At 38.6% G+C, this 57,671-nt stretch carries 43 protein-coding genes and 2 pseudogenes (1 of these 45 running past the window's edge); 27 read left to right on the top strand and 18 right to left on the bottom strand.

Annotated features, from left to right (window positions below):
* Window positions 1-208: pseudogene (locus ACYVHJ_RS16720) on the top strand (hypothetical protein); the annotation flags it as partial.
* Window positions 209-284: 76 nt separating this feature from the next.
* Here ACYVHJ_RS16720 and ACYVHJ_RS16725 read toward each other — a convergent pair.
* Complete coding sequence (locus tag ACYVHJ_RS16725) at window positions 285-2,546, bottom strand: alpha-L-fucosidase (RefSeq protein WP_460516928.1); 2,262 nt, start codon at window positions 2,544-2,546, stop codon at window positions 285-287.
* A gap of 342 nt (window positions 2,547-2,888) precedes the next feature.
* Between ACYVHJ_RS16725 and ACYVHJ_RS16730 the strand changes: the two genes are divergently transcribed.
* Window positions 2,889-4,472, top strand: coding sequence for a fibronectin type III domain-containing protein (locus tag ACYVHJ_RS16730; protein ID WP_460516931.1), 1,584 nt, complete (start codon window positions 2,889-2,891; stop codon window positions 4,470-4,472).
* Between the two features lie 90 nt (window positions 4,473-4,562).
* Here ACYVHJ_RS16730 and ACYVHJ_RS16735 read toward each other — a convergent pair whose 3' ends face one another.
* Complete coding sequence (locus tag ACYVHJ_RS16735; protein WP_460516934.1) at window positions 4,563-5,486, bottom strand: LysR family transcriptional regulator; 924 nt, start codon at window positions 5,484-5,486, stop codon at window positions 4,563-4,565.
* A gap of 114 nt (window positions 5,487-5,600) precedes the next feature.
* Here ACYVHJ_RS16735 and ACYVHJ_RS16740 point away from each other — a divergent pair, with 114 nt between their 5' ends.
* From ACYVHJ_RS16740 to ACYVHJ_RS16750, 3 genes are all read left to right on the top strand, one after another.
* Complete coding sequence (locus tag ACYVHJ_RS16740) at window positions 5,601-5,906, top strand: hypothetical protein (protein ID WP_460516937.1); 306 nt, start codon at window positions 5,601-5,603, stop codon at window positions 5,904-5,906.
* A 599-nt stretch (window positions 5,907-6,505) separates the two neighbouring features.
* Window positions 6,506-7,651, top strand: a complete 1,146-nt coding sequence (locus ACYVHJ_RS16745; protein WP_460516940.1) for a proton-conducting transporter transmembrane domain-containing protein — start codon at window positions 6,506-6,508, stop codon at window positions 7,649-7,651.
* The gene (locus tag ACYVHJ_RS16750) at window positions 7,648-10,032 is read left to right on the top strand and encodes a DUF2309 domain-containing protein (RefSeq protein ID WP_460516943.1); all 2,385 of its coding nucleotides are present in this window, start codon (window positions 7,648-7,650) and stop codon (window positions 10,030-10,032) included. Before ACYVHJ_RS16745 ends, ACYVHJ_RS16750 begins: the two co-directional genes overlap by 4 nt.
* A 229-nt stretch (window positions 10,033-10,261) precedes the next feature.
* Here ACYVHJ_RS16750 and ACYVHJ_RS16755 read toward each other — a convergent pair whose 3' ends face one another.
* The gene (locus ACYVHJ_RS16755; RefSeq protein WP_460516946.1) at window positions 10,262-10,687 is read right to left on the bottom strand and encodes a DUF4625 domain-containing protein; all 426 of its coding nucleotides are present in this window, start codon (window positions 10,685-10,687) and stop codon (window positions 10,262-10,264) included.
* A 277-nt stretch (window positions 10,688-10,964) separates the two neighbouring features.
* Between ACYVHJ_RS16755 and ACYVHJ_RS16760 the strand changes: the two genes are divergently transcribed.
* Complete coding sequence (locus ACYVHJ_RS16760) at window positions 10,965-11,735, top strand: DUF4625 domain-containing protein (protein ID WP_460516950.1); 771 nt, start codon at window positions 10,965-10,967, stop codon at window positions 11,733-11,735.
* Window positions 11,736-12,153: 418 nt separating this feature from the next.
* Here the strand turns inward: ACYVHJ_RS16760 and ACYVHJ_RS16765 are convergent, their stop codons facing one another.
* From ACYVHJ_RS16765 to ACYVHJ_RS16775, 3 genes are all read right to left on the bottom strand, one after another.
* A complete protein-coding gene (locus tag ACYVHJ_RS16765; RefSeq protein ID WP_339903330.1) occupies window positions 12,154-12,852 on the bottom strand; it encodes a DUF2490 domain-containing protein in 699 nt (232 codons plus the stop codon).
* Between the two features lie 215 nt (window positions 12,853-13,067).
* Window positions 13,068-13,766, bottom strand: a complete 699-nt coding sequence (locus ACYVHJ_RS16770; protein WP_460516953.1) for a DUF2490 domain-containing protein — start codon at window positions 13,764-13,766, stop codon at window positions 13,068-13,070.
* A 228-nt stretch (window positions 13,767-13,994) separates the two neighbouring features.
* A complete protein-coding gene (locus ACYVHJ_RS16775; protein WP_460516956.1) occupies window positions 13,995-14,348 on the bottom strand; it encodes a VOC family protein in 354 nt (117 codons plus the stop codon).
* A gap of 1,324 nt (window positions 14,349-15,672) precedes the next feature.
* Here ACYVHJ_RS16775 and sbnA point away from each other — a divergent pair.
* From sbnA to ACYVHJ_RS16855, 16 genes and pseudogenes are all read left to right on the top strand, one after another.
* Window positions 15,673-16,677, top strand: coding sequence for a PALP domain-containing protein (sbnA, locus tag ACYVHJ_RS16780; RefSeq protein WP_460516960.1), 1,005 nt, complete (start codon window positions 15,673-15,675; stop codon window positions 16,675-16,677).
* Window positions 16,671-18,500, top strand: coding sequence for an FAD/NAD(P)-binding protein (locus ACYVHJ_RS16785; protein ID WP_460516963.1), 1,830 nt, complete (start codon window positions 16,671-16,673; stop codon window positions 18,498-18,500). The genes sbnA and ACYVHJ_RS16785 overlap by 7 nt, the downstream gene beginning before the upstream one ends.
* The gene (locus tag ACYVHJ_RS16790) at window positions 18,490-19,941 is read left to right on the top strand and encodes a type III PLP-dependent enzyme domain-containing protein (protein WP_460516966.1); all 1,452 of its coding nucleotides are present in this window, start codon (window positions 18,490-18,492) and stop codon (window positions 19,939-19,941) included. Before ACYVHJ_RS16785 ends, ACYVHJ_RS16790 begins: the two co-directional genes overlap by 11 nt.
* 991 nt (window positions 19,942-20,932) lie before the next feature.
* Complete coding sequence (locus ACYVHJ_RS16795) at window positions 20,933-21,514, top strand: DUF6088 family protein (RefSeq protein ID WP_460516969.1); 582 nt, start codon at window positions 20,933-20,935, stop codon at window positions 21,512-21,514.
* Between the two features lie 119 nt (window positions 21,515-21,633).
* Window positions 21,634-22,494 (top strand): annotated as a pseudogene (locus ACYVHJ_RS16800) (nucleotidyl transferase AbiEii/AbiGii toxin family protein).
* A gap of 49 nt (window positions 22,495-22,543) precedes the next feature.
* Window positions 22,544-22,852, top strand: a complete 309-nt coding sequence (locus ACYVHJ_RS16805) for a hypothetical protein (protein ID WP_460516972.1) — start codon at window positions 22,544-22,546, stop codon at window positions 22,850-22,852.
* A 459-nt stretch (window positions 22,853-23,311) separates the two neighbouring features.
* Window positions 23,312-24,307 (top strand): YwqG family protein, encoded by a 996-nt coding sequence (locus ACYVHJ_RS16810; RefSeq protein ID WP_460516975.1) that lies wholly within the window; start codon window positions 23,312-23,314, stop codon window positions 24,305-24,307.
* Between the two features lie 115 nt (window positions 24,308-24,422).
* Entirely contained in the window at window positions 24,423-25,277 is an 855-nt protein-coding gene (locus tag ACYVHJ_RS16815) for a hypothetical protein (RefSeq protein ID WP_460516978.1), read from the top strand.
* Between the two features lie 194 nt (window positions 25,278-25,471).
* Window positions 25,472-25,939, top strand: a complete 468-nt coding sequence (locus ACYVHJ_RS16820) for a MarR family winged helix-turn-helix transcriptional regulator (RefSeq protein WP_460516981.1) — start codon at window positions 25,472-25,474, stop codon at window positions 25,937-25,939.
* Window positions 25,940-26,140: 201 nt separating this feature from the next.
* Window positions 26,141-26,620 (top strand): GNAT family N-acetyltransferase, encoded by a 480-nt coding sequence (locus tag ACYVHJ_RS16825; protein ID WP_460516985.1) that lies wholly within the window; start codon window positions 26,141-26,143, stop codon window positions 26,618-26,620.
* Between the two features lie 151 nt (window positions 26,621-26,771).
* The gene (locus ACYVHJ_RS16830; protein ID WP_460516988.1) at window positions 26,772-27,524 is read left to right on the top strand and encodes a serine/threonine-protein kinase; all 753 of its coding nucleotides are present in this window, start codon (window positions 26,772-26,774) and stop codon (window positions 27,522-27,524) included.
* A 34-nt stretch (window positions 27,525-27,558) separates the two neighbouring features.
* The gene (tnpA, locus tag ACYVHJ_RS16835) at window positions 27,559-27,846 is read left to right on the top strand and encodes an IS66 family insertion sequence element accessory protein TnpA (RefSeq protein ID WP_460516991.1); all 288 of its coding nucleotides are present in this window, start codon (window positions 27,559-27,561) and stop codon (window positions 27,844-27,846) included.
* Window positions 27,846-28,193: an IS66 family insertion sequence element accessory protein TnpB gene (gene tnpB, locus ACYVHJ_RS16840; RefSeq protein WP_460516994.1), complete on the top strand. Its 348-nt coding sequence runs from the start codon at window positions 27,846-27,848 to the stop codon at window positions 28,191-28,193. Before tnpA ends, tnpB begins: the two co-directional genes overlap by 1 nt.
* 175 nt (window positions 28,194-28,368) lie before the next feature.
* Window positions 28,369-29,874, top strand: a complete 1,506-nt coding sequence (tnpC, locus tag ACYVHJ_RS16845) for an IS66 family transposase (protein ID WP_460516997.1) — start codon at window positions 28,369-28,371, stop codon at window positions 29,872-29,874.
* 71 nt (window positions 29,875-29,945) lie between these two features.
* Window positions 29,946-30,725 carry a hypothetical protein gene (locus ACYVHJ_RS16850; RefSeq protein WP_460517000.1) on the top strand — a complete coding sequence of 260 codons (780 nt, stop codon included), beginning with the start codon at window positions 29,946-29,948 and terminating at the stop codon, window positions 30,723-30,725.
* Between the two features lie 666 nt (window positions 30,726-31,391).
* Window positions 31,392-31,613, top strand: a complete 222-nt coding sequence (locus ACYVHJ_RS16855) for a helix-turn-helix domain-containing transcriptional regulator (protein WP_460517003.1) — start codon at window positions 31,392-31,394, stop codon at window positions 31,611-31,613.
* Window positions 31,614-31,881: 268 nt separating this feature from the next.
* Here ACYVHJ_RS16855 and ACYVHJ_RS16860 read toward each other — a convergent pair whose 3' ends face one another.
* On the bottom strand, window positions 31,882-33,216 hold the full coding sequence (locus ACYVHJ_RS16860) for a 6-bladed beta-propeller (RefSeq protein ID WP_460517006.1): 1,335 nt from the start codon (window positions 33,214-33,216) through the stop codon (window positions 31,882-31,884).
* 882 nt (window positions 33,217-34,098) lie between these two features.
* Here ACYVHJ_RS16860 and ACYVHJ_RS16865 point away from each other — a divergent pair.
* The 3 genes from ACYVHJ_RS16865 to ACYVHJ_RS16875 are packed head-to-tail and all read left to right on the top strand — an operon-like array spanning window position 34,099 to window position 35,942.
* Entirely contained in the window at window positions 34,099-34,689 is a 591-nt protein-coding gene (locus tag ACYVHJ_RS16865; RefSeq protein WP_460517009.1) for a LemA family protein, read from the top strand.
* Window positions 34,690-34,700: 11 nt separating this feature from the next.
* Window positions 34,701-35,135: a TPM domain-containing protein gene (locus ACYVHJ_RS16870; RefSeq protein WP_460517012.1), complete on the top strand. Its 435-nt coding sequence runs from the start codon at window positions 34,701-34,703 to the stop codon at window positions 35,133-35,135.
* A 6-nt stretch (window positions 35,136-35,141) separates the two neighbouring features.
* Window positions 35,142-35,942 (top strand): TPM domain-containing protein, encoded by an 801-nt coding sequence (locus tag ACYVHJ_RS16875; protein WP_460517016.1) that lies wholly within the window; start codon window positions 35,142-35,144, stop codon window positions 35,940-35,942.
* Window positions 35,943-36,122: 180 nt separating this feature from the next.
* Here ACYVHJ_RS16875 and ACYVHJ_RS16880 read toward each other — a convergent pair whose 3' ends face one another.
* The 6 genes from ACYVHJ_RS16880 to ACYVHJ_RS16905 all read right to left on the bottom strand — a co-directional run bounded on the left by ACYVHJ_RS16880 (window position 36,123) and on the right by ACYVHJ_RS16905 (window position 45,659).
* A complete protein-coding gene (locus tag ACYVHJ_RS16880; protein WP_460517019.1) occupies window positions 36,123-37,322 on the bottom strand; it encodes a 6-bladed beta-propeller in 1,200 nt (399 codons plus the stop codon).
* Between the two features lie 932 nt (window positions 37,323-38,254).
* The gene (locus ACYVHJ_RS16885) at window positions 38,255-38,740 is read right to left on the bottom strand and encodes a hypothetical protein (RefSeq protein WP_460517022.1); all 486 of its coding nucleotides are present in this window, start codon (window positions 38,738-38,740) and stop codon (window positions 38,255-38,257) included.
* Window positions 38,741-38,869: 129 nt separating this feature from the next.
* Complete coding sequence (locus tag ACYVHJ_RS16890) at window positions 38,870-39,643, bottom strand: cysteine hydrolase family protein (RefSeq protein ID WP_339905867.1); 774 nt, start codon at window positions 39,641-39,643, stop codon at window positions 38,870-38,872.
* 531 nt (window positions 39,644-40,174) lie between these two features.
* A complete protein-coding gene (locus ACYVHJ_RS16895; protein WP_460517026.1) occupies window positions 40,175-42,973 on the bottom strand; it encodes a DUF6797 domain-containing protein in 2,799 nt (932 codons plus the stop codon).
* A 320-nt stretch (window positions 42,974-43,293) separates the two neighbouring features.
* Window positions 43,294-44,103, bottom strand: coding sequence for a sugar phosphate isomerase/epimerase family protein (locus ACYVHJ_RS16900; protein WP_460517029.1), 810 nt, complete (start codon window positions 44,101-44,103; stop codon window positions 43,294-43,296).
* Between the two features lie 224 nt (window positions 44,104-44,327).
* Window positions 44,328-45,659 carry a PQQ-dependent sugar dehydrogenase gene (locus ACYVHJ_RS16905; protein WP_460517032.1) on the bottom strand — a complete coding sequence of 444 codons (1,332 nt, stop codon included), beginning with the start codon at window positions 45,657-45,659 and terminating at the stop codon, window positions 44,328-44,330.
* Between the two features lie 183 nt (window positions 45,660-45,842).
* Between ACYVHJ_RS16905 and ACYVHJ_RS16910 the strand changes: the two genes are divergently transcribed.
* On the top strand, window positions 45,843-49,358 hold the full coding sequence (locus ACYVHJ_RS16910; RefSeq protein WP_460517035.1) for a VCBS repeat-containing protein: 3,516 nt from the start codon (window positions 45,843-45,845) through the stop codon (window positions 49,356-49,358).
* Window positions 49,359-49,466: 108 nt separating this feature from the next.
* Here ACYVHJ_RS16910 and ACYVHJ_RS16915 read toward each other — a convergent pair whose 3' ends face one another.
* The 3 genes from ACYVHJ_RS16915 to ACYVHJ_RS16925 are packed head-to-tail and all read right to left on the bottom strand — an operon-like array spanning window position 49,467 to window position 54,408.
* Window positions 49,467-49,868 carry a hypothetical protein gene (locus ACYVHJ_RS16915; RefSeq protein WP_339904953.1) on the bottom strand — a complete coding sequence of 134 codons (402 nt, stop codon included), beginning with the start codon at window positions 49,866-49,868 and terminating at the stop codon, window positions 49,467-49,469.
* Window positions 49,868-51,301, bottom strand: a complete 1,434-nt coding sequence (locus ACYVHJ_RS16920) for a RagB/SusD family nutrient uptake outer membrane protein (RefSeq protein WP_460517040.1) — start codon at window positions 51,299-51,301, stop codon at window positions 49,868-49,870. The genes ACYVHJ_RS16915 and ACYVHJ_RS16920 overlap by 1 nt, the downstream gene beginning before the upstream one ends.
* 8 nt (window positions 51,302-51,309) lie before the next feature.
* On the bottom strand, window positions 51,310-54,408 hold the full coding sequence (locus ACYVHJ_RS16925; protein ID WP_460517043.1) for a SusC/RagA family TonB-linked outer membrane protein: 3,099 nt from the start codon (window positions 54,406-54,408) through the stop codon (window positions 51,310-51,312).
* A gap of 705 nt (window positions 54,409-55,113) precedes the next feature.
* On the opposite strand from ACYVHJ_RS16925, the gene ACYVHJ_RS16930 reads away from it, so the two are divergent.
* Window positions 55,114-55,362 carry a hypothetical protein gene (locus tag ACYVHJ_RS16930; RefSeq protein WP_339905109.1) on the top strand — a complete coding sequence of 83 codons (249 nt, stop codon included), beginning with the start codon at window positions 55,114-55,116 and terminating at the stop codon, window positions 55,360-55,362.
* A 124-nt stretch (window positions 55,363-55,486) separates the two neighbouring features.
* Here ACYVHJ_RS16930 and ACYVHJ_RS16935 read toward each other — a convergent pair whose 3' ends face one another.
* Window positions 55,487-57,259: an arylsulfatase gene (locus ACYVHJ_RS16935; protein ID WP_460517046.1), complete on the bottom strand. Its 1,773-nt coding sequence runs from the start codon at window positions 57,257-57,259 to the stop codon at window positions 55,487-55,489.
* A 37-nt stretch (window positions 57,260-57,296) separates the two neighbouring features.
* On the bottom strand, window positions 57,297-57,671 hold the final stretch of the coding sequence (locus ACYVHJ_RS16940) for a sulfatase family protein (RefSeq protein ID WP_460517049.1). Its footprint extends 1,062 nt past the window's final position; the window shows 375 of its 1,437 coding nt (coding positions 1,063-1,437); its start codon lies beyond the right edge, outside the window; the stop codon is at window positions 57,297-57,299.

Consider the following 57,671-nt stretch of genomic DNA (forward strand, 5'->3'; position numbering starts at 1 on the left):
GGATACAATAAATAATTTAGAGCATCTAATCCCGGTCGACCGGGAAGGGTCCTTGGTTCGCCTGTCCCGAGATCGAAGTGAATCGGGAAGCCCAAGAGGAGGAGCTAAAGCCAACACAGATTGTGTTGGCTTTTTTTATTATGCATCAGTTTTATGTCTATATCTTATATTCTTTCAGTTCGGGCAAAAGCTTTTTCCTAAACTGTAAAAGCGTAAAAAAAATAGCAGAGGAAAATTTTTTTTCCTCTGCTATTTTCAGTTTGATAGGCTATTAAAATTGTTCTCTATTTTACCAATAGTCCAAGTTCGGCTATTGCAGCGAAACGATGTCCTCCGGCAATTCTTTTGGCTTCAAGTTTTATAAACCTTGTTTTTATTGGCTTTTTGAAGTCATGCCTTCTCAAGGTGGGGTCATTGATTAGGTTTCCAAATTCAAAACCCTCCAGTAGCTGCCAGTTTGATCCATCTGAGCTATAATAAATATTTCCTAAGGCAATCATTCCTTCTTTGTCCGCTGAAGGAGGCATATAGGTAAAACCTGTTATGGTAAGGGCAGTGCCTAAGTCTACCGTAAGCTGTTGTCCACCATTTTCTCTTCCTTTGGCCTTGAAATAAGTTTCTTTATTGCCATCAATTGCTTTGGAGGCTTCGTGATTATTTTCAGAAGAACTTGCACTTACAATTTTCCAACTTTCTTTAATGGCGCCAAAGAGGGATTGCGCGATGGCACCACGATCATTTTTGCCGAAGGCTGCAGCTTTTACTTCTCCATGTTCCAATTGAAAAGGTCCTTCATACAGCATAGATTCGGTGTTCGGCTCGGTGCCATCTAGGGTGTACCTGATGCTTAGGTCTTTGTTCAGGCTTCCAGCAATATCTTGCTCATAGGTTTTCCAGCCAAAATCTACTTTTTTTGGCTCAATATTAACCATGCCTTTTAGATCTCTTTCAATGTTTAATTGTGGAGGTCGAGTTTCATAATGGTATGCCGCCACTTTATTGATGGCAGGGATAAACCTTTCTTCATCCACTGTAATTCGAAGTTTGTCTGTGCTAACTTCAGGAAATCGGAGGATGTTTTTATAGCCTATATTGTAACCATTCGCTATCTCTTTCCATTCCCCATCAAGTAGCGCTTCCAAGGAGAAGGCTGCCACACGCTCACCATGAGACCTGATGGCTTCTTGAATGATCAATCGATTTATCTTTACAGATGCTTTCAGACTTATTTCAAATGATTTTGACCGGTCTAATAAAAGATAGCTTTGGTCATCATTGTCCAGAACCTCTTTGGGGCCTTTGGCATCCATTAATAAATCTTTACTGTAAGTATTTCTTATTCGCTTGCCGACTTCTTCAAGCACTTTTACATCTCTATCTGGGAAAAGCCCTTGGGTGTTGGGTGGGATATTAAGCAAGAAAATTGAGTTCCCTCCAACAGCCCTTTCATACATATCAAAAACATCATCAGCACTTCTTACTCCTTGTTCGTGATCGTTTCTGTAAAACCAACCTTCTCTTATGGAGGTATTCGTCTCAGCAGGTTGGTAATGTAAATAATTGGCCTTGAATAATTTTTCCATACCGGCAACATCTTCTCCCGTGATGTCTGCAAAACGATTCATTTGATTGGGGTTTTCCTGGTAGGGGATGACATTCCATTCTTTTTCTCGGGTTTGTCCTGATTCGTTGCCACACCACCTGATGTCTTGTCTGCCAAAAATCACAGCCTCAGGAGCCAGTTTTCTGATTAAGGTTTTCCAAGAAGTGTAATCATATGTCTGGCCACCTTTTCTTTTAGGGTGGGCACCGTCAAACCAGACCTCTTTAATAGGGCCATATTCTGTTAGTAATTCAAAAAGTTGATTCAGGAAATATTCGTTGTAATCATCTACCTCGAATTCGAAAGTTGTTTTGTTTTCAAATGGTCTTCCTTTTACGGTTCTAGGGATGGTTCTTTTCGTTTTTTTACTAAGATTTCCATACAGGCCGGAAGGGTTTTCGATCTGGTACAAATCGGCGGGAGAAAGGTAAACCCCAAGATCAAGGCCATATTTCTCGCAAGAGGCTGCGAGGTCTTTCAGCACATCACCTTTACCATTCCTAAAACCGGTAGACATCAGGCCGTGTGTAGTATACCTTGATTGCCATAAAACAAAGCCATCATGATGTTTGGCCGTAAAAATCACCTTGGTCATGCCGGCAGCTTTCATTGCTTTACACCATTGGTCGGTATCAAGTTCTTTTAAGTCAAAGACCGTTGGATCCTCCATGCCCGAACCCCATTCTTTAGCCGTGAATGTATTTGGGCCAAAATGAACAAAAGCAATGAATTCATCTTTGAGTGCATTGAATTGGTTTTCTGTGGGGATTACATGGGCTGCCTTGATACGGATGCTGTCTTTGGTGTCGTCCTGGTCAATCCTATATGTAGATTTGGGTTCCAGTAAAAGACCTTCTTTAGAAGGGTTGCAAGAAATGGACAGGAGCAGGCACAGGCCTAACAGTAAATTCGTAGGCTTCTTTAAGGTTAAAGGTGAATTCATAATGGAGGTTAGGTTATTTTTTTATTTAAAAAGTCAAACATAATAAAAAAATTTATTTTTCTTTAAAGGGTTTGATCTTATATTAGGTTTTATTCCTTGGGAGGTAAATAATAATTTTCTACCTTGGATTTTGGAAGTAGATCCCTTCACTTTTATAATTTGAAACGAAGAAATGGGTTAATTAGGAGGGTAGGGAAAGAAGGAGAAAGCAAAAGAAAAGGATTTAAATTAGTAGAAAATATTGGCTATTGTAAGGATGATAGTGAATAGGTATGGGTTTGAATAGTAGGGTGTTGGCACTCAATTTATTAGTAAAACAAGTACGTCTATAATAATATGAAAATGCAATTCAAAGTTTTTTTAGCCTTCCTATTGGCCTGTTTTTGCTATCAATCCATGGCCCAGGAATTAGAGATTAAGCCTTATCTACAAGATGTAGAGCCCAATTCTGCTATTGTAATGTGGCAGACTTCAGAAGGAGAGGAAAGTATTGTAGAATGGGGGACAAGCCCCAACTTAAAAAATACTGCTAAAGGAACTGCTGAGGCAATTAATTTTGATAAGGTAAAGGTACATACTGTTAAAATCTCCGGTTTAGATCGTTTTACTGAATACTATTACCGTGTTCGAACAGGAGATGCCGTTTCGGATATCTTTCAATTTAAAACCCCTCCTTTTTCTAATGATGGTGAAGATTTTAAGTTGGTAGCCATGAGTGACATGCAATATGATCACAATCAACCGGATAAATTTAGTGAAGTGGTGAACGAGGGGGTTATCGGTTATCTTGAAAAAGAGTTTGGCGGATCTTTGCCGGACAATTTGGCAATGGTGCTTATTCCGGGTGACTTGGTGCAAACGGGATCTAAATTTTACCAATGGAAAGAACAGTTTTTTAATCCTTCAGAAAAATTATTCTCGGAGGTTCCGGTATACCCTGTGCCCGGCAATCATGAGCGAAATTCGGTGTATTTTTTCAAATACTTCAGTTTACCGGAGAATGGCACTCCGGCCTATGCAGAACATTGGTGGTACAAAGATTATGGCAATACAAGAGTCATTGGTTTGGACTCGAATGATGGTTACAGGGATTTGGGAGAACAATTTGAGTGGTTGAAAAACGTATTGGCAGCCACAGCGAAAGATGATAAAATTGATTTTGTTTTTGCCCAATTACATCATCCCTTCAAATCCGAACTTTGGATTCCCGGGGAAGAGGATTTTACCGGGAAAATTGTGGCAGAATTGGAACAGTTTTCCACCAAAACAGGGAAGCCTAGTATTCACTTTTTTGGACATACTCACGGTTATTCTCGAGGGCAATCCAGAGACCACAAGCACCTTTGGATTAACGTTGCTTCAGCAGGTGGAGCCATAGATAACTGGGGTGAATTTGAAGGAAGGGATTATGATGAATTTACGGTTACTCAGGATGAGTATGGCTTTGTAATGGTGTCAGTAGATGGGAATAGGCAAGACCCTAAATTTACCATTAAGCGGATCAGTAGGGGAAACACGATAGAGAAAAGGGAAAATGAGTTGAGAGATAGTATTACCGTGTGGAGGAAAGAACGCAAACCATCTGCTCCTGAAGCCCTTTCACCCGTTGGTTCAAATGTACCGATAGAAGGAGCCATCTTAAAGGCCGGCAAATTTAACAGCGATTATTCAGGAACCTTTCATGCCGCTTCCCATTGGCAGGTCTCAAAATCAAATGATTTTAAAAATTTAGCCTATGAGAGCTGGCAACAATTTGAAAACTGGTATTATAAAGAAAACCGACAAAAAGACGATGATTTAACCGATGAAAAAACGGAACGATTGAACCCCAATACTACTTATTATTGGAGGGTTCGCTATCGGGATCAAAACCTGAATTGGAGTGATTGGTCCAATGTGGTTACTTTTAATACGGAAAAGGAATGATCATCTTATTTAATAAAATAAAAGATCAATTTGACTAAAAAGTGTATTTGACCCAATTCATGGGTTCAACCGGCCTTGTTTGTCGCTCAATCATAGTGCATTTACCCAAGAAAATTGTTGATCAATTATTTGCTCTTTTTCTTTATTCAGAAATTCAATATAGGCCAAAGCTACGGGTGATAATTTCTTAGATTTAAGCCAAATTAAATTCCACTCAGTGCTTAATGGTAGGCCCTTGACAGGGATAATTTGTAAGTCCTTATTGCTTAATTCATTCCCTATGCCTATAAGCGGCATGATTGAGCAGCCCAATCCTGAAATGACAGCTTGTTTGACTGCTTCATTGGAAGTTAACTCCATTTTTTTACGAGCTGAATAGTTGTTTTTTGTTATGAAGGATTCCATGGCATTTCGTGTTGCGGAGCCTTGCTCTCTAAAGATGAGGGGCATTTCTTCAAATAACTTTTTCTTAGTAAAGCTTTTTTTAATCTCCATGCTACTACTTGACACATAGAAGAGTTTGTTTTCCATTAAAGCTATTTTATTGATTTTTAATTTTTTGGGAAGTACAGAAACTAAGGCAAAGTCGACTTCATTCAATTCCAAACTTTCCAAAACACTTGATTTATTCGTCACATCCATTGTCAAATCAACACCTTTGTTTTGCTTTATAAAACCTGATAAAAAATAAGGCATCACATATTTCCCCGTAGAAACAATAGAGATTTTTAGCCGACCGGAAAGCTGCCCTTTATAGGCAAGGGTTTTATAATTTATGGCATACACCTCGTTGAGAATTTTCTCTGCAGCAATTGCAATCTCCTTTCCGAAGTCAGTGACATAAAGCTGTCTTCCTACTACTTCTGTGAGTGGGATAGGGAATTGATCTTGAAAATTTTTTAACTGAATAGAAACAGCCGGCTGTGTCAGATGTAATGCTTCAGATGCTTTCGTAATGCTTTGTAAATCAGATATTTTAAGAAAAATCTGGAGCTGGTGTAAGGTATAATTCATAAATAATATTTATGTGTATAATAACAAATATAAATAAAAATTAATGATATTAAAAGTTAATCTTTGTGCCGTTAAACAAAATAAAATTATTCAAACAATTAAAATTTAGATAAAATGGACAACAAAGAAACTGCTCAATTAGAAAAAACAACACAAATCATTCAATTGGTAAAAGGAGAGTTTACTCCTTCAGAAGCAACACATGTTCTTATGGGATTGATTAATGAAAAAATCAACTTTCACAAAATCCAAAGACTTCAAATTTGGGAAGGCAATCATGAATCCAAAACAGAGCAATTGGATGGGAGAATTCAAGAGTTAGAATTGGAAAAAAAGAAGGTTCAAGAATTTATAAACTTGTCGAGAGGACTTGGTCAAAAGCTAAATATAAAAGGGGTTCTGGAAATTGCTGTTACCTAATAATCTATTCAAAAGCTTAAAATTCATACCATGGAAAATTCAACGCTTTCAATGCTAGGACTACTTATTCTGATATTGCTGGTCAAAATATCTTATGACCAACATCACCTATTCTTAGACCATATAACAGTAGTTAGTTTCATTCTGGGAATGGCCTATATACATAAAATTTTGCGGGAAAATTTCGAAAATAGGCCAAAAAATGACCAATCTTAAACTTAAAAATCAAATGAAACTAAATCGATAAAAACTTCGAAATGATACCTAAAACGAATTCAAATTTCAAAACCAGCCAAAAAGTTATGGGGGTGGATTTTAGCTTAAAGAAGCCATTTTCTATTCGACTTGTAACTTTTTTGTTATGGTTCCTATTTATAGGGAACGCCCTATTCCTTATCTTTTACTTCAATGGTATGCCTGAATTAACTTGGAGGAATGTTTTCAGAATCAATGGCTTCACAATTTTGATCTGGACTACCGTCAGCTTTTTTAGTGCAATCTTATGCAGTTATTCAGGTAAATATCTGATGGGATTTAAATTCCATTCCAGATTTATGTGGCTGTGCTTATGCTTTTCCTTGTCTGTAATGCTAGTAGTTATGGCTCAGCACATTCTTCTCTTAATTTTTAGCTGGTTGATTATGGGGGTGCTAATGGCTCAATTGATTGGAATTGATAAAGATTGGGGAGAAGCACGAGAGGCTGCTAAATTTACACAAAAGTACTTTTTAGCAGGAACAGGCTTTCTATCAGTGGGTTTGATTCCATTGGCTTTGTATAGCGGACAATATACAATAAGTGGTATAGCTGAAGTGGTTGATGACATTCCATTTTATCTATTGCAGCTCTCTGCCATTTGTGTGATCGGGGCCGCCATCGTACAATCAGCCATGTATCCTTTTCATCGCTGGCTGCTTTCTGCAATGACTGCGCCAACGCCTGCTTCTGCTCTTATGCACGCAGGATTTGTCAATGGAGCGGGTATTTTGTTGGCCCTTTTCTCTAGCTTGCTTTTAGCCTCCGACACCATGAATATTTTGTTTATTGTTGGAGGGTTTACTGCCATTATTGCTCAGTTTACAAAGTTGCTGCAAGTCAATGTCAAACAAAAGTTAGGTTGCTCTACCATTGCCCAAATGGGTTTCATGATCATGCAATGCGGCTTGGGGTTCTTTAATGCTGCAGTGGTTCATTTAATTCTACATGGGTTTTATAAAGCATACTTGTTCTTGTCCTCCGGAGAAGAAATAGCACAGACAAAACCTGAGCAACCAAAAACATTAAGAATCCGACCATTGCAAGGAGTAGTTGTTTTGTTTTTTGGAGGGCTGGGAGCTTATCTGTTTGCAGACTGGACAGGGAAAGGACTGTTATTAAATAGTGGTTTATTGTTGACCATCATAGTGGCCATTACGATAGGTCAGGCAACTTATAATATCGTAAAGGAGCAGAGCCTTTCAGCGATACAGAAAATAATAGTACCACCAATGCTTTTTATAGCAGGAATAGGGCTTTACGCCTTGATGTACAATGGAGTATCCATGCTCATGGCCAATATGCCTAAGATTTCGGAGCCTTTACCACTGACATCTGTACAAATCATTTTTGGTGCGATTTTTCTAATCGGCTTTTTCATTATGAAACTTGGGGTTTATAAAAAGTTTCCTTGGGTTTATGTCAAATTGATGAATTTGTCTCAACCGAATAAAAAATCAGTTCTAATGTATAAATCAAAATCAATATGAACCAGGATCTATTAAGCAGTATTGATAAAGCCGTGGAAGTAATAGGCACAACCTGGCCTTTGTATACTTTTGTTGCTTCAAATCCTTTGGCAGGGTATGAAAAAGCGTCTTTTTTTGATGCTGTCAGTGCAGCCCAAAAACAATTTAGTGCAAATGCTTTTCCGACAGCAAAACATTATCGTCAGGCTTGGGAAAAAGGAGATATTGATTTGGAGGTTCTGGATCACCTTCTAAAAGAAAATGGCTTACCTCAACGGCCTGAAAAATACCTTAAACTGTTGGAAGGGGTACAGTTCTCAGAGGAAGTGAACGGCAATCATAAAGTGGATCGTTTGATGGTAAAATGGTTGTCCGCCTTTATGGATGAAGGACTTGCCGAATGGGAAATGCCGTTTAAAAGTGAAGGTTTTTATTCTGCATGGAGACTATTGGCTATCTACGATTCAGAATTAGGCTATACCTCCTTGAAAGACATTCCAAAAACCAGTACGGCGGCATTGGATCAATTGTTAAGTGATTTTACTGAAAAAGACTATTTCAACATTTGTACCCATCATTTTGCATCATTGCCTGGATGGATAGGATACATCAAGCATCGTAAAGAATCCAATTCTGATTGGCAGCAGGACTTCCCGATCCATTTGATGGATTATTTAGCTGTGCGATTATGGATTTCCAAAAAAATGAATGTACCCATTTTACCGGAAGTAAATGAGGTTCATACAGACTCTTTTCTACTTAAGCTACAATATGTATGGCTTCAGGCCTGGGAGCAAAGTTGGCAGAATCAATTGGCCATAAAACTTGAGAATGGCGCTAATGCTACACAAACACCGAAAAAATCATCTCTTCCTGATGCCCAAATGGTGTTTTGTATCGATACCCGTTCTGAATTAATCCGTAGACATATTGAGTCCAAAGGGAATTACGAAACCTTTGGTTATGCAGGCTTTTTCGGAATTGCAATGGATTACCAAAGTCTTGAGGACGAAATTTCCCGAAAATCCTGCCCTCCAATTGTGTCTTCGGCCTATACGGTTTCGGAATCAGCCCAAGTAGATAAAAAAGGGCAGTTTCTCTCCTTAGAAAAAGAAAATAGTCGCAGGAAATTTGGTAATTATTTTCTTAAACGAATGAAAAACATGTTGCCTTCTGCTTTTGGATACGTGGAATTTTCAGGTGTTTTTTACGGACTTTCACTTTTGGCAAGAACAATAATGCCGGGTGTAATCTACCGAAAAAATCAGCAAAGAATTTCTCAGATGGAAGCCACTTGCCAACCTGATATAATTAAAAAAAGTCAGGGAAATACCGATATACCCGGACTTTTATTGGAAGAAAAGGTGTCCATTGTTAAATCAGCCTTTGACCTTATGGGCTGGAATGAGTTTGCTCCTTTGGTATTATTTGTAGGGCATGGAAGTCATTCTGCCAACAACCCTTTTAGCTCAAGTTTAGATTGTGGAGCATGTGCTGCAAGCCCCGGACGACACAATGCAAGGATGCTGGCAAAACTGGCTAATTTGTTGCATGTAAGAAAAGCATTGGCCAACGTTCATGGTATTTATATTCCAGAAAACACCTTGTTTTTGGGGGCAGAACACAATACTACCACAGATGAGATTGTATTGTTTGACTCGGAAGCACCAGAGACACATCAAATGCTTATAGAGGATTTGAAGGTTAACCTTTGGAAAGCACAGCAAAGTGCCACAAAAAACAGACTTGGTACCAATGGGGATAGTCTTTCTAAGGCCCAAGAAAAAGCAAACAATTGGGGGGAAACACGTCCGGAATGGGGACTTGCAAAAAACGCAGGCTTTATTGTGGGGCGACGAGAATTGACCAAAAATACTGATCTTGACAGTCGCTGCTTTCTTCATTCTTATGATTGGGAATTGGATACTACAGGCAAAGCCCTGGAAGCCATCATGCAGGGACCCATGGTGGTGACCCAATGGATCAATAATCACTACTACTTTTCTACGGTGGATAATAGCAGCTATGGAGGAGGATCAAAAATTACCCATAATATTACAGGTAAATTTGGTGTGGTACAAGGGAATGGGGGAGATCTCAAAATGGGGCTTCCGCTTCAATCTTTGTACAGTTCCGATAATGACATGTATCATCAGCCTTTGCGATTGACGGTGACGATTCAAGCTCCCATCAATCGGGTAGCAGATATCTTGAGAAGAAACAGTCACCTAAAATCACTTCTTGACAACGAGTGGATTTACCTTTTGGTGATGGATCCCAATAAAAATAATAAAATAACTAAATACAAAAAGGGATTGCTATGGGAGCCTTTATCCAATAACACCACAAGTGCCTTGCGAAATCCAATGTCTCGTTCAACTTTAACTGAACTTCCTATTTAATCCGAAAGTAAAAATGCTGGGAGGCTATTTTCATTGACCACTAAGTTTTGGGATATTGTTGTTCCATGCACAACAATATCCCTTTTATTTAAGCAATAGGTGATAATATTTTTGGTGGATAAGTATATTAGTTTAGCCTTTTGATTGAAGATGAATTTTACTCGAAAAGCTTAATAGAATTCATTAAACCCTTCTCAATAAAGATTTGGGATTCCGAATAGGGAAGATTTTATTCTTTATAAATGGTGATGCTCCGTTTCTCTTCTGTAATGGTTCCGTTTTGATCCGTAACGATGATAAGGAAATCATAAAAGCCTTCCACGGCATCTTCCGGAATATCAAAATGCTTGTGGACGGTTGTATTTCTTGCTCCTTTGTATTCTTCCCAGATTAATTCGAAGTCCCAATAAGTTTCATAACTTTCTTCGGCAATTGGGTTAATTTGAATTTTTACTAGTTCAATTAATTCGCCGGCAAGGAGGTCTGCGTTCAGGTGAAAATCCTCACCAATCACCCCAATTTCATCATTGTTTAACCCGATTTCAACATTATCTATGCTGGGTGATGGCAGGTTGGGTTCGGCTTCTTCCTGACATGAACCTAATGCTAAAACAGCTATAATGGCTAATAGGAAATGCTTGAATTCTTTTTTCATGGTTTGAATAAAATTGATTTAAATGTATTTCAGTGAAGCGAGTAGGTGTTTATAGCGCCGGCATATGGCGTTTTGTTGAGGGGGATTTTCTATAAACTACTCTGCAACACCATTGCAAATATATGTCATATTATGAGTGAAACAATGTTGCAAATGGAATTTTTCAATTAAAAGAAATATTCCGCTTCAAAGCGGTATAAAACCTTGTAAATGCAATATTATTGCATTATGTTTGTGCAATCTTATTGCATTATTTAACCAGTAAAAATTATTGAAAATGAGAAGACTTAGACAAGCATTTTTGATTCCGCTTTTGGCTTTGGCATTGTTTGCCTGTCAGGAAGAGGAAGACATTACCTTTGATCCCCCGGTGGTCTCCACTTTTGAAATGGGTGAGGGAAGCTCACATTCTACAGAACCAGTGGCCTACCGTGGAATGGATTTGCATATGGAGGCTACCATTCTTGCATACGCCAATGTGGAGTCTATTAAAGTGAGTATTCATGCACATGATCTGGAAGTGGGCGAAGGAGAAGTCGAGTGGGACTTTGAAGAAGTCTACACGGATGCTAAATATTTGGTAAAGAACCCTGAGTTTCATGAGCATATAGATATCCCTGCAACAGCTCCTGCAGGAGAATACCATGTAGTATTGGAAGTTACAGATACTGCAGGTAACATTACTGAAATGGAGGGTCATTTAGAAATAAGAGAATTGATTCATGTCAGTGGATTCGAAATGGATGCCGAAGTGGTAAGGGGAGAAGATTTCCATGTTGAGTTTTTAATTGGTGCAGCCAATGGGATTCATACCATTACTGTTGACATTCATGCCCATGGTCTTACTGCTGGTGCAGGAGAGGTGGTTTGGGAAATGGAGGAAGTTTTTGAAGAAGGATACCACGAGTTGTATGAGGTCGAATTTCATGAACACATAGATGTTCCTGCCAATGTCACAGCAGGGGAATACCATGTGATGTTTATCATTGAAGATGAGGATGGAAATGAAGTTGAATTTGATACACATATTGATGTGTTAAACGAATAAAAGAAGGGTTGTACAATGATTGAAAAAGAGCCGGGTTTATCCGGCTTTTTTTTATTTTAGGTGTGGGGAAGTGATTTTGTCAGCATTGTTGCAGAAAAAAGGGCAACAATACCGCCAAAATCAATTGACTATATATTTTGTTTACCATGGGTTGACACCACGCGGTTATTATTGTTGAAGCCCAATAGGCTTTTATGCGTTTAAATATGACGACTTACCGGCTATAATCATTTTATCCAATGAGGGATTTACGGATAGCCTATAACTTCACAATTAACGAAACTTGGATGGACACCCTTGGATGGGTTGAAAGATGATTTTGTCAACATTGTTGTGGAAAAAGGGGCAACAATACCGCAAAAATCGGTAAGGCCTCCCATCTTCAGCATGTTAACTTTGGTTGCAAGGAAGTCCATTTTTATAATGAATGGTGAAGGCTTAGTATAAACTGGTTTCTATTGGATAAGTTGGCAATTTGTCGCATACCTCCAAGTTGAATTTTTAAGTCATTTTTTATCAGGTAGCCAAGACCGGCGTAGGTCCTGTTTCGGTCAAATATTTCTACTCCCTGTTCATTCCCTATGTTTTTTTCACCATTGAGAAATAGTTCATCATAGAAAGCCAGGTAAATCGCCCCTTTTTCCAAATTGGTTTTATTCAAAGGCACATTGAGGAAAATAATATACCTGAACCTTGTTCTAAAATCTTGGTCTGCAACAAACCTTTGCTCATAGCGAAAACGGTGGGTGGTATAAAAGCGCCTACTTAGTTTGATGGGAAATAAGATTTCCTGATAAATTCTGTTCTCAACCTTACTTGTATGGTCTTTACCCTGCTGACCAAATGTGATATTGGCAAAACCCAGGGTGAATTTCACACTTGCTTTCTTAGGTTTATAGGTCAGCCCGGCCCTAAACAGCAGTTGCTCCATATCATCTGTTTTATTCCAACTGTGGTATTGAAGGTCACCCTGTAATCCCCAAGGGCTTTCTTTAAATGTGGTATTGAAAAAATACATGTACCAGGCTCCGGTTTGGTCACCTGTTGTCTGAGCCATTGACTTGAAATTGAACAGCAATGCAAAACCTACTGCAAGTAATACGTTTCTGCTTTTCATAATTAAAGCTGATTGGGATGAATCCGTACGTCTGCTGTTATTCTGGGAGGGAGATAGTGGAAACCCACCTAATTCGGTGGGCATTCACTGCCTGTAAATTTAAACATATTTTTTATACATGCCCATGGATCAAAGCTTTCTTTCTTGCCTAATCTATCCCTTATCCATAGGCGCAAATAGAAGTTTATGTAAAAATTGCAATTTGAATAGGGTTTTTAAAAATTATGGTGAAGGCTGAGCTGTAATTGGTTTTTACTCCATTGATCAGTCGATTGTCTCATGCCTCCCAGTTGAACTTTCAAGTCATTATTGATCATGTAGCCAAGGGCCACATAAAACCTGTTGCGGTCAAAGATTTCAACCGTATTTCCATTTCCTATACCTCTTTCGCCATTGATGAAAATTTCATTGTAAAGGGCCAGGTAGACAGTGTTTTTTTCCATGGCCGCTTTATTCAAGGCGATATTTAAAAATAAATTGTACCGAAAACGGGTTCTGAAGTCCTGGTTTTCTACAAAGCGCTGCTCATAGCGAAACCTATGGGTAGCATAAAATCGCTTGCCAAATTGGGAGGGGAACAGGGCTTCTTGATAGATCCTGCTCTCCATGGAAGTGCTTTTATCATCGCCGTAAACTCCCGAGGTAATATTGGCATAGCCCAATGTGAATTTGATGTTTGTTTCCTTGGGCTTGTAAGTTAACCCTCCCCGCAGCAACAATTGCTCAAGGTCTCCCCCCTTGTTCCAGTTGCGGTGCTGAATGTCTCCTTGGAAACCCCATTGGCTGTCATTAAAGGTGGTATTGAAAAAATACATGTACCAAGCTCCGGTTTTGTCCTGGTTGATCTGGGCTTTTCCGGAAAAAGGGATGAGTAGTACAATAAGAAAGGGTAGAAGGGCTAATTTGTTTGTCATTTTGTAAAGCAAATTACAAGGATAGGTTTAAAATTGGGTTGATAAATTTTTCTAAGCCAAAAGGCTAGTGTGGTATTGAAATAAATGATAAAGATAGTTTAAAAAGTTGACCCTTCCAATGGGCAGAAGAGTACTTGTCTCTACCTATGGTTTGTTCCCATTACCAGTTAATAAGGATTTATTCCAGGTCAGGTAATAGATTGTCCTTTGCCTGTTTCGGGTTTAAAACTATAAATGGGAGAGTAAATTTAGAGTAACTCCGTTTGGGTCTTTCACAAAAAATCGCCTTACGCCCCAGTCTTCTTCAGTAATTGGATAGCTAATTTTTATATTTTGTTGTTGGGCTTTTGTGTACCATTGATTAATGTCTGAAACTTCTATGGATAAGAATATAGCGGAATTGTCAAGAGGGGCATTGTCCTTGTTTTGAAGAATTGAAATTTGTGCTGTAGGGTTATCCTTGGAGACAAAGGTCAACACCCAACCCATGTCCATGGCCAATTCCATGTCCAGAAAATCGAGGTAAAAGCGTTTGCTTTCTGCCATGTTGTTTGAATAAATATTGGGTACGATTCTTCGCATGGTATTTTCGTTTTAAATGGTTTGTTGTCAAAGATAAAAATATCTAATCCAAGTGATTTTGTCAGCATTGTTGCGGAAAAAAGGGCAACAATACCGCCAAAACCGGGATGTGTGGCTCATTTATACCAAGGGCTGACACCCTTGGCTGAGATATTGCGCCCCTTTGGGGCTTGGTTTTGTCTAAGGAGTTAATTTGCGATTTTGGCAAGGTATGGACGTTGAGATTTTGTCAGCATTGTAGCAAAAAAAAATGGCAACAATACCGCCAAAATCAATTGACGATATATTCCTTTTACCGTGGGTTGACACCACACGGTTATTATTGTTGAAGCCCTATAGACTTCTTTATGCGTTTAAAAATGACGACTTACCGGCTATAATTATTTTATCCAATGAAGGATTTACGGATAGCCTATAACGTCATAATTAACGAAACTTGGATGGACACCCTTGGATGTGTTGAAAGATGATTTTGTCAGAATTGTTGCGGAAAAAAGAGCAACAATGCCGCCAAAATCAGGGCGTATACTTTACCTGATTTCCAAGGGTTGTCACCCTTGGCTACAAAAATGTCACCCCTATTGGGGTTTTGGGAACGTAAAGGATTCTATAAAATGCAGGAAATGCAAGATTGGGTTGAAAGATGATTTTGTCAGCATTGTTGCGGAAAAAAAGGGCAACAATGCCGCCAAAATCGGGATGTGCTTCATATGAATTTTACCACGGTTGACACCCCTTTCTACAAAAATGTCACCCCTATTGGAGTTGTTGGAACGTATAGGATTCCGGTGTAATCTTAATAACTCGGGAGGTTTGAAAAAAAATAATCCTAGCAGAAATAAATGTGGATAAATTAAACCCTACTTGATCCAAGCGGTATTTTCTCGGCAGTGGTTTCCTAGGTTTCGGGTCAAAAAAATGGTCTCAATAAGATTTTTTGTGAACGCTATTTGTATGAAAAGACGCTGAATAAAAAACGCTTTGGTCCAAATTGATTAGCGCCTATAGAATAAACCACTCAGCACTATTTTGGATAATTGGGTTAATAATTTTTTCACAGAAAATGAATAAAATAGTTGAATAGGGCTGAAAATCAAGGACTAATTACTTTTTGCTCAATGGATGCTTCTGCAGGGCATGGTCAGGGACTTTTAAACATGTTTAACCGGATTTTAGTTAGGGTGGCATGAAAAATTAATTGACAGCTTTGGGATTTTTGGAATGGCTTGACTAAGCCCTTCAGATAAACTGGCATAAAATTTATGCATTATATAAATATAAATTATCAATTAGTTTGGATTCCATCGATTAAAACAGAACGGGTATGATTACGACAGCCAATGAGATAAAAATTGCCAATGATATTGTGGCAACGATAGGAGAGACTCCCCTGGTGCGTTTGGACAAACTTTTTCCGAGCAGCGGGGCATCCTTCTATGGGAAATTAGAAGCGGCCAATCCTTCAGGGAGCCTGAAGGACAGAACCTCTATTTTTATGCTCAAAAGAGCACTTGAAGAAGGAGAAATAAAAAAAGGAGATACCATTATTGAATCCAGTTCCGGCAATATGGCTTTAGGCCTTGCCCAAGCCTGTATCCATTATGGCTTAAAATTAATCGTGGTGGTAGACCCAAATTTGAATGCCCATACCGAGAAACTACTGAAGGCCTATGGCGCCCGTTTGGAATACGTCAAAGAACCTACAAAAAAGGGAAGTTTCCTTGCCGCCCGCCTGGATAGGGTGCAAGAGCTTTTGCAAGACATACCCAATAGTTTCTGGACCAACCAATATGGAAATCCCAACAATCCCTTGGCACACCATAAAACCATTGAGGAAATATTGAGAGACTTGGGTGGAGCTGTGGATTATCTTTTTGTTTCCACCAGTACCTGTGGGACTTTGATGGGCTATGCCAATTATATTGCAGAGAATAATCCTTCTACCAAAATAATAGCGGTGGATGCCATTGGAAGTGTCTTGTTTGGAGGTAAAGCAGCACCAAGATTGATACCCGGACATGGTGCAGGAGTGCAGTCACAGTTTATTGATAAGAAAAAATTTGAAGGACATATAAAGGTAAGTGACCTGGATTGTGTAGAAGGCTGCTGGTCTTTGCTTAAAAAAGAAGGGGTGCTCTGTGGAGGATCTACAGGAGGAGTAATTGCTGCCATCAACAGATACATCAAATACATCCCCAAAGACAGTAATTGTGTGTTTCTTTTGGCAGACAGGGGAGAGCGTTACCTCGATACCATTTATAATAAGGATTGGATAGCGGAGCATTTCCCGAAAAGGAAAATGAAATTAAATTCTTCCATTGGATGGTAAAGGCAGTGCAAGCGGAGGAGCAAGCAGCTTCTAATATAGCCATCGTGGGCTTCGGACCCAAGGGGTTCTATGCTTTTGAACGCTTGGTGGCGCAGTTGAAAGCTCGCAAAGTCAAAAAACCGATCGCAATACATCTGTTCAATCAAAATGAATTCTTTGCAGCGGGTAATGTTTACCGTCCTGATCAGCCATCATATCTGCTGATGAATTATGCAAATAGCAATATCAATTGCTGGACAGATGAGGTACCGGTGGCCATTCTTGAAAATACACAGGACTTTGTAAGCTGGCTGCGGGGCAAACCTGCCTATTCAAGTGAGGCAAAAGCTGAAGCCTTTGCGCCCCGAGCGAGGGTAGGTACTTATTTGATGGAAAGTTTTACTCGTCTATGTAGTCATTTGCCTGATAATATTGAGCTGGTAAAACATGTACGAACGGTTACGGATATTGAAAGGACAGGAAAAAAATACCGACTTTTTTCCGAAGGGAATAAACCGAATGCCTATCCGGAATTTGATAAAATTATTTTGACTACCGGACATTTAGGATGTGGGGCCGGCTTCCTGGAAGAAAACCTTTCCAATCACTATATAGATTTTGTTTACCCTACTCAAATGGCTTTAGGGCATATTGAATCCGGTGCAAAGGTGGCGATAAAAGGATTTGGTCTCACATGTATTGATGCCCTATTAGCCCTTACCGAAGGAAGAGGTGGGGAGTTTTCGTTGAATAAATCGGGTAAAATGACCTATAAGCAATCAGGAAAGGAGCCCGGTAAAATTTATATCTATTCCAGAACAGGTCTTCCCATGATGCCGCGTACAGGCCATACAGAAATTAAGCAGCCACTTGTTTTTTTTACGGCAGAGCGAATGGCAGCTCTAAAGGACTCCAAGCCTGTTTCCTTCGATAAGGCCATCCTTCCCTTGATTATCAAAGAATGTACGATAAGTTATTACCGGGTGCTTTTTAAGAATTACCGATGGAGGTTGCTGGTGCTTCCAAAATTTGAAGGTATTCAGGAGCAGATTGAAGTTTTTCACCACTACTATCCTGAAGCCAAAAGGTTTAATTGGGGAAAATTATTGGATCCCTTTACCGACCAAGCCCAATTGACCCATGGAAAAGTTGCAGACTATATTGAAAAGTTACTTGTGGAAGCCGAAAAAGGGCCCGAGGAAAGCCCTTTAAATGCAGCTTTTGCTACTTGGCGAAGGATAAGTGCAGTATTCAATGAAGTCTACAGTTTTGGCGGGCTGGATGCTGCTTCCCATCAATTGTTTGACAACAATTATTTTGGTCTTTTTAACCGTATCGCTTATGGTCCTCCGGTAAAGAACCTAAAAAAAATGCTGGCACTTGCCAATGCAGGTATAGTGGATTTCGGTTTTGTGAAAGGGGCCATTTTTAAAATTGATGGATCTGGTGAGAACTATGGTGTATTGAAGGTAGGTGGTCAGAAAGAGCAAGTCATCGACTTCCTGATCAATGCTCGGATTCCCAGAAATAATGGCAATAACACGCCAAGTCCCCTTTACCGTTCCATCTTGCAAAAGGGTATCGGTAAAAATTTCCAGAATTCTAGTGGGGGCACTTATACACCCGGTTGCATGGATATGGATAGCCAAGGGCGATTGATTGAAGCAGGTGGAAAAGTGAATGAAGGGATTGCCCTTTATGGCACGCCTACTGAGGGGCTGTGCTTGGACAATGATACCTTGTCCAGAAAACGAAATAATTTGGCTTCCCAATGGGCAAAAGATGTTGCCCAATTTATTGCGCTTAAAGAAATAGAAAAAAATTGTATTGAAAATGAATCCTAACTATACCAAAGGTAATCCGAATGCAGGCCTGACGCCCATTACTTCCCCATGGATGCACTGCATATTTGAAGACCAGAAAATCATCAAGGAACTGATTGAAAAGCATGGTTCTCCCATCAACCTGCACCATCTGCCCTCCTTTTCCGATAATATTGCTTCCTTTAAAAAGCTTTTTGAAAGCTATGAATTAAAGCATCAAATCTACTATGCACGCAAGGCCAATAAATCCAAATCTCTAGTAAAACAGGCTTTGGAGGTAGGCATAGGTGTGGACACAGCCAGCTTAAAGGAACTGGAACAATCCCTCGCGATGGGTGGAACCGGGAAAAACCTGGTACTTACTTCTGCCATTAAAACCAAGGAACAGTATGCCTTGGCCATACAAGCCCAAGTGCCGATCGTCTTGGACAATGAGGATGAATGTAAGCAAGCCCAAAGCATAGCAGAGGAACTGAATAAAAAGGCCATTATGGGTATTCGCATAAGCGGTTTTACGGTGGAAGGGAATAAGCTTTACAGTCGTTTTGGCTTTGATATAGCTGCTGTGGAGGCCTTTATTCTGGAAAATTTCGGGGAAAAAGGGCGTTTTAAAAACCTCTCTATTCAGGGTTTTCACTTTCACCTGGACGGCTATTCTACCCTTCAGCGTGGCAAAGCTTTGTCTGATTGTTTAACCTTGGCCAAGCGACTCAAACCGTCGGGCTTCCCCATTGCTTTTATAGATATGGGGGGAGGGATATTGATGAACTACCTGGAAAGTGAGGAGCAATGGAAAGCCTTTGATCAGGCCTTGCAGGAAGGGGTGAAGAACAATAAGAATCCGCTAACTTTCAATGGGCATGGCTTGGGCTATGAAATGATCAACAATAAGTTAACAGGAAAACTCAAAACCTACCCCTATTATAACAGCATCAATGGCACTACATTCTTAAAAGAGGTGCTGGACTATAAAGATGCGGAAACTCAAGAAAGCAATACCCAAAGGTTAAAGGCCATGCAGGTGGAAATCCGCATAGAACCGGGCCGTTCCCTGCTTAACCAAACGGGGATGACCCTTGCCAAGGTAGCCCATAGGAAACAGGATGCTAAAGGAAAATGGCTGGTAGGTTTGGAAATGAATATGAGTCAGATGATGAGTTCCAGTGAAGATTTTTTACTGGATCCCTATGTGATGTATGCGGGTAAATCAGAGTCAAACGCGCCTGTAGATGTGTTTTTCACTGGTGCCTATTGTTTGGAAAGAGATGTGCTGCTCAAGCGAAAAATCTCCCTGCCCCAATTACCTGCCATAGGTGATTATGTGGCTTTTGTCAATACCGCCGGCTATATGATGCACTTTTTCGAAACCGAAGCCCATCTTTTTGAGCTGTCCCAGAATTTAAGTTTTAGTACTAAAGATAAGTTGGCGGTAGCTGATTTTGTGGAAGATGATTTGATTTAAGTTTTTTTATAGAAATTTTTAATGTAATCGCAATTCGAGGGGTATGGTAGGAATGCTAAAACTACGAGGCAGCGTTGGGCCTTGTTTTAGGAGTTTTCTTTTGGCTAGATTTTTCTTTGGTTCGTTTTTTTTATTAATGTTTACCCTGTTTTATTCAGGGCTTGTCCTGACGCGCAGCAAGTCAGGAGAAGACCCCACCGCTGAGTATCTTTTCGGCTAAAATTTAAGGCCACCCGCACACAGGCAAACTCTGGTATTTTAGGTTTTTTCTATTTTGTTGATTTTTGGATGATACCTCAACCAAAAACTTCGGCAGACAGTGCCTGTGCCCTTGCCATACCCTGCTTAAATTTCTTTACGCCTAATAGCTACAAGGCGGAAAATTATTAATAAACTATTCCAAGAATGTCAATTTGTATTAAAATAGTGGTGACTTTTGTTTTAGTTGGTGAAAATTGGCTTTTTTAGAACTGTTGACTGAGCTTTTCGAAGTCATAGAGGTGCCGAATATAACTGAGAAGCTCTTGTATAATAGAAAGTTGAAAACTTTCATCATGATGGGTCCAAGTTACGCTCCGCTAAACTTAGACCAGAAAGGGGCATAGGTGATTTTGTGGCTTTTGTCAATACAGCCGGTTATATGATGCACTTTTTCGAAACCGAAGCCCACCTTTTCGAACTGTCTCAAAATTTAAGTTTTACCACTAAAGATAAGTTGGCGGTAGCTGATTTTAGTGAGGATGATTTGATTGGGTAAGTTTTTTCAATGTGTTTGCTTATTAATGGATAAATCACATGGATTGTTAATCCATGGTTAAACATTGGTTTGAAAGGTCTGTTTTGGGACATTGAAAGATTGAAATTTTATCCGTATTCAAAGTCAAAAGTATTGATCCATTTCCAGTAAAATGTCCCATTTATTGATATAAATCGGGACATTTAGGTGGGTAATGTTTTTAAATTGTCCCATTTATTTGCTATTTTTGGGACCATGGTAGATTTAGAAACAATAGAGAATAAGGTTAATAAAGGAGAAGTATTTTTTATTTCCGACTTTACCAACTTAGGTAATTATGAGGCTACACGTAAATCTTTGCAACGCTTAACAAAAGATGGATACATTGAACGAATTGCGAAAGGGATTTACTTTTTACCTAAAAAAAACGAGCAATTGGGCGTCATATACCCACATGCCGAACAAATTGCAAAAGCAATTGCCAAGCGTGATAAAGCAAGAATTATTGCCACAGGTTCTACAGCCTTAAACCTATTAGGTTTATCATCACAAATACCTTTGAAGGTAGTTTTCTTAACTGATGGCACAGCTAGAAAGATAAAAGTGGGTAAGCACACCATTGAATTCAAAAAGACAAATCCAAAAAACCTTAGCATTAAGCACCAATTAACCAACCTGATAATTCAAGCATTGAAATCAATCGGTGAAAAGAATGTTACACAAGACCAACTTAATCATTTACAGAAAATAATCGACCAAAGTGGGGACCGAGAACTTGTTTATCAAAATCTAAAAGATGCACCTGTGTGGGTTCAGAAAAAAATTTTAGATAAATGAAGAACTGGCTTTCATTACCAAAAGAGGTGCAAACGGAATTGTTTACACAGATTGGAGTAAAAACAAATCTACCTCCACAAGCAGTTGAAAAAGATGCTTGGGTCACGCTAATGTTACGAATGTTATTTACCTCTAATTTGACTAATCATTTGATATTTAAGGGAGGGACTTCTTTGAGTAAAGCTTTCAATTTAATTCACCGATTTTCAGAAGATATTGACTTAGGGTTGGACCGAAAATATTTAGGTTTTGAGGGAGAATTATCGAAAGGACAAATTCGAAAATTGAGAAGGGTTCGCCATTCTTTCGTTTCTCAGGATTTGACTGAATTGCTCATAAAACAATTATTCCGGCACGGTGTTGAAGAGCGTTTATATGAAGTTGTAGTTGAAAACACACAGGTGTCTGACCAAGACCCTGAGACCATAATTATTAATTACCAATCGCTATTTGGAGAGATTGCCTAACTCCCAAAAAGGATTTTGATTGAGGTTAGCGCTAGGTCTTTAATTGAACCTAATCAAGAGGTCAATATCAAGTCGTTTATTGATGAACATTATCCTAAAACAGATTTTGCTGAAAGTGAATTTACGGTTCATGCGACCAATCCTCAAAAGACATTTTTAGAGAAGCTTATTTTATTGCACGAAGAATTTGAAAAACCAACGGAAAAAGTCAGGCATTTGAGAATGTCTAGACATTTCTATGATATTGGACAAATACTGGATTCAGAATTTGGTAAAGAGGCATTGAAAAACACTAAACTTTTTGACAGTATTGTTGCCCATAGGAGTGTTTTAACACCTATGAAAGCAACAAATTACGAAACACTTACTTTGCAAAGTCTACGGATTATTCCACCACATGAGCATTGGGATAACTATAAATCCGATTACAGTGAAATGCAAAGAAACATGATTCATTACGATCCACTTGATTTTGAGACACTGCTTAATAAAATCGACAATGGATTGAAATAGCATCAAATATGATAATATTTAAACGAGGTGCTAGACTTGGAATCAGGAGTTGCTAAAAGACTTAGGCCTGGAGATCAGAATAGAACCCGGCCGTTCCCTGCTTACTCAGACAGGAATGACCATTGCCAAAGTAGCGCATAGAAAACAGCATGCTAAAGGAAAATGGCTGGTAGGATTGGAGATGAACATGAGTCAGATGATAAGTTTCAGTGAGGATTTTTTACTGGATCCCTATGTGATGTATGCCGATAATGCGGATTCAAATGCACCTGTAGATGTATTTTTCACGGGGCCTATTGTTTGGAAAGAGATGTGCTGCTCAAGCGAAAAATTTCCCTGGCCCAACTCCCTGCTATAGGTGATTTTGTGGCTTTTGTCAATACAGCCGGTTATATGATGCACTTTTTCGAAACCGAAGCCCACCTTTTCGACCTGTCCCAAAACTTAAGTTTTAGAAGTGAGGGTAAGTTGGCGGTAGCTGATTTTAGTGAGGATGATTGGATTGGGTGATTTTTTTTAGAAAGTTAAATTTTTTCACCTGTCCAACCATATTATTTTTTGATTTAATTACAATATGCTTAGGTATAGTCTTTTAAAACCTCAATAGATAAGGTGTATTGAGGTGTATATTTCTGCAATTCAAAATATTTTTCTTCCGTTTAAGTAAAAGTGACTTTATGCTGCTTGAATTTTTGTCCTAAATAGTTAATTTGATGTTTTATAAGCTAAATGGGGTGGGTGGATAGTAGATATATACGTAACTCCTCCATAAAACTTGTTTATATACAAATGTTAGCGATAACCAAATAAAATGAAAATGAACAGTCTTATTCTCATATTACTCTTCTTGGCATTTACTGTTTATTTAGCAGTTAAATCAGGTGTTGCTCAAAACAAAAACTTAGCAAACAAAATCGAAGAACATGAAAGAAGATTTCCTGATACCACAAAGCAATATGTATGGAAAGACTATAATCCTATAACAAAAGAGGAATTCAAAAATGCCTTTGACGAAGAAGGCCTTACGGAGAAATGGAGCTATTTTGAAAAGCATCTCAAACCAGAAACACGTTTAAGTATCCAAAACGTTACCGAAAATGAAATTGAAATTGGCCAGACTAAAATTGGAGGAAGACCAGATTTACCAAAAGAAATTGAATGGCCAAAACAAAACAATGGCAAACACTTAGCATTTTTAGCCCAAATTAATCTAAGGGAAGTTAATAATGTAGAATTAACTCTTCCTGATCAAGGAATAATTTACTTTTTCTATAGCGAAGATCAAGAGTTTTGGGGTTACTCAAAAGAAAATGCCAATGACTTTAGAGTTATTCATTCAATGACCACAAAGGAATTAGAAAGAAGAGAAATACCAACAACTCTTACAACGCTGAAAAACGGCATGTATCTGCCGTGTAAGGTAGAATACATTAATTCTTATAGTCTGCCAAATTGGGAACATGAATTTGTTAGTGAGCAATTTAAAGATATAGACAATGATCCCTATATAGATATCTCATCTTCTGGCGAATACATTACGAAACTTGGTGGACACTCAATAAATGTTCAAGGAACAATGGAATATGAATGTGAAATGGTTGATAGAGGATATGATTGGAATAGTGTCCCACCAAGTGAAAAGGATCAAATAAAAGAAAGTCAATATCAATGGCAACTACTATTTCAATTGGATAGTGAAAATGAAGCACAAATGATGTGGGGAGATGTAGGTAAATTATACTTCTGGATCAAAGAAGAAGATTTGAAAAACAGAAAATTTGATAAAACTTGGTTAATACTACAATGCCACTGAATAAAGAAAGGTATATCGCTAACAATGTACATGACGATCATGTCGGCTAAACGCCGCCACGCCGCATGTACTAACCGTTATAGCCAATTTACAACACGACAAAAATCATCCACAAATGGGAAGCTGGGGAACAGGAATATCTTCAAATGATATATTCGAAGACATAAAAGTTGAATTCTTCGAACTATACAATGAAGGACACGAGCCAAACGAAATTGTCCAAAAACTTATTGATTCCAATCAAGGGATTGTCAACGATTATGAAGAAGCTAACAATTTTTGGTTTGCTTTAGCTCTTTGCCAATGGGAATGCAAATCACTCGAACCAAAAATCCTTGAGCGAGTCACTCAGATAATTGAATCAGGAAATGACATTAAACTTTGGGAGGAACTTGGTGCTGAGAAATCCGAGCTTACAAAGCGGAAGAAAGTCCTTGCAAAATTCCTGGAAAAGCTCATTACTGAAAAGAAAGATCCGAAAAGAAGAAAAAAGAAAAAACTTAGAGATTCTATTTTCAAAAAAGGTGATTGCCTTAGCGTCCAACTTTCTAACGGATTATTCGGAGCAGTTTTTGTTTTAGAATCCGAAAAACAAACCGAATATGGACTTAACCTAATTGCACTTTGCGATTACATTTCGGATAAAACTCCGACAGTCGATTTTTTCAAAAAGGCAAACGTCTTAATTTCAAAAGTACAAGATGAACCAAATACCTATAAAGATTATCCACTAATTAGTTGGTATATGGCTCCTCATTATAAAGCTAATGAGGTAAATTTGAAAATTATGGGTTCAATAGAAATAAAGAAATCATATAATAATGAAAGGGATTATAGGAGATATGTCCATTGGAAATATATTCCTAGTCAAATTGAAGATCAAGCTGAACTTGTTGCCAAACATGGAGATATTAAAATGAAACTGAAATTGAGCTCACTAAGAAAAAAACATGGCTATAACAGCACCTAAGAAAACATGGGGCCGCCATTGGATTTAGAGAGGTTTGCTCCTCTAACTAATCTAATCTTTGGTGGAAAGTAAATTGCTTCGAAATGCCCCACGTTTCTTAGCTGCAAACCGTTGTAAGCAATTCAAAAAAAATAACATAACCAGTTATCTATTTGATTTAAAATTCATATATTTGCATAACCAGTTATGTAATTATGAAATACAACCATTTAACTTTTACTGCCAGACTCAAAAGAATAAGTGATAATTTACTTTATGGAGCAAAGGATTTATATAAAACCTTAAACCTGGAAATTGAACCTAATTGGCATTTAATATTTCTTCTTTTCAAGGAAAAAAACACCCTTACAATTACTGAAATTGCTGAAAAATTGAAAATATCTCAGCCTGGAGTTATTAAGATTGTCAATAAAATGAAGACAAATAATTATCTTAAAGCCGAGAAAGATAAAAAGGACAGTAGAATTCAGTTACTGAAACTTACAACTAAGGCAAAAAAAGAACTACCTAAATTAGAAGGAATTTGGTCTGCTGGTGAAAAAACTATTGCAGACATTTTAGATAACAACACTGAAATTTTCGAACAGTTGGATAGAATTGAAAATGCAATTTTAAAATCGAACTATAAAGAACGAACTTTAATCCATTTAGATAATGATTAATTTATTTGGTTTTTCAGCTTTAGGTATCGCATTATTTGCGTTGTCAAATAAAAACATAATCAAATTAAGAACTTGGCATTTCATTTCTAGCTTAATGTATATTATTTATGGTTTTGCTATAAATGCAATGCCAGTTGTGGTAGGTGCTATTTTATACTGTTTCATTCACGGTTATCATATCTACAATTCAAAAAAAATACAATGATAAGAAAAGCAACAAAAGAAGATTATAACCCTGTATGGGAAATATTTTCTGAAGTTATAAAAACAGGAGATACATATGTATTTAGTCCAGAGACGTCAAAAGAAGATATGCAGAAACATTGGTTTGCGGATTATATGGACACGTTTGTATTTGAAGAAAATAATGAAATTTTAGGAACTTATATAATAAAGCCAAACCAAATAGATTTAGGAAATCACATAGCAAATTGCAGCTATATGGTAAGTCCTAATGCCCAAGGAAAAGGTGTAGGAAAACAACTATGTGAACATTCATTAGAATTTGCTAAAGAAAGTGATTTCAAAGCAATTCAATTTAACATTGTTGTTAGTTCTAACAAAACCGCAATTAAACTTTGGGAAAAGTATGGGTTTGAAATCATTGGTACAACACCAAATGGATTTAGACACCTTGAATTAGGCTTCGTAGATACTCATATTATGTATAAACCACTATAAACTGCTTAAAACATCGGGTATAAGCAAGCGGGCAGAAAGTGCTAAATCAAACGATAATCCTTTAAACAAAATTTGGTCTTGGTTGACAGGCAATTAGCTTTTAAAGCCCGCCTGCTCATACCCAGGGCCGTTGTACAATATTTAACTGCCAATGAAAATAGAAACTCTAAAAGGACCTAAAGGCGACAAACAATATACAGAAATCGACTTTTACAGGAAAGGTGGTATGGGCGAAATATATACTGCAACTGACATCATTGAGGCAACAAAAAAGGCAATTAAAATCGTTCCCGTAGAGAACAATGAGGAACATAAGTTATTAATTTCAGAATTTAAGTTAGCTACCTCTCTCAATCACAAAAATATCGTTACCACAGAATTTTTTGATGAATTTGAGAGCAAAAATGTTAAATACATTTACTGTGTAATGCCTTTTAATAATAATGGTAGCTTAAGAGATTATTTATCATCCCAAAAAGAATTAATTGATTTAGACAGTTCAATCAAATTAATGATTGATTTAGCAATTGGATTGGAATCTGCTCACACTAAAGTAGTTCATCGTGATTTGAAACCTGAAAATGTCCTTCTAGACGATAATGGAAATCTGCAAATATGTGATTTCGGACTAGCGAAACTTATTGATGCCAAAACTAGAACTAAAAGTTTTAAAGGTTTTGGAACTTTGGCTTATATGGCACCAGAGTGTTGGATGTTCGATTCAAACACTAAAGCAATGGACATTTATTCATTGGGTATAATTTTCTATGAAATTCTAACTTTAAAACAACCATTTACAGGAAAAACAGAGCAAGAATTCAGAGACAAGCATTTGTATGAGCCATTACCTAACATTTCAAATATTAGGTATTCAACCCACAAAATGCATGTTTTATCCAAATAGGGAGTCCTTTATTTTTGTAGCAAAAACATAAGTTATGAAAATAAGAGAAGAAATGGTAGAGTTGGTCCATGAGTTTGAAACTAGCGGACAGACGCAGAAGCTTTTCAGTGAATCCAAGGGGATAGGGTTCCATAAATTCAATTACTGGTACAGGAAGCTAAAAAGAGAGGCGGTAACGCCTGAGGGTTTTCAAAAGATCGAGAATCACACTCCCCGCTCTACTAAGAATTGCAAGGCCGAGCTTGTCTATCCCAATGGAGTAGTACTACGGGTTGACAGTGCTGATCCCGACCTAGTTTCCCTGCTTATCCGACTGTACTGATGTTTAGCTTGGGATCTACCCACAGTTATTACCTTTACGGCAGTCCTGTGGACATGAGAAAAAGCTTCGATGGGCTTTGCGGACTAGTTCGAAACCACTTGGATAAAGATCCATCATCCGGTGTGGTGTATGTGTTCCTGAATCGTGGCAGGAACCTAATCAAATTGCTCCATTGGGAACAAGGCGGATACGTACAATATTATAAACGATTGGAGCAAGGCACCTTTACCCCTCCCGAAAAGACCCAAACAGGTGGGCCAATCCGGTGGCCGGAGCTGGTTATGATGGCAGAAGGGATACTTTTACAAGGCTATAAACAAAAAAAGAGGTACCAAAATAGGGTGTAAAACCACTTTTTTCATTGACCGGAAGTCAGTAAACTCTTTACCTACCTGCTCCTACAGGCCGTATGGGATGATTTTATTCCATTTTTTCAGAAAACCATTTTTTTTTCGATTTATCCACAGCTCGTGTGGATAAATAATCCATGGAAATACGCTTTCTGTACCCTATTTTTAAATCATGGAAACCTCTCTGGAACGGCTCTCTAAAGAACAACTCATCACCCTTCTGGGTGACAGGGAGCGTATTATCCGTGAGAAAGAAGAGGAGGCTACCTATCTGAAGTCCCTTGTCGAGAAGTTCAGGCGACTTGCCTTCGGACAGAGAAGAGAACGTTTCGAAGGTAGCAGTGATCAGATGTCACTTCCTTTTGAAGCATCTGCCGAAAAACAGCAGGAACAGGCAGCGGAGTTTGAAAAAAAGAAAGAAAGACTAAGAAGTGCCAAGAAAACCTCCCATAGAGGGCGCAGACCCCTTCCTGAACATCTTCCCGTGGAAGAAGTGGAACTGTATCCGGATGGTGACCTCTCTGAGATGGTCTGCATCGGTAAAGAAGTGACCGAGGAACTAGATTTTGTTCCCGCAAAGTTTTTCATCAAAAGGTTTATCCGCTATAAATATGCCCCTAAAGATAAATTCAGCGAAAATGGGGTAAAAATAGCCCTTCTGCCGACTAGGGTCATCGATAAAGGTATTCCCTCTGCCGGACTGCTGGCCCACATACTAGTTGGTAAATACATGGATCACCTACCACTCTACAGACAGATACAGCAGTTTAAGAGGGAAAAGATCCCAATTGCTCCCTCTACCATAGAAGGTTGGGCAAGACAGGGGCTGGAACGGCTGGAACCCTTATATGACTGCCTGCTTGAAGACACCAAATCGATGGGCTATCTTCAGGCTGATGAGACAACCATCAAAGTACTGGAAAATCCGGGTAAAAAGTCCTGCCATTTAGGTTATTACTGGGTCTACCACAGTCCTCTAAACGACACGGTCCTTTTTGACTACAGGCCTACGCGTGCAGCGAAAAGTATGGAAAACATGCTCAGTGGCTTCAAAGGCTATCTGCAGACTGATGGATATCCCGGATATAAAAAGACGGGTGCCAGAAAGGATGTCATTCACCTTGCCTGCTGGGCACATGCTAGAAGAGAGTTTTTCGAAGCCATGTCTAACAACGAAAAAACGGCACAGCAGGCGCTCACCTATATAGGTCAGCTTTATCAAGTAGAGCGAGAGGCTAAAGAAAAAAGTCTTGATCCTGTAGCACGCAAAGCACTCAGGCTTGAAAGATCCCTTCCAGTGATCAATGAAATGGCTGCGTGGATAAAAGAGCAGTTGGTAATTATAAAACCCCGTGAGGCTATGGGAAAAGCACTTTTATACAGTGCCAACCGCTGGGCCGAATTATCCAACTACCTTCACGACGGCCGGTTGGAAATAGATAATAATTTAGTTGAAAATGCCATAAGGCCTGTTGCGCTTGGAAGGAAAAACTACCTATTCGCAGGTTCACATGCATCAGCACAAAGAGCTGCCATGATTTATTCCTTCTTTTCTATATGTAAAAAATATGATGTAAATCCATTTAAATGGCTCAAGTATACACTTGAAAATATCATGCAAACAAACCATAAAAACGTAAGAGACCTTTACCCACAGAACTTCAAAAATAAGGCTTAGTATGTACTTGGTGGGATGCATACAATATTAGGGTTGATTTACCTGTAAGATTATTGGAGATGATATCTAGAATGACAAACAAAAGGTCTACCGAAAGATATGATTCTATTTCCGAAATTGTTGATGTTTTAAGTTCTTTAAAGGATAAATCTAAAGAAAAAGAAAGTAAAATAGACTCTTTATTGCAAAAAGCCAATAAGAAAATATCAGCTACCGAAAAGAAAGAATTAGCAAGAAAGAAAGAAAAAGAAAAAATAGATTCTGAATTAAAATTTTTAGATTATTCAAAAAATTCGTTGTTCGAAAAGTTTAGCACTAGAGTTAATGAACTTAATGAAAATCTTGAAAGAGCCCAAATTCAAATAAGCAGGAATTCAAGTCAAATGACTATTAGTTTTATGGGCAAAAGTTTTTCTATTTCTTTCTATCCGAGTTCAGATATTCCGAAACGAATAAAAGCTCAAAAGGAAGCTTCACTTCAATATCAAAAAAGGCAACACGGATTTGTATTTCAACAACCTCAAGCTACACACCTAGAAAGAGATAATGTTGTTTTAATAGGACAAATAGTGCTTCCAGCCAATTCATCACCTATGCAAAATATGGGTTACAATCTGGTTTTGAGAAAGGCAAACCAAGAAGACCTTTATGGAGAATGGTGGGTTGTCTGGTTTGAAGATTCTGCATTATCTCAAAAACGTCCTTTAAATTTACATTATGCGATTCCGATACCAGATTTTTATGAAGAATATGAATTTGGTAGAATGAGAGCAATGCATATTAGAAATATGAGAATGAACACATTAGAGGCAGAGGGAATTGACAGAATGATAGAAAAAATATTAGAATAAAAACGTGCTACAATAACTAAGCATTCTGTCAGATGGAACAGCCTAGTCTGAATTCAATGGGTACCTATGAGGATTTGCTTTATGTTTTAAAGAAAATGAAAAAGTTAATTAAAATAATATTTAGTTTTCCATTTGATATTATTTGGATGTCCTTGCTATTTATGTGGCTAATGCCCTTTGGTACTTTCGATTATTCAGCGTTTAATTTTTATCTGTGCATACTCCTGTCAATCCTTATTGCAGTAATTACAAGGTTGTTATTAAAGAAATACCAAAAGGACTATATGGGTAAGGTAAAGTGAATAATGCAGAAGCTATAATTATTCTGTGACTAAAGAATAATTTTTCAATGGAGGATAGTCAGTGTTGATTGTAATGTATTTATTATGAAATTTTTAATGCAATCGCAATTCGAGAGGTGCGGTGGGAATGCCAAAACTACGNGAATCCATTTAAATGGCTCAAGTATACACTTGAAAATATCATGCAAACAAACCATAAAAACGTAAGAAACCTTTACCCACAGAACTTCAAAAATAAAGCTTAGTATGTACTTGGTGGGATGCATACGAATAATTTAAAAAATTGAAAATGAAAACTACAAAATTTGATATAGCAGGCTATTTGGACAGCAACGAAATGATTGCCGAATAATTAAATTCCGTATTGGATGAAGGTGATTTTGACGATGTGATTGTAGCCCTCGGATATATTGCAAAAGTGATTGGAATGAGCAAAATAGCGGAAGAAACAGGAATGAGCAGACCAAGTTTGTACAAAGCCTTGTCGGCCGGAGCAAAACCCCAATTTTCGACAATAATTAAAGTTTTGAAAGCAGTTGGTGGTAAAATTCAAATAAGCCCTATACTTCATTGCGAGGAGGTATGACGAAGCAATCACTTCTAATCATGGGATTGCTTCGGGATATAATACATGAATAAACCGAAATAAGTAATCCTAACCCTCGCAATGAAGAAGAAAGTGACCTACATACCTCTAATTTATTTTATTTCATCTTAGTTAAAAAAATCGGACAATAAATTTACTCGCAAAAAAAGTCCCGTAGTTCTAATAATTTCTCTCTTTCTAGGCTCCCTATTCTCATTAAACTCTCAGATCATAAGTAAAGCCATATCAGCAATTAAATAAAAAGCAATTACTTTAGGGTGTAAACGATAAGCACTGGGTTTTCGGATCCTTTTCCAGCAAAGGCAGTTTTGGCCAAATTTGCACCTTCGCCTTTAACCCAACTTTCATATTCAACCTGTCCCATTTGCTTTTTCTTTGTCATCAATGCCTGGTAAAAGGCTTTCCCAGGCATCGTAAACCCTAATTTTCCGGGTGCAAAACCATTAGGTAGCATAGGTACGTCAAAACCCCCATCTATATCGTTGATTATCACGCTTTCAATCAGATTTGATTTTGAACTCTCTTGGGCATAAAAGAGGTTATAAAAGTCACCTTCGTAACTTAGAATGGTGTAGAGTTGTTTTTCGGAAACTTGGTATCGACCTCGAAAATAAAATTTTCCTTGCGTATTCATATAGGTTATTCTCTCCATTATTTCCATTCCATTTAATCTCTCCAAGTCTTGGCCATAATTCCCATATTCAAATACATACTTGGGGACCAATTGTTGATTTTGGAATTGATAAATGGTATCTAAATAAGTCATTCCAAAATAAAGATGATGTTTACTTTTTTGAAAATAGTTTCTACCTGTCAACCCACTTTCCAACCTTTCAGGATGGTATGACATATAATTAATGGTATTTTGCAATTTCATATTCAAGCTTTGAACAAAAAACTCTCCAGAGTTTCTAGCAATGTTGTAGAAGTAAAAGCGTTCGTCAAATTCAGAAAAAACCCCTATACCGGAAAAACCTTTCAAGTTCGATTCACGCAGAAACTCTCCTTCGAGACTAAACCACATTATATCTCCACTAAACTCCTCCAATAAGACCAATTCTTCATTTACAACTATCAGCGAGCCAAGGTTATGATACTCTCCTGGACCTTCTCCATAGGCGGCAATTCTCCCTAAATACTTCCCTGACTTACTGAACATTGAAATGCACTTGCACCCGTTATTATCGAGGGCATAAATTTTATCTCCATGAAATACTATTTGTTGTAAATTGGAATTTAATTGTGCTTCCTCTAATTCATCTTCCAACCATATATAGTTGATTTCAGGCTCGAAAAATTCAGATAATTTGCCAGTTCGGGATTGTGAAAGATCCACTTGGATCACGGCCACACTTCCCTCCTGTTTTTCAATATCTGCTTTTTGTTGACAGCTACTAGCCAATAGCAAAAATAAACTTAACAAAAACTGAAACCTAAAATTAAAAAAGTTGGAATCTTTAGAAGGACAGATCAATGCTAAGGTTACATAGAAAGGAAAGTCTTGAGGCTGCCATGATGAAAAGAGATTTACAAAAGCATTGATTCTCATTTTTATCCCTTTATGGTCTTTGGATGTAATCATGATATTATTTTTATAACCTATTAGAATATTTAATGAGCCAGAGCGTACTCGATCGAATTTCATGTGATTTTCAAAAATCAAGGTGGTTTTTAAAAGCCTACAATTAAGGAGTTTTAAAGTCAGCTTAAATAGAATTTATTGCAAGAATGCACCCATTCATCTACAATAATACTAAATTATTAGGCGTTGATGAATTCTAAAATCAATTTATTATGGTATTAAAATATATAGGTGATATTTTGCTTTTGCAGACGCGGTAAACCTGATTACAACTTTGGCGGCCTCAACTTATCACGCATTGAACCCTCTAGCTGTAATTTGCAATTACAGCTTTATATGGAATGATAATAAACTTTAGAAATGATCAAGTTATAATGGCCAATTATAGAAAATTGCTAAGTCTTCGACTCCGCTCATACACTGCGAATTTTCGAAGTTCTTGTCTTCAATGTCTGAGCCTGTCGAAGACCCTCGAGCGGGTTTTGACTCCTGTTCCGTTGACTTCGACAAGCTCAGCCACCCAGAGAGGTATTTGTTTTGCGAACGGAGAAGGCTTGAAATTTGGCAGCTGTAATCAAATATTGGTTGTTTATATGTAATGGACATTTTCTCCAATTAATATGGTACCTTTGTTTTTAAAAAGAAATCCTAATAAGAAAGAATACTCCTCTGTCATAGGGTATTTGAGTGAGTTGGAATTGTTTCAGTGTTTTGTAAAAAGTTTAGGTGCGATTTTCACCTGGTAATCTTACACAATCACTTGTTTGAAATTAAGGTGTTTTATTCAATTTGCATTAATTTTCTTTAAAAAACAACTATTTCGGAAACCCTCAAACCAAATTATACGTCATATACCTTCATTGTTTTAAAAATATTCATACCATGAAAAAAATATTAATTCCTATAGCCATCATCGCAGTGATCGGGTTCCTTGTATACTCCAAAGCGGTAGGTGTTTACAATACCTTTGTACAAACAGAAGAAACAATCAATGGTCAGTGGGCGGAGGTAGAGACCCAATACCAAAGAAGAGCTGACCTGATCCCTAACTTGGTGAATACGGTAAAGGGATATGCTGACTTTGAACAAGAAACCTTGACTAACGTGATTGAAGCACGCTCAAAAGCCACTTCCATCAACTTGCAGGCCGATGACCTTAGCCCGGAAAACATTGCTAAATTCCAGGATGCACAAGACCAGCTGAGTGGATCTCTTAGCAGGTTACTGGTGGCCGTAGAAAGATATCCTGACTTGAAAGCCAACCAGAACTTTCTTGAGCTGCAGGCCCAATTGGAAGGTACCGAAAATAGGATTGCGGTAGCAAGAAGAAATTTCAATCAATCTGTGCAAAGCTATAACTCCAACCTGAGGACTTTCCCGAACAACATGTTTGCTGGATGGTACGGATTTGAAACCAAAGGCTATTTCGAAGCTTCAGCAGGTTCAGAAAATGCCCCAACGGTAGAATTTTAAATAGGACAATTATGGCCGAAAAATTATTTAGTAAGGCAGACCGAGAAAGTATCATTGGCGCAATCAAGAATGCCGAAAAGGAAACCTCAGGGGAAATTCAAGTGCATATCGAAAACAACTGCAAAGGTGATGTGCTTGACAGGGCTGCTGAAGTGTTTGAAAAACTCAAAATGCATAAAACAGCACAGCGCAATGCGGTGCTGTTTTATCTTGCTGTGGTGGACCATAAGTTTGCCATTCTCGGAGATGCAGGAATTAACCAGGTAGTTCCCAAAGACTTTTGGGAAAATATCAAAGAAAAAATGCTTGTTCATTTCAAAGCTAAAGCCTATACTGAAGGGCTTAGAATAGGCATAGAAATGTCAGGCAAGCAACTGCAGCAGCATTTCCCCTATGACCATGAAGGAGACATCAATGAACTCCCTGACGAAATATCCTTTGAATAAGACATCATGATTAAAAAACAGCTTTTCCTTTCCTTTTTATTATTGGTACTTTCATTGGCCAGCTGGGCTCAAGGGGATTTTCCTGAAAAGCCTAACCCTCCTCGCTTGGTTAATGATTTTTCAAAGACACTATCAGCCAATGAAGTCCGACAGCTGGAGACCAAGCTAGTGGCATATAATGACAGTACCTCTTCTGAGGTAAGCATCGTTTTAATCAATTCTGTTGGACCTTATGACATTAGTGATTATGCGTTTCAATTGGGTGATCAATGGGGAATCGGTAGAGCAGACAAGGACAATGGGGTACTTATTCTGGCGGCAATGAAGGACCGAAAGGTATTTATCGCCACAGGTTATGGAATGGAGGGAGCAATTCCGGATGCTTTGGCGAAAAGAATTGTAGAGCAGTTGATCGTTCCTAACTTTCGTACAGAAAATTATTATACCGGCTTGGATCAGGCCACTGATATGATCTTCAAACTAGCTTCCGGAGAGTATAAAGCAGAGGACTTGGGTTCCTCGGACAATCCCGGTGGCGGCCTACCCCTCTTCTTGATATTGATCGTTGGCTTTGTGATCCTTACCCTGATCAGAAACCGAAATGACAACAACAACCATATGGGAGGAAAACGAGGCGGAGTGGATTTCTTCACCACCTTATTGCTAGCCAATATGCTTGGAGGTAGCCGAGGTAAATTCGGTGATTTTTCTTCCGGAGGAGGTAGTTTTGGCGGAGGCGGCGGCGGAGGTTTCGGAGGCTTCGGCGGAGGAAGTTTTGGTGGTGGTGGTGCTGGTGGAAGCTGGTAAAAATTTAGGTGGTATCGCTGCTATTAATGCATCAATACCGCCAAGGTCGTTTGATTATCAATTCATTACTTCACAGTCTGATACCTGTTGCTTCAATGGTTTAACCCTTTCAGGTTTCCTACTTTGATCACAATTACCGACTTACTTTATCAATAGTGGCACTTCTCAAGAGGAAAAAAGTTACTTTAGCGTATAAACAATAAGCACCGGGTTTTCTGAGTCTTTTGCCGCCAAAGCTGTTCTTGCAAAGTTTCTTCCCTTACCTTTAGCCCAATTCTCAAATTCTTCCTTCCCCAACTGCTTTTTCTTTTCTACCAACAATTGATATAATTCTTTACCATTAATTTTTACCCCTATTTTTCCCTGTTCAAAACTATATATTATTGCTGGTGGTTCAAATCCACCATCTAAATCGTTGGTTAGCTCGCCTTCAATCACATGAGATTGTAAATTCTGGCGGTCATAAAAAAGGTTATAAAATTTCTTTTCAAATAGGAGAATTGTATAAAGCTGCTTTTCAGAAACATGGTATCTACCTCGGAAATAAAGTTTAGCTTGGCCATTCATTAATTTTATTCTATCCCTTATTTCCAAACCTTTTAATTCCTCCAGGTCTTGATCATAATTTCCATAGTCAAAAGTAAACATGGGCAACATTTGTTGATCTTGAAATTGATAAATCGTATCGTGAAAAGTCATTCCAAAATAAAGATGTTGTTTGCTTTTTTGAAAATAATTTCTCCCGGACATCTCACTTTCAAGTCTTTCGGCGTAAAATGGCAAGAAACTAACGGTATCCTGTAGGCTTTCATTTAAGCTTTTGACAAAAAATTCTCCTGTATTTCTAGCCGAGCTGTATAAATAATAGCGATTGTCGAATTCAGAAAACACACCGGGGCCAAAGTGATCTTTCAAGATCGTTTCACGTAGAAACTCACCTTCCAGGCTAAACCACATGATTTTTCTGGGATAAACTCCTAATAAGACCAGTTCCTCATTTACAACTGCCAAAGCATCAAATTCTAGAAATTCACCGGGGCCTTCACCATAAGCAGCAATCTTTCCCAAGTACTCCCCTTCCATATTGAAAATTGAAATGCACTTACATCCGTAAATATCAAGGGTATAAATTTTGTCTCCATAAAAGAGGATTTGATTTAAGCCGGCATTAAGTTGTGCTTCATTCAACTCATCTGCCAACCAAATATAGGAGATCTCAGGTGCAAAAAATTCAGACAGTTTACCGGATCTGGATTCGGAGAGGTCCACAGTTACCAAGGCTACACCTCTAGGGTCTTCCTCCGTATTAACTTCCTGCTTACAGCTACTTGTAAGAAGTAAAAATATGCAACCTATTAGCAAAGGTATGAGTTTATTCAAGATCATATCTATTAAAGGAATAATATAACTGCTCTACAAACTATGTAGAATAATTAAATATTTTCAAATCAGACTTTTTAATCCTATTTTTCTAATTCTTATTAACTCTTGATTGGGTACTAAAAAATTTTATTAAATAAAAGTTTTCTTACATTTACTTAAAGTAAAAAAACTTAGGATAAAAGTATATTAATTTCCTTAAATCAAACCTACTATAAATATAGTAATTATAATCATAAAAAAAAACAATTAAATAAATTAGGAAAATAAAGATCAAATAAACTAAGTCTCCCCTTAAACAAATAACACCTAAATTTTCTTTATTTTAAATAAATTATTACGCCCGTAGGTAGCTATTAAGTGCTTTAATATTTCTAAAAATTGTTTATTAGATTTTAATGCCCCAATACACCGCAACCTAATTTTCCTTTTACAAAACACTTTCTCATTCCAAAGAATTTCTTCAGGTTGTTTCTTATGTTAACATCCATCAATCCCTTTGCTTGTATAGGCTTTAATGAGCATATCATCACACTCACTACCAATTCTTTTGCTTTTATCCTATCACCTATCCCTACTAATTTCACCTTAATACCACAAACAAAAGAAACCCATTATACGGAGGGTAAAAAATCATTTTAAAATACTGTTCTATAAGTTTGAAACCGGTTAATCTTCAACCATATTTAGTTAATTTTATGCCCAAAAAAATTCAGCTAGTTTTCCCTAACGTTACTGGATTATGTGTACGGTTAGCAGGATTACACTTTTGTGATCTCCCTCCGATTTAACTTCCTTAGTGCAGCTAGTCGATATTAGTAAAAATAAGCCACTTTAATAAGCCAAAGGTAGTTTTTAGAATGAGCACTGATTCGCTACAAAATTAATCGCCAGCCTTAATGAGCTTTGGATAACTGTATTAACTTTTCCATTTATTTCTTTTTTCTATAAGCAAAACAAATAAACTCCTGCTCGTTTTGTTGGTCATGGCGTGTCATATTGCAAAGCAATTCTTCGTTAGGATTATCATTATTGATACAGGTAAGGCATAAGGACGGTTTTTGTATTAAATCCATATTTATTTCATATCCATCATCATCAAAAAAACCATTAATTTCAGAGGGTGGAATATCGTCAATGTGTCTTCGTCCGCTGACCTTGCTTTCCTTTTTAATTGCTGACTCGATTTCATAATCATCCTTAGGGTACCTTTCGCCGGTAATACAAGTAAAGCAGCTATTTCCAACTGCCGCTGAGCCAATCACCCAAATGTCATTTCCACAAGAACATTTAACTCCTTTTTTAAAAGCTTCTAAAGCGGAATTAAGCCGCTGCCTTAAACCTTTTTCTTTTTCATTTGGATTGTTTTTCAAGTGTCTTTTTACATAATCATCTATTGAAATTGGAATAAATTGCATATTCGACTTCATTTAATGTGATGCCATCTGAAAATTGCTTCCCAGATTTTTAGATGACAATAAATTGCGTTAATAATTATTATTCTCGATTAGTTTTAAATAACTACCAGAACCCTCTTATTTGCCCTACTACTTTTCATTAAAGGCAAAGGCTGCCTCTCCGGTGAAGTCAGAGCTTAGCATGGTGGGTGCCCAATATTTTTCTACATGGGCCACTACAAGACGGGTACCTTCAAAATGGCTCACATAAGGAGACATTTGCGGGTTGTACATGGTATCTGTCATGTCCCGCATCAATACCACATTTTTATTAAGGTTCGCCATCTGACGGATGGCAAAAGGCCTTCCCAATACACACATATTTAAATGAACCCCCATTACCACTATCTGGTCTATATCATTTTCAACCAAAATATTATATACTTCCTGTCCCTGATCAGTGATAAAATCTTTGTCCTCAATACTTATGGTAGCAATCTGTCTTGACCAAGCCGTCATTTCTTCACAAGGATCACCATCAGCACATGGCTTATCGCAGCCCCCATCACTGTCATCTATGGGTAAAGCAGCTTCTTTATCCTTATCCAGGTAACACCAATCATCAATTGGGAAACCCTCTGGTACATTATGCATGGGCGTGTTAATCGCAGCTTTTCTTTGAGGTGTATCTTTATAGAAATCCATGGTTCCGCTTGGTGCATGAATAATGGTAACACCAAGTTCCCTTGCCCTCGTTAAGGTTTTATTCATACCCGGAGCCATAGCTGCCACTCTTTCAGTAGCACTCTCACACCAGTGTCTGTCCCACATATCGGTAACAATAATGGCTGTTTTTTGAGGATCCCAAGTTTCTGTATACTCAATCCCTTCCCAGCCATTTTCTTCACCCTTCGACATTACCATTTTTCTTAGGTTTACAGTCAATTTTGACTCTTCATCTTCAATGTGAGGATTTTTATTTTCTTTCCGGGTTGATTGACAACTTAAAATTAAAATTGGCAAACAAAGGCTACACAAATAGAATAATGGTCTCATGGCGATTTTTACTTCTAATTTACATTAATTCTTTAACCTTTTAAAATATAATACATTGGAATTTTCACCTTTTTTTATTTTGGAACAGGCTGATAATCAAAGATAAAATGCAATTCAATTTTATTAAGATTGAAACTTTTTACTGAAACACTGGGAAATTGAAAGGGTTTTATAAGGATTAAAGGGATTAGATGGGGGAAGAGTAACCTTTGACTGTAAATAACAATATCACCCACTTCTGTGGCTAGGGAAAATGGCCACCAAAAGACTAAGAGTAGCTGTCAAACCAGTCAAGTCATAAAAAAACGCACATAAATTGATTATGTGCGTTTTTTAAATATAATTTGCGTCCAAAATTCAGATGGCTTTCCGCAATTGATTTGGATAACCTATACTTTCCTATTTCAATGTCTTAAAATATAAAATAACAGATTCGATGTCCTGATCGGAAAGTAATCCTAGGAAAGAAGGCATCTCCCCTTCTCTGCCTTTTACAACCTTGGCACCCGGATCAACGATCGACTCCTTGATGTAGGCATCGTCTGCGGTTGCAGTAGTGCCATCTTTAAACTCCCTTCTGGCTCCATAGAGCCCTTTTACACTTGGACCTATTTTGCCCGCTACATTGTCGTCAATCGCATGGCAGGCAATACATCCGTATTTTAAGAATATTTCTTTTCCTTTTATGGCATCTGCGGTTCCTTCTTCCTTGGCCGCCAATAAGGCCGGATCAAAGTTGTCTATCAAGTCAGATGGATTGAAATCGGCAAATCCTTCTGCTTTGAGCATAGGCTGATTCACTTCATTTACCGTCATCCAAACCTTATCGGACCATGTAGTACCTTTTGCAGTTTTTAAATCAAAAGCTACCTCCATCTGCATCACCACAGCAATGTTTGGTACAACCAGAAAAACGGCTTTTTTGTCCTCCGACAACCGGGCTGCCAAAACAGGAAGATGTTCCTCCCCTACTGAGCCGTCCAATTGGTAATGTCCGGAACCGTATTTTTCCGTTCGCATATAATTCCATCTTTTAACCTGATAATTGGCCAAGTCTGTTGCGGTTTCCTCTTCTAATGCCTGACCAAACCTCAATAGGATTCCACCATCCCTCACCTTATAATCCTCAGGCAACAAACTCTCTTGCCCGGTGTACCTTAACCTAAGTAAGGCACTTAAGTCTTCGGAATTATGACCCCATAATGAAAAGCCAGCAAAATAAACCATTCCATCGCCTGGGTTTACATCTCCCTTCATGGAAGGAGCCGGGTAATTGCCCGGAATGACAGAAGCCCCGCCTTGAACGGTATTAGATCCGCTGTCTACCTTCACAACAAATAGTCCTGGACGGCCATAGGATAAATGCAGCATCTGATTATTTAAAGGCCCCATCTTGTCAGAAGTTACCCATATTTGCCCCATACCTGATCGATCGTCAGTGTGAGGAATCCAAGTAATTGGAGGGGTGGTTTCTGGAATAGGATCTCTATGTGCAGTGGCAGGAACTCCAAAATAATCTCCTTTCCGAATCAACATTACAGGTGTGGATGGCATATAATGACCTTGCTGATCAGAACCTGTCAACCAACCTTTTTCAGGATGTATACCCAGGTAAGGGCCCCTAAACCCAGTAGCAAACTGCGCTTTGCTCCTGCCATCAGCGGAAATTTTATGTATGGAACCATCATCATTAGATGCCGACCTAAATCCCATTAAGGCTTTTGGAGAAGATGCCTCCGGCCCCATATCCAAGGCCCCAAATTTGGCCACATAGAAACCACCTTTCGGATCAGCTACCATGTCACTTGCCCACTCACGTGTTTCTATAGACTGGGCCATCACATTGGAAAAGTTTTCGTAAAAATCTGCTACTCCATCTTCATTCAAATCATGTAGTCTGGTGATTCCATCTTTTCCATATACATAGATTTCTCCATTGACCACTTCAATACTTTGCGGTTCGTACAAACCGGAAGCAACCCTGGTCCATACAAGACGGTCCAATGACTCATTGATCCCTGTCACCTTCCACACATCACCTTCAAAAGTAACCATGGCAGCCTCAGAATCGCCAAGGAAACTTATGTCAACCATTCTTACATTTCTATTCCAAGGGTTAGGAACAGGCAAGGTCAATCGATCTGTTACAAAGGCCGCGGTATCAGGAGAAATTTGCCCTTGAGTCAACACCTCTTCCGTCCAGTAAGCATTGTTACCATTTTCAAAATCGGGAATTGCTGTCAATTCTTGGCTCAAAGCTCCCTCGAATTTATCCTTTTCAGTCGCTTCCCCATTCCAAAGCATCAATTCAAAATCTACTGTGGAAGAATGTGCAGCAACTTCTGCCACCAAATACTTGTTTTCTACTACAGAAAGGCTTACCCCTTCACTTCCTTTTACCAATCCCATGGCTGTCACCTTGTTACCATGGTAAACCATTACCTGGTCTCCCTCCTGCTCTACCTTGCTGATGTCTGTTATTTCAGCCGCCATTAAAAAGGTTTTCTCCTCAGATGGGGCCATGGCAAATCTCCTACTAAAAACCGGTAATCCCTCATGGAGCTTACTACCGGGTAATTCATAAACGAGTGTCCCACCTACTGTATAAGAAAGAATAACTTTGTCATCCATAGGATAAACCCCTTCATATCTACCAATTTCCGCAGGTATAGCTCCCCATTTGGGACTGTCGGGATGAGGAGATGGGTTTCTGGGATCTTTGACAGTTGCTTGTCCTATTGCCCAACCTGGATAAGCTCCTGTGGCAAGTTTGGGATCTCCTCCTATTGTTGGTATTTGGTTGCCTTTGTTGTGAAACTCTGCATAGGAAACCTGTGCCATGGTTACCATGGGCATAAATTCTCCTGTCCAGGCTACAGACCAACGCAGCATATCTGTATCAAAACATGCATAGGCATCATTCCCAAGTTTTATGGCCAATACACGACCGGATATATTGTCTTCGGGAAAACCCTCTCCTAAATTCCTCCCATCAAAAGAGGTGGAAATATAAGGAAATGCAGGCTCCACAAATGGAGCGAAGCTTTGTTCGTCAAAATTCACTGAAGTTATCAGCTCCTCTTTTTCAGCTTCACCACAAGCCGAGATCATCATTAGTAACAGGTAAAGTATACCGAAAAAACCTTTAATTTTCGATCGTTGAAAAAAATAAATAGCAACAGTCTTCGTAAGTTTCATTTCTTTAATAAGCGAATTAATAACGGATTTTAAATTTATTTATCTCAAGCATGGCTATCCCAACGGTTGATTTCATCCAGTACATTTGACATAGGCAATCCTATTCTGTGCATTACATCAAATTTCTCTTTTTGTATTCGAGGTTTTACCGAATTTTATTTCAAGAGGGTATACCCGAAAATAACCAATGTTGAAATTACACCCAAAACTGCGAATTACAAAGAATAATAGCTGTCAGACAGGGTAATTTTTGGTGCTTAATCCATTGCCTATTTTAAGTGTAGACAGAGAATTTATCTTCCAACCCATAAACCAGCTGCCTAAATATGAAATCGTTCTTTTAACAGTTCCATCATATAAACGTTGATTTCCCATTGGTTCGCCAAGGGTTTTTCTGAGAAAGGAAAGGTAGGCATATAAGGAAACGGACCGAATTCGGTACAGATAGTCAAGTCCCTGTCACTTTCTTGGTGCAGGTGAATTACTTTTCCCCACCAAGTCAAGTGAGCCTTTAGTGCTGTTTCCCATTCCGGGGCACGGGGATCATTTACCTGTGGTCCTTCTGCATGCCCTACTCTGCTATGAATATGATCTGCCCTCGAAATGGCCAGGTTAACAATTTCATCCTGATCTTCAAGCAACGACTCATGGACATTGCACCAATGGGAGATATCCAAGCAAATGCGTAAATCCGGAAGGCTTTCAAAATAGCGTTTGGCCACTGGGGCGGCATACAAACACTTTCCTCGGTGAGTTTCATGGGTTATCGGAATCCCTGAATCCTTTGAAAGCCTGTCTGCTAATTTAAAAAGAGGTAAGTTTTCTTCAAAATCGAAATAATCTTTACCTGTTTGACAATTGATCAGCACCGGTTCCGCAGCAATGAGGTGCTTTAAATATTTTTCATAAGCATTTAAATTTTCTTTAGGATCAGCTTCAAAGGATTGAAAATATTGTCCGATCAATTCTAAATCATGGTCTTTAAGTATGGCCAGCAAATGATCTCTCTCTTTGGTTTTCAGTGGAAGGTGCATTTCTACCCCATCATACCCCGCTTCTTTTACATTGTTACAAAAGTTTTCAAAAGTCAGGGTATTTCCCCATAGTGGGGCATAAAATTTAATTGTCATCAGATATTTTTAGCTGTTAATAAATTTGGTGCAATTTATGGCTTTATAATGATGGCTCAAGGAAAACCTAGCTTTCCTAGAAATAAAGCTTCCAAAGAATTCCTACCCACCTGTCCAATGGAAGGTTTGCTTTAATTTTAAGATCATCCAAAAAAGAGAAAGGGAAAAGTTTACCAAACATTTCCCTTTACTTTTTATTAAAAATTACTCGTATTGCATAAAATTTAATTCATTGCCATGGTATTGTTTTCTTGATAGAACACACGCCAGATCTTTCCGGTAACAGAGTCGGAAATAATTACTGTTCCATCAGGAGCCATCGCTAAACCTGTAGGCCTATGCTTGGCATCACTAGGTGCTTCTATCTCTTCTATTCCTGCAAAACCATCTGCAAAATCCCGTTGTTCACCACTTGGAGAGCCATTCTGAAAAGGCAGCATGCTTACTTTATACCCTTTCTGTCCCAAAGGAGCCCTATTCCAAGAGCCATGAAAAGCAATAAGGGCTGCTCCTTTATAACGCTCCGGGAACTGATCCCCTGAGTAAAACAACAAGTCATTGGGGGCCATATGGGCTGCAAATGTAGCAACAGGAGCAACTGTTCCTTCACATCTCTCGGAACTTTCCTTGTCTCCACCATATTCCGGTGCAGTTAAACGTATATTTTGCTTCCCGTCATAATAACAATATGGCCATCCAAAATTTGCACCGTCACTCAGCCTAAACATTTCTTCTGCAGGTAGTTCCACACTTTCTTCTGTTGTATACATATCAGGAAACAACCCAGTCAACATGTCTCTACCATGTTGTACTGCATATACATGTCCATCGAAGGGGTTGAATTCCAAGGCCACAGCATTTCTTATCCCGGTGGAATACCTATGACCATCCTCCATTTGAGTTTGTCCAATCTTTTCTGCATCAAATCTCCAAACCCCACCATGTCTTTCCAATAAAGGGCAAGGGTCCATGGCTGGAGATCCTTTGGTTCTGTCTTGTTCTTGGCAGGCATTGGAAGGGGCACCGATATTGACATACAAAAATCCTTCGTCATCAAAAGTAAAGGATTTGGCAGCATGAGAGGTTTGCACAGGAAGCCCTGAAACAATGGTATCGGGTGAGGATGCATTGTCAGGCAATAAATCCTCTCCGGCAAAGGAAAATCGAAAAACAGTACTGTCGTTTGAGGCGTATAGGTTACCATTATAAAAAGCCATTCCTGTACCGCCAAAATCACCGAAATACTTGATTTCATCCGCTCTTCCATCTCCATCAGTATCTCTAAGTGCTGCAATTCCTCCTTGATCATTGGCTTCTCTTAGGTTTACATAAATGTCGCCGTTATCTCTAACCGCCAAGTGCCTTGCTCTCCCAAGATCCTCAGCAATAACATAGGATTGAAAACCTGAAGGAAGGGCCAAGCCTCCTTGATCTTCATCTGCTGTAAAATATGGGGAATCTGTTTCGGTTTCTGTCTCCGTAGAACTTCCACAACCGTAAAGCAAACCTCCGCAAACAAAGGCTGCTGATAGAAATTTTAACTTAGAATATTTCATGTTTAATTATGGTTTTTAGTAGGTTGAAGTTTAAATATACCCCAATACATCAGTAGCTCCAAATCTCGCCCCTATTAATTCCGCTAATAATCATCCAAATAAAACCCTAATATTCATGATTTAGGCCGGTCAAAAACCTTATATTGCCAGTCAAAAAGTTGCCCTTTGCAAATATTAATTTGAATGAAAAAGCCTTCATTTTTATCGCCAACCCAGTCCTTGGTTATATTTCTTTTGCTATGTTTCTCTTGTAAAGAAAAGACAAGGTTTACCTCTTTAAGTCCGGATGATACGGGAGTAGATTTTGAAAACAGCCTGATTGAGGACGAATTTTTCAATATTCTTACTTACGAATACTTTTACAATGGGGCTGGTGTAGCTGTGGCAGACTTTAACAATGATGGACTGGACGACCTGGTCTTTACTTCCAACATGGGGAGTTGTGAAATATTTTCTAATGAAGGTGACTTTTCTTTTACCAATCAAACAGAAGTCTCCGGAATTTCTACCAAGGGGAAATGGGCTACAGGAGTATCCATAGTGGATATCAATCAAGATGGTTTAAGAGACATCTACCTTTGTTTTTCTGGTCCCTATGGCGCCATTCAAAGAAAAAATGAATTGTACATCAACTTGGGAGATTTTAAATTTAAAGAAAAAGCCGCTGATTATGGGTTGGATGACACAGGTTTTAGCACCCAAGCTGCTTTTTTTGATTATGATCGGGATGGTGATTTAGACATGTACTTAATGAATAATATGACGGATGAGACAGGTCCCAATATCATTCGGCCTAAAAGGATCAATGGAGAGATGTTGAATACCGATAAGCTATTCCAAAACAATGGGGACCTGACTTTTACCGATGTATCAGCGGTAAGTGGAATTACCATTGAAGGCTATGGTTTGGGCTTGGCCATTGCCGACATCAACGGGGATTTATGGCCGGACATTTTTATAAGTAACGATTACTTGTCGAATGATATTCTATACCTGAACCAGCAAGATGGAACCTTTAAAAATGTTGCAGAAAAGGTGTTCCAACACACCAGTTATTCCGCCATGGGAAACGATATAGCCGATATTAACAATGATGGCAAAGCGGATTTTATAGAAGTAGACATGTTGCCCAATAAAAACTATCGCCAGAAGTTAATGTTTGGGAAGACAGGCCATGACCGTTTTACTTCTGAAATAAAAACGGGATATGAACCTCAATTTATGCGGAATACCCTTCAGCTCAACCGGGGTTTTTCTAACGACTCTTTACCGCAGTTTTCAGACATCAGCTTTATGGCAGGAGTAGCAGCTACCGATTGGAGCTGGGCTCCCTTATGGGCAGATTGGAACAATGATGGTTGGAAGGACTTATTCATTACCAATGGCTATCCCCGAGACATCACCAATCGGGACTTTGTAGATTATAGATCCAATTTTGCCCGTTTGAACAGCCGTGAAATATTTGAAAAATTAAAACCCCTTGAAGGAGCCCACCTTGCCAATTTTATGTTTCAAAACAAGCAGGACCTCACCTTTGAAGATGTGTCAAAGGCTTGGGGTTTTGACCTGCCCGGTTATTCAAGTGGTGTGGCATTTTCGGATCTCAACAACGACGGTCAACTAGATCTCCTTATTAATAATACCTACAGTAAAGCTTCCATTTATAAAAACAATGGCCATCCGGATGAAAACAACAATTTCCTGCAAATTAGGCTTACCGGCAAAAAAGGAAATTTACAGGCCTTGGGTGCTAAAATCAATCTTTATAGCAAGGGAGAGGTTCAATATTATGAACATTACCTAAGCAGAGGCTATCAGTCTTCGGTTAGTGAAACCATTCATTTTGGATTGGGTCTAGAGCATACCGTTGACTCCCTTTTGATCCAATGGCCGGATGGAAACTGCCAAAAATTATCCTCCATCCCAGCCAATCAAGTCCTCAATATTTCTTATAATCCTGAGGCTATTAATGCAAAGCAAATAAAGGCAAATAACCGCCCCTTTAAAATAGAAGAAGACCCTAACAAGTCTCTTCCATCATTCGAGCATCGCGAGTTGTTTTATGCAGATTTCAACCTACAACCTTTGTTACCTCACAAGCATTCCCAATTAGGGCCGGGCATAGCTGTTGCTGATATCAATGGTGATAAACTGGAAGATTTCTATATCGGTGGTGCCTATGGTCAATCGGGAAAGTTATTTTTCAATAATGGAGGCGAAGGATTTGACAGCCTTACGCTATTGATCGAAAATGCTCAATACGAAGACATGGGGGTACTTTTTTTTGATGCTGATTCAGATGGAGACCAAGACCTATACATTGCCTCAGGGGGAAACGAATTTGAAGCCGGATCCAAGTTTTACAAGGATCGGTTATTTATCAATGATGGAAAGGGAAAGTTTAGCTTAGACCCCATGGCACTACCTGAAATTTTTGCTAGCAGTTCAGCAGTGGTCGGAGCAGATTTTGATAAGGATGGAGATATGGACCTGTTTGTTGGAGGTAGATTGGCTCCCAATAATTACCCAATGCCAGGCAAATCTCAATTGCTTCAGAACAACGAGGGGCAATTCAGGGAAGTTGCTGGGGAAATTGCTCCCGGCTTAGAAAATATAGGCATGGTCACTTCTGCCCTATGGACCGACTATAATCAAGACAATTGGACAGACTTGATTGTCGTGGGAGAATGGATGGAAATTACACTTTTTGAGAATCAGTCAGGTCGCTTGGTTTTGAAGGAAAATATCCCAGGTTTGGAAGGGAGCACAGGCTGGTGGAACAGTATAATAGGGACAGACATCAATCAGGATGGCCAAACCGATTATATAATTGGCAACCTAGGTTTAAACAGTAGGTACAAAAGTACTGAAACCCACCCACTAAATATTCACTGGGCAGATTTCGATAAGAATGGGAAAAGTGAGGCCATCATTTCCTATATAGAAGATGGCAAAAGATACCCGATGCATCCCAGAGATGACATTTTCCAACAAATCCCTGTGTTGAAGAAAAAATTCAATGATTACCATAGTTATGCACAAGCCACTTTAAGCAGCTTGCTTGGACAAGCTTACCTGGACAGTACAGAAAATAAACTTGAGGCCAAGACCTTTTCTTCCATTCTATTGATCAATAAGGGCGAGGAAGGCTTTGACAATATCCCATTACCTAATATTGCCCAGGTGTCGCCCATATTTGGTATAGATGCAGGGGACTTTGATGAAAATGGCAGGATGGAAATTTTGCTGGCTGGAAATTTTCATCAAACAGAGGTAATTACAGGACAATATGATGCCGGATATGGCTTAAGGTTGGAGTATTTGGACAATGGCGAATTTCTAATAAAGGATCAAATGCTACAACTGAAGGGGGATGTCCGAAGTCTGGTTCCCATTTTCCTAGGAGAAGAATATGGATTGTTGTATTTGGCAGCTAAAAACAACCAACCTTCACAATGGCTAAGTTTACCCGATAAGAAATTAAACCTGACACCTTTGCCACATGTCAGTGGCTCAAAAAAAGCAATTTTATTCTTTAAGGATGGCAAAACAAGGTTGGTAGAGTATTATCATGGATCTGGCTATTTGAGTCAAGGGTCCAATTCTATTTTTCCTGAGACAGGTCTTGAAACGGTTGAATATTTTGATGCTGATGGAAAATCCATTAAAACTATTCAATTAGAGGGGTGGTCAAAATAAAAAAAGTACCCTCATCCTATGAAGGTACTTTAAAAACTATAGATCGATCCGAAAAAGTTTAAAGCCCATTCATAAGGCTTTAAACTCTTAAGGTTTTTAATTTCTCATTCAGTTGACTTTGGAAAAATAACGGACTTCAAACCTATTTTGATTTGCGCCTTTAAACAAGGGCTTTTTCTCCACTCTCAAAACCATATTTTCATCACTAAGTGAAAGGATCTCATATATATTGACAAGGTTGCCCTTTTCATCATAGTAATTAAGGTGCTTGTTTTCTATGGCATATTTGTTTCGAATGGAGGAATTTACCGCACTGGTGATGGTTTCACCAGTGGGTAAAAATGTGTATCGCTCATCCTGATGCCAACCATCACTGGAAAAATTGAATTGGTTATAATGATAATAAGCCGAATCCAATTTCCATTCCCCAATGATTTTTTGCTCGGTATTGGCACCACAGGACATTAGCAAAGCCAAAACAAATAGGAAGACCATTGTCCTATTCACCATTAGTATTCTGGATTTTGTGTCAATACCCCATTACTCAAGTCAATTTCTCTTTGAGGTATAGCAAATAGATAATGCTTAGGCCTTTCGAAATTTCTTGGTGGTTTTAAAGGACCCAAATCTTTTTTATAAATGGCCACAATATCCACCAAATTGGCCTTGTCCCAGCGGATAAGGTCTTGATGCCTTTGGTTTTCACCTGCCAACTCTACCCTACGCTCATGGATTAAATCTTCCATCGTTGCATTGGACAAAAGCTCTCTACCGGCACGCTGTCTTACCTCATTGATTTCAGCGTCTCCATTTTGGCCTGATCTAATCTTGGCTTCAGCCACCAAAAGCAATACATCAGCTGTCCTAAGAATAGGGTTATTATGGCTCATATTTAGCCCTCCTTGAGGATTCCATGAGGAGTATTTTCTGAAATGATAGCCAGTGGAAGAAAGATCTGCTGTGTATTCAGTAAGGCCTTTGTCTCCTCCTAAGTCCACCATATCCCCGGGTTTGTAAACGGTATAGTCTAACCTAGGGTCACCCTCTTCAAACTCTTCTATCAGGTCTTGCACCGGTTCATGAAAGTCCCAACCACCCCATGGCCTAGGTGTGGAATAGATGATATGGGTGTTGTCCCTCCATCCTTGAAGACTTTGAATAGAAAACAAAACTTCCGGATTATTTTGCGTTTCTACACGGAAGTTATCCTGAAAATCATCTGCTAGAGGATATGGCCCGTCCAATACCATTTGTCCATAGGAAATGGTCTTATCAAACTCTTCTTTATATAGGAACATTTTTGCCAATAATCCATTGGCTGCACCTTTATTAGGTCTACCCAAATCATCTGAACCATGTGTGGCTGGAAGAAGATTTGCCGCCTCCATCAAGTCTGATTCAATCTGTGCAAAGGTTTCTTCCAAGCTTGCCCTGGGCTTATTGTAGTTATTGGCTAGAACGTCCTCTTCCAAAATTAAAGGAACACCTCCATAGATTACGGCAAACCTCCAGTACATAAAACCCCTAAGAAAATAGGCTTCACCTAATGTTCTATCCTTCAGGGTTTGATCCATGGTAATATCAGGAACATTAATTAACACTGCGTTGGCCCTGGATATTACTTCATATTTATGCCTCCAGCTATAGTACAATTGCGGGTTACCGGCATCAAACGTAAAGGACTCAATGGCTTGATCTTCCCCATGATCCCCTGCCCTGAATTGATCATCGGAAGGAATATCAAAGGTATGCTCTGCATGTCCGTAAAAGTCCTCCACAGTTAGCGGCTCATACATGGCATTGGCAGCAGCTACTGCATCTTCCCCATTTCTCCAAAACTGAGAGGAGGTAGATTGGCCATAAGGAGTCGTCTCTAGTATATTGTCATCACATGCTGTAGTAAATAATACCAGCAACAAAAGAAGTTGAATTATATTTTTCATAAGCTTGATTAGAAAGTTATTGTTGTACCGATGGTCCAGCTTCTGGATTGTGGATATTGCGCATAATCTACATTCAACTGCAGGTTTCCATCCGTATAACCCAATTCCGGGTCCATTCCGGAGTAGCCCGTCAAGACAAATACGTTTTGTCCTGTCACATAAAATCTTGCCTTGGAAATACCCAACCTGCTAGTAATTGGATCAGGTAAAGTATATCCCAATACAATATTCTTTAACCTCAAGAAATCTCCCTTTTCTAAAAACATGTCCGAAGCTCTATGATTTAGGTTATCCCTTTTGGTAGTCATTCTTGGAATTTCATTACTGGTTCCCTCGCCATTCCATCTATTGATGGTCTCGGCATACATATTAAATGGATAGGTAGGGTCAATTCCCTGCATTCTGTCAGCATTGTAAATATCAAAGCCTGCGTTACCAAGGAAAAATAAGCTAAAATCGAAATTTCCATATCCCAACTGAGCATTTAAGCCATAAACGACTTTAGGGTGTGGATTTCCAATAATCTCTCTGTCTTCTTCATCGATCAAACCATCATCGTTGAGATCCAAAAACTTAACATCACCGGGCTGAATCAATCCGGCAGATTTTCTAGGATCATTAGCGATATTGGAATCATTTTGGATCTCTTCTGTAGTTTGGTATAGACCATCTGCTCTCCAACCATAGAAACTTGCAATGGGTGAACCTTCATAGGTTCTGGACAATTCCTGGCTGGATCTTCCATAAAGTCTGGACCCGATAAAATTGCCATCTACCAATTGGGTAACTTCATTTTGAATAAATGAAGCATTACCGCTAATACTATAAGTTAATTTTCCTTGCGTCTCTCTAAACAAAACCTCCATTTCAAGCCCCTTATTTCTAAGCTCTCCAAGGTTTTGATTAGGTATTTGGGCAGTACCGATAGAACCAATGGTAGGCGGAGCTATTAGCATGTCTTTGGTGTCTTTAATAAAGTAATTAAAGTTTGCCAAAAGGCGATTGTCCAAAAAGCCTAAATCCAATCCAATATTGGTCATTTGAGCTGTTTCCCATGTAATGTTTAAATTGGGAATTCTGGTTTGAGCTGCGCCCACTGTTTGGTTACCTCCAAATGAATACCTCCTACCGGAGCTGATCAATGCCAGGTACTGTAAACCGGGAACATTTTGATTTCCCAAGCTTCCCCAACCACCTGTCAGTTTCATATTGGAAATAAAACCTACATTCTTAAAGAATTCTTCTTCGGAGATTCTCCAACCTAAGGAGAATGCCGGAAAGTAACCCCAACGATTACCTGAGGTAAATTTAGATGAACCATCACTTCTAAAAGTGGCTGTTAACAAGTAGCGTTCATCATAATTGTAGGTGGCCCTTCCAAAGTAAGAAGCCAAGGCATCGTATGACTTGCCCCCATCAATGCCATTTAATGTCTGCCCAACGCTGAGGAATCTTTGGTCATATGATTCATCCAAGAAATCTCTTTTGCTGGCACTAAAACCATCAGAGTTGAAGGTCTGTGTGGTGTATCCACCTACAAAATTGATTTTATGGAGCTCGTTGAAGACCTTATCATAAGAAAGGAAGTATTCTGCCAATACAGAATAGTATTCATTGTAGCTTCTGGAAAGTGAATTCTGTGAGGTAGTTCTTATCTGATCATTGACAATGATATTGAAATTATACCCATCACTAATAAAACCATCCAGACCAAAATTAACACGAAACTTCAACCCTTCCATTAGCTCATATTCCGCATTCAGATTTCCTAAAATTTTATGCGTTGTGCTATTATTGTCCTGCGTATCCTGGGTGAAGATCGGATTATTGATATCCCCAAATTCTCCCGATATTTGAGAAGAGCTATAAGAACCATCAGGGTACATTACAGGCAAGCCGGGGTGGAAACGTATCGCGCTCCATAACACTCCTGTTTGCGCAGACAAGGTATTAGGACTTCTTTGGTTGATAGAAACAAGTTGAAGGTTTTGACCAATTTTAAATTTTTCGCTTAGCTTGTGGTCAGAGTTTATTCTGAAACTCAAACGTCTGAAATCAGAATTGGTAATCATTCCTTCCTCTTTAAAGTATCCTCCGGCCATCATAAATGAGGAGTTGTTGTTCCCCCCTCTAAGGGTAAGGTCCACATTCTGGGTAGAACCTTGTCCCAGCAATTCTTTTTGCCAGTCAGTCATTTGTGTTTGATAAGCGGGATCTTCCCAGATTGGGTTGATTGCTAAGCCATCATTGGTATACCTTTCTCTTTTTAAGGTGGCTAAAGTAGGAGCATCGAGCACATCAATGGTTTTAATGGCATTTGAAACACCCATATAACCATTCACTTCTACTTTTAAGGGTTGGTTGAAATCTCCTCTTTTGGTGGTCACAATCACCACACCATTCGCAGCTCGCGTACCGTATATGGCAGAAGCTGATGCATCCTTTAATATCTCAATGGATTCAATATTATTAGGATTTACATCATTTAAATTACCCCCGGGTACTCCATCAATAATGATTAAGGGATCAGCATTATTTAAAGTGCCTGTTCCTCTAATCCTTATCGATCCTTGATTTCCCGGTGCTCCGCCATTTCTCACGATATTGACGCCGGCAGCCCTTCCTTGAAGCGCTTGGGCTGCACCCGAAACAGGTAAATTCTCTAGATTGTCTCCTTTTATAGAAGAAACTGCCCCGGTAACATCTCGTTTTTCCTGTGTACCATATCCCACAACAAGGACTTCATTCAAGGAAGATTCTTCCTGAACCATTTGTATATTGAGAAAGCTCTCATTTCCAATAGTTAAGGTTTGCGTTTCGTACCCGATAAAGGAAACAATTAAGGTCCCATTTTCGGGAACTTCTAAGGCAAAGTTTCCATCAATATCAGAAACCGTCCCTTGGGTGGTTCCTTCAATGGTAATCGTCGCACCGGGCAGTGGTTCTCCGGTTTCATCAACAATCTTACCTTTAATAGCTGCCAGCCGAAATATTTCAGGGGAGGCTGCATTCGCCATTACCGGCTGAATTAAAAGCAAAAGTGTGAAGAGCTGAAAAACCAACCCAATTCCTCGGTGGTTTTTCTTTTTTAGAATAGTTTTTCTCATAGGGTGTTCATTAAGCGTTGTATTGAATTGATTAATTTTAACGTTTTATTGATAAATGAATTCGTAAAAAAAACTTATTACAAACTATGTTTTTACTACCTTAAATAAAATTTAATTTTAAGATAATTATTAATTCCAAATAACCCTATTCTCCCCATGAGCAACCTAACCTTTAACAATGTTCAGGTAATTTTTCCCAGACCTTAATTAAAAAAAGCTGCAATAAAACTAAGCATACCTTTTAAAAACAAAATGGATTAAAATTTTAATTAGGAATCATAAAACTATATTTTCGTAAATGTACAATTATCTCTATTTTATTTGTTAAAATAATATTAATAAAACATTATTTAAAAATCATTTAAACCGATTAAAATTTTATCAAAAAATAAAAATAATTAAATTAATTCTTATTTAATTCAAATTAAAATATAACTAAAGCATTTCAATTCCAAAAATTAAAATAATTTTCTAAGGCATGTTCAAAAACTATAAGCAATTTCAGATCTCTATACCTGTTCTCTGGAATTTTGTCAAACAGTAAAATATCATTTTACAAAATTCCAAGGTTGAATAAGCTAAGCCTCAATTACATACCAAGCTATTTTTAAACAATCTAAATTTAAATACCTGATAATCAACTATTTAAATTCATTCTATCCGAATCAAATTGTAGTTTTGTTTCATAACTAAAACCAAAACATTATGTCTATTAGATTAGCGAGTAACTGCAGTAATTGTGAGAATTTGAGTTCAAATGGCGTATGTAAAGTTCATGGTGTAAAAGTCAACGATAGCTACACATGTGACACCTTCCAAATGAAGGCGGCATTAAAAGATAACAGAAATTGTGATTCTTGTCTAAAGTATGAAACAGCAGATTGTGCCAACCCGCAAAAAGCGGCTCCGGGAATGCTATGTTCTCATTGGGCACCTCAAAATGCCAATGCATAATATTTTAATATTGGATATTAAAAAAGGTCAGCAGTGTTATGCTGACCTTTTCTATTAATTGATTCATTGGTTTTCGAGCTAAAATGGAAATAGCAGTGCTTTAAAATACAACACCTTCTCCATGCTAATCTATACGCTCAAATTCCACCCATAAAGGAAAAATGCTTTTACCTCCACTCATAAAATGTGGCGTCACACTTCCTTTATAAGCCTTTAAGGAAACATTTTTAAGTTCAATGATATCAGTGGGCATGTCGCTAATATGTGTTTGAATAATTTGGGTATTGGTTTCCAACATCACTTTTCCTGGCTTCTCCAAAGGTTTTATAAACTTGTACCGGATATTGTAATTCCCCTCTAGTATTTGAACATTCCAATAACCGTAGACTTCTTCTTGGGTCCATACACCTCTTTGCCCCGAAGCATCATTTCGATTCAGCACAAGGGGATTTTCATGAGAAGTTCCTATGATAGGTCGTTGCTCTTCCTTAAGGTTGGGAGAAGCAGTTAACTCCTCTACCAATTGATCCATGCTTTCTTTTAATTCTTCAGCTTTTTCTTGCTCTTGTTCAACTAGGTTCTCAAGTTCATAAGGGTCTTTTACCAGATGAAACAACTCGAAATCTTTAGGTTTAGCATCAAATCCGGTATTGCCTACCAATTTATAAGGCCCTTGCTGAATGGCTACATTGTCATACAATTCCGGTAATTTTCGTGTCCAATAGAAAAACAAAGGTCTTTGCTCAAAGCCTGTTTCAGATTTTCCCTCTCCTTTCAAAATTCCTGCAAAACTTTGCCCATCAATCCTCCTGTCTTCCGGTAATTTTGCCTGACAAAGCTCCGCCAATGTTGGCATCACATCAATATGTGCCAAGGTAGTATTTACTTCTTTATTGGTTGCAAGAACTTTAGGGTATTTGATCAGAAAAGGCACCCTTACGCCACCACGGTAAACGCTCCCCTTCCTACCTCTAAGTCCTCCCACATACCTGGACTGCTGCGGTCCATTGTCTGTCATAAAGACAAAAATGGTATTTTCAGCAATATCTAATTCTTCCAGTTTCTGCATTAATTTCCCAATATTGTCATCAATATTGGAGACCATGGCATATACTTTTCTTGCATCTTCTTTGTCTTTTTCGCTCATCTTAGGAAATGGCATGTTTTGATTTTCAAAACCTGAAGAGGGGTCTATGTCTTTGTATTTTTCATAATATTTATCCGGCACCTGCAAAGGAGTATGTGGTGCATTGAATGACAAATACAAAAAAAATGGTTGATCCTTACTTTGCTTTTCAACAAAGTGAATGGCCTCATCAGTAAATATATCCGAACAGTAACCCAGAAAAGATTTTTGTTTACCATTGTACCAGAGGGTTGGGTCAAAATAACTACGGTCCATTTTAAAATAAGTCGTAAAATCACCGGGCTGTCCCATTCCACCTGACAAGTGAATCAATGATTCATCGAAACCCTGATCTCCGGGTCGAAAAGGGTAATTGTCACCCAAATGCCATTTTCCAAAAACACCCGTTGCATAGCCTGCCTCTTTAAGCATTTCTGCCAGAGTAACTTCCTCCGTAGCCATGGTGGCTCCCCCATTATACGTATCTCTCACACCCGTACGCAGAGAATACCTTCCGGTCATTAAACTGGATCTGGTAGGAGCACATACCGGAGAAACATAAAAATTATTCAATCGAATGCTTCCTTCTGCCAGTTGGTCTAACTGAGGCGTTTGTACATGGGGGTTACCGGTAAAACCAAAGTCTCCATAGCCCTGATCATCAGTAATTATTAGGATAACATTGGGCGGCTGCTCTTTAGATTGAAATGCATTCACCGTTATGGATTGGAAACATAAAATAAAGGCGAATATAAAAAAGAAGGCTTTCATGCTTAGTCTATCTTGGGTGTTCTATGGTTTATTTGGGTTACTTTTCAAGTTGGTTTTCCACCGGCACAATACTCGCTTGGTGAGCCGCCAATACCTCTTTTATCTCTGTAATAATTTCAGGATGGTCTGCCGCAATATTGAACCGTTCACCGGGATCTACATTGACGTTATACAATAAAGGCGTTTCTAAAACAGTGGCCTTATTCTCTACGATTACTTTAGGCTGAGTTACCGGATGTGCAGTGGGATTACCGTATTCTAACTGTGTAATAAAGTGTGCCTTGTAATCTCCTTTTCTGATGGCATATACTCTTTGCCCGCGATAGTAGAATACTGTTTCTCTTTCACTTTTCCCTGTACCCTTTAATAAACCTGATATATCATAACCATCATATACCCTATCATCGGGCAA

This window comes from Cyclobacterium sediminis (assembly GCF_054781075.1).

Excerpts from the sequence above, each read along its gene's own strand:
- ACYVHJ_RS16755 (WP_460516946.1), bottom strand. The coding sequence starts at position 10,687 with ATGAAAAAAGAATTCAAGCATTTCCTATTAGCCATTATAGCTGTTTTA.
- ACYVHJ_RS16795 (WP_460516969.1), top strand. The coding sequence starts at position 20,933 with ATGGTAGATTTAGAAACAATAGAGAATAAGGTTAATAAAGGAGAAGTA.
- ACYVHJ_RS16890 (WP_339905867.1), bottom strand. The coding sequence starts at position 39,643 with ATGGTAATGTCGAAGGGTGAAGAAAATGGCTGGGAAGGGATTGAGTAT.
- ACYVHJ_RS16735 (WP_460516934.1), bottom strand. The coding sequence starts at position 5,486 with ATGAATTATACCTTACACCAGCTCCAGATTTTTCTTAAAATATCTGAT.
- tnpA (WP_460516991.1), top strand. The coding sequence starts at position 27,559 with ATGAAAATAAGAGAAGAAATGGTAGAGTTGGTCCATGAGTTTGAAACT.
- ACYVHJ_RS16775 (WP_460516956.1), bottom strand. The coding sequence starts at position 14,348 with ATGCGAAGAATCGTACCCAATATTTATTCAAACAACATGGCAGAAAGC.
- ACYVHJ_RS16785 (WP_460516963.1), top strand. The coding sequence starts at position 16,671 with ATGGTAAAGGCAGTGCAAGCGGAGGAGCAAGCAGCTTCTAATATAGCC.
- ACYVHJ_RS16870 (WP_460517012.1), top strand. The coding sequence starts at position 34,701 with ATGGCCGAAAAATTATTTAGTAAGGCAGACCGAGAAAGTATCATTGGC.
- ACYVHJ_RS16815 (WP_460516978.1), top strand. The coding sequence starts at position 24,423 with ATGGGAAGCTGGGGAACAGGAATATCTTCAAATGATATATTCGAAGAC.
- ACYVHJ_RS16820 (WP_460516981.1), top strand. The coding sequence starts at position 25,472 with ATGAAATACAACCATTTAACTTTTACTGCCAGACTCAAAAGAATAAGT.
- ACYVHJ_RS16900 (WP_460517029.1), bottom strand. The coding sequence starts at position 44,103 with ATGACAATTAAATTTTATGCCCCACTATGGGGAAATACCCTGACTTTT.
- ACYVHJ_RS16865 (WP_460517009.1), top strand. The coding sequence starts at position 34,099 with ATGAAAAAAATATTAATTCCTATAGCCATCATCGCAGTGATCGGGTTC.
- ACYVHJ_RS16905 (WP_460517032.1), bottom strand. The coding sequence starts at position 45,659 with ATGAAATATTCTAAGTTAAAATTTCTATCAGCAGCCTTTGTTTGCGGA.
- tnpB (WP_460516994.1), top strand. The coding sequence starts at position 27,846 with ATGTTTAGCTTGGGATCTACCCACAGTTATTACCTTTACGGCAGTCCT.
- ACYVHJ_RS16825 (WP_460516985.1), top strand. The coding sequence starts at position 26,141 with ATGATAAGAAAAGCAACAAAAGAAGATTATAACCCTGTATGGGAAATA.
- ACYVHJ_RS16745 (WP_460516940.1), top strand. The coding sequence starts at position 6,506 with ATGGCTCAGCACATTCTTCTCTTAATTTTTAGCTGGTTGATTATGGGG.
- ACYVHJ_RS16910 (WP_460517035.1), top strand. The coding sequence starts at position 45,843 with ATGAAAAAGCCTTCATTTTTATCGCCAACCCAGTCCTTGGTTATATTT.
- ACYVHJ_RS16725 (WP_460516928.1), bottom strand. The coding sequence starts at position 2,546 with ATGAATTCACCTTTAACCTTAAAGAAGCCTACGAATTTACTGTTAGGC.
- ACYVHJ_RS16790 (WP_460516966.1), top strand. The coding sequence starts at position 18,490 with ATGAATCCTAACTATACCAAAGGTAATCCGAATGCAGGCCTGACGCCC.
- ACYVHJ_RS16730 (WP_460516931.1), top strand. The coding sequence starts at position 2,889 with ATGCAATTCAAAGTTTTTTTAGCCTTCCTATTGGCCTGTTTTTGCTAT.
- ACYVHJ_RS16830 (WP_460516988.1), top strand. The coding sequence starts at position 26,772 with ATGAAAATAGAAACTCTAAAAGGACCTAAAGGCGACAAACAATATACA.
- ACYVHJ_RS16925 (WP_460517043.1), bottom strand. The coding sequence starts at position 54,408 with ATGAGAAAAACTATTCTAAAAAAGAAAAACCACCGAGGAATTGGGTTG.
- ACYVHJ_RS16860 (WP_460517006.1), bottom strand. The coding sequence starts at position 33,216 with ATGATTACATCCAAAGACCATAAAGGGATAAAAATGAGAATCAATGCT.
- ACYVHJ_RS16850 (WP_460517000.1), top strand. The coding sequence starts at position 29,946 with ATGACAAACAAAAGGTCTACCGAAAGATATGATTCTATTTCCGAAATT.
- ACYVHJ_RS16770 (WP_460516953.1), bottom strand. The coding sequence starts at position 13,766 with ATGACAAACAAATTAGCCCTTCTACCCTTTCTTATTGTACTACTCATC.
- tnpC (WP_460516997.1), top strand. The coding sequence starts at position 28,369 with ATGGAAACCTCTCTGGAACGGCTCTCTAAAGAACAACTCATCACCCTT.
- ACYVHJ_RS16760 (WP_460516950.1), top strand. The coding sequence starts at position 10,965 with ATGAGAAGACTTAGACAAGCATTTTTGATTCCGCTTTTGGCTTTGGCA.
- ACYVHJ_RS16875 (WP_460517016.1), top strand. The coding sequence starts at position 35,142 with ATGATTAAAAAACAGCTTTTCCTTTCCTTTTTATTATTGGTACTTTCA.
- ACYVHJ_RS16740 (WP_460516937.1), top strand. The coding sequence starts at position 5,601 with ATGGACAACAAAGAAACTGCTCAATTAGAAAAAACAACACAAATCATT.
- ACYVHJ_RS16895 (WP_460517026.1), bottom strand. The coding sequence starts at position 42,973 with ATGAAACTTACGAAGACTGTTGCTATTTATTTTTTTCAACGATCGAAA.
- ACYVHJ_RS16765 (WP_339903330.1), bottom strand. The coding sequence starts at position 12,852 with ATGAAAAGCAGAAACGTATTACTTGCAGTAGGTTTTGCATTGCTGTTC.
- ACYVHJ_RS16885 (WP_460517022.1), bottom strand. The coding sequence starts at position 38,740 with ATGCAATTTATTCCAATTTCAATAGATGATTATGTAAAAAGACACTTG.
- ACYVHJ_RS16750 (WP_460516943.1), top strand. The coding sequence starts at position 7,648 with ATGAACCAGGATCTATTAAGCAGTATTGATAAAGCCGTGGAAGTAATA.
- ACYVHJ_RS16920 (WP_460517040.1), bottom strand. The coding sequence starts at position 51,301 with ATGAAAAATATAATTCAACTTCTTTTGTTGCTGGTATTATTTACTACA.
- ACYVHJ_RS16810 (WP_460516975.1), top strand. The coding sequence starts at position 23,312 with ATGAACAGTCTTATTCTCATATTACTCTTCTTGGCATTTACTGTTTAT.
- ACYVHJ_RS16930 (WP_339905109.1), top strand. The coding sequence starts at position 55,114 with ATGTCTATTAGATTAGCGAGTAACTGCAGTAATTGTGAGAATTTGAGT.
- ACYVHJ_RS16935 (WP_460517046.1), bottom strand. The coding sequence starts at position 57,259 with ATGAAAGCCTTCTTTTTTATATTCGCCTTTATTTTATGTTTCCAATCC.
- sbnA (WP_460516960.1), top strand. The coding sequence starts at position 15,673 with ATGATTACGACAGCCAATGAGATAAAAATTGCCAATGATATTGTGGCA.
- ACYVHJ_RS16915 (WP_339904953.1), bottom strand. The coding sequence starts at position 49,868 with ATGGTGAATAGGACAATGGTCTTCCTATTTGTTTTGGCTTTGCTAATG.